This is a genomic window from Brevibacterium antiquum (assembly GCF_016107655.1).
In the GTDB taxonomy this organism is placed as follows: domain Bacteria; phylum Actinomycetota; class Actinomycetes; order Actinomycetales; family Brevibacteriaceae; genus Brevibacterium; species Brevibacterium antiquum.
On record NZ_JABASX010000002.1, the window covers coordinates 230,687 to 288,125 of the forward strand.

The following is a 57,439-nucleotide window of genomic DNA, read 5'->3' on the forward strand; positions in this document are numbered from 1 at the left end:
GTCTCCGTTCCGATCCCAGGACCGATGTCCGGCAATGGCCTCATCCCCGATTCGCCGAGGCTCTCCGCCGTCACCGTCGATGAATGGATCCGTTCCCGCTGAGGTGCAGGCATGAAGTTGTAGTATCCAGTCGGGAGGAAATACATGGACTGGCTGGAATTCGGACTCGACGGCATCGATGCGGTGAGGATCGTCGTATCCTGCATTGCCTTCTACCTCGGCATCATTATTCTCGTCCGCGTATTCGGCCAACGGGCCCTCGCGAGCCTCTCGAGTTTCGACCTCGCCGCCATCATCGCCTTGGGTGCGATCATCGGTCGTTCGATCCTCGGTGACACTCCGACCCTCATTGCCGGTCTCTTGGCCTTGGCCACCCTGCTGATCCTCCAGGCTCTGACCGGAAAGGCCCGGCGCTTCCACCGCATCGCAGGCATCGTCAACAGCCCCGCCATCGTCCTCATGGCCGGCAGTCAGCTGCTGACCGACAACCTCGCCAGAGCCCATGTCGACCCCGCCGAAGTGTATTCGACGCTGCGCATGGCCGGCATCCGACAGCGCGCCGAGGTGGCATGCGTGATCCTCGAGCCCACCGGTCAGATCAGTGTGACCAGGCGCGGCGCCCCGATCGATGAAGACCTGCTGCGCGGCGTCATCGGTGCGGAGAGAATCCCCCGCAAGAGCTGAGATTGAAGGCCTGAGGGTTCATTCCTCAAGGCCGAGGACTCTGGCACCATTGCGCCACAGCACCGAGCGCATCCAATCGTCGCCGAGGTCGAGTCCGGCCAGCCCCGAGATCTGATCCGCATAGGGGTAGGGAATATTCGGGAAGTCCGAGCCGAGGATGATCTTGTCCTGCAGACCGGCCAAGCGTTCACGGTAAGCCGGGTCCACCTCGGCGGGGGAGGAGAAGAACCCTGACACGTACATCGTCGTGTCCAGGTGGACTCCGCTGTAATCCTCGGCGAGGCTGGCGAAGGCATCGTATTCGGGCATGCCCATGTGGGCGATGACGAACTTCAGGGACGGGTAGCGTTCGAGCACATTCGCCACGGCCTGTGGGCCGGTGTGGGCACCCGGCAGCGGTTCGGAGCCGGCGTGGATGACGATGGGCACCTGCGCCTTGGCGAGTGCCGCCCACGCCCGATCGAGCACCCGGTCATCGGGGGAGAAGCCACCCACCTGGATATGGACCTTGAACAGTCGGGCACCTGCTGCCAGAGCCTCGGGGACATAGTCGGCGGACTCCGGTTCGGCGTAGAGAGTCGCGCAGTGGATGACATCGTCATGGGCGGCGGCGAACTCGCGGTTCCATTCGTTGAGCCAGGCGGCCATGCCGGGTTTGTGCGGGTAGGTCAGTGCCGGGATGGCACGGACGCCCAGGTCACGGACGATGTTCAGGCGGGTTTCGGTGTCATAGCGGTAGTGGATCGGCCACGGATAGCCATAACTGGCTTCGGCGGCGTCGAAGTAGGCCCATACTTTGTCGAGGACGTTGGTCGGCAGGAAGTGGATGTGGATGTCGGCGAGGCCCGGGATGCCCAGCGCCTCGAGGTAGGCCGGGACATCGGCATCGGTGCGTGGAGGTTCCGCCGCGGTCGCCTCGCTGTGATGAGTCGCGTCCTTGCGATCGGGAAGTGTGAAGTCGTCCATGCCCATCACCTTAGGCGGTGGACGCTGAGCGGGCCGAAACGGTGGGCAGCGGCTTGGCAGTATCGGTGCCTGCGAAGCGGACTCGTGTACGTCCAGGCCTCACCCATGACTCGAACTTAGACTGCCTGTATGGAGTTCACCGATCCGTACGAGATCGACATCCCACCCAGCACACGACACGTGGGTGAGGGGCCTTTCTGGACGCCCGGCGACAGCGTGACGTGGTCGTTTCGGCGCTTTGACTTCGACCGTGACCATGCCGAGGTGCGTCGGCCGATGCGAGTGATCGAGGACGGGCCGACCGGTGCCGTGCTGTGGATGGCCGGAGGCACCGAGACCACGGACACGAGAATCGTCGGCTGGGAGGAATGCAACCCCCACGATGTTCCCCTCAAGGAGCGTTTCCGCCCGCCCGCCGAGGCGCCTCGACGGATCAAGGCGCCCGGCAGCTGGCGCGGGCTCGGGGTGCTCAAGATCGTCCCGCCCGGAGTTCCGTTCTCCGTGTGGGTGCTGCTCAAACCCGGCGGTGCAGGGACTGCTGCCAGAGACTCTGCTGTCGGCGGCTCCGGTGCGATCCGCGCGGACTGGTACGTCAACCTCGAGACCACCCATCGCCGCACGGACGACACCCTGTATACGAGCGATCACATCCTCGACATCACATTCCCCGTCGACGGCATTCCCCTGCACACGAAGTCCGGGCACGCGCGGTCCGGGAACACGACGTCGGGGCACACTCTTCTCAACCCGGACGGAGCGGTGTTCAAGGACGTGGACGAACTCGCCGCCGCGGCGAACTACGGCGCCTGGCCACGTGAATGGTCGGACATGATTCGAAGCAATGGATCGGAACTGCTCGACCACCTCGGCGAGTTCACCTGGGCATTCGACCCGAAGTGGGAGACGAAGGCTCGGGAGCTCGCGACAGAATCGTCGGTCTCGGATTCTTTGCGAAATCAGGAACATCATCGGATCCGAAATGGTTGCTACGACAAGGACTGGATCTAGGCGCTGCCGCCTCAGCCCCCAGAGGTTCAGCCCCACAGACACGATACGACCGTGTGCAGACAGTGCGCGGCGTCGATGAAAGGAAGCATCTCGATGACGACAAACCACAGGATTCGCCTGAATTCTCGTCCGGTTGGAGAGCCGAAGGCCGAGAACTACCTCCTCGACGAGGTTGAACTGGGGTCGCCGCAGGACGGCGAGGTACTGCTCCGGACCCTGTACCTCTCGCTCGACCCCTATATGCGTGGTCGGATGTCGGATGCGAAGTCCTATGCGAAGCCGGTCGAGGTCGGCGACGTCATGGTCGGCGCCACGGTCTCCGAGGTCGTCGAGTCGAATTCGTCCGAGTTCTCCACCGGCGACACCGTCCTCGGCTACGGCGGCTGGCAGGAGTACTCCGTTGAGAAGGCCGCGCACCTGCGCCGTGTCGATCCGGAGGTCGCCCCGGTCAGCACCGCTCTCGGCGTGCTGGGCATGCCGGGCTTCACCGCCTACTCAGGACTCCTGGAGATCGGCCGTCCGCAACCCGGTGAGACCGTGGCCGTTGCTGCCGCCACCGGTCCCGTCGGCTCCGTCGTCGGTCAGATTGCGAAGATCAAGGGTGCGAAGGCCGTCGGCATCGCTGGTGGCCCTGACAAGGTCGCCCACCTGGGAGAACTCGGCTTCGATGTCGCGCTCGACCACAGGACGGGCAACCTCAAGAACGAACTCAAAGAATCGGTTCCACAGGGCATCGACGTCTACTTCGAGAACGTCGGCGGAGACGTGTTCAAGGCAGTGCTGCCACGTCTGAACACCTACGCACGCGTGCCCGTCTGCGGACTCGTCGCCAACTACAACCTCACCGAACTGCCCGAAGGTCCGGACCGTTCCGGTGCGTTGATGGGCAACATCCTCACGAGGTCACTCAATGTCCGCGGCTTCATCCAGACGGAATTCGTCGAGAAGCACCACGAGAACTTCCTGTCCGACATGAGCGGCTGGGTCAAGGAAGGAAAGGTCCGCTACCGCGAGGACATCCGCCCGGGCCTGGACAAGGCTCCCGAGTACTTCAACGACCTGCTCAACGGCCGCAACTTCGGCAAGATGGTCGTGGCCGTCGGCGCCGAAAGCTGACGTAAGCTCCCTGCGTCGCAGCTTCCCAGCGGCGCTGTAGCGTCGCTGACGCCGCAGATCTCACGAACAGTCGGTAGGTCCTGGTCGAATTTCGTATTATTATCGCCCAGAACTTGCCGACTGTTTCAGTTTCAGGCCATCTTTCTCGCCCGAATATCGCCGCTGGCTCAACCGGACATGACTGTGCGGCCAATTCGGGCCGCCGTCAACCGGCACACAGCAGTGCGTTCTGCGAACCGCCTCCGACGACGTGGACCGTGTCGGCCGTTACCCCGGCCAACGCCTCGGCGGCATCGATGGTGCGGGCATGGGCCTCGGCCACGGATTCGGGTGGACGGTTGATCGACTACTCCAGGGTGGGCCAACCGTACTCGGCGAGTGACAAAGGGATGTTCAGGCGTCGTGCTGTCGAATCAATGCCGGAGGAGGAGCTCCTGGCTGACTCCCACGCTCACGCGAATGCCGCGAACACCTCGGCGGGGTCGAGCCCCAGGCTCAGCGCCAGGGTGAGGACGATGCGGGCCTTGCGGGCGTCGAGGATCCCGGCCGGGATGAGGCCAGACTCGAGCAGCCCGATCTCGCCGCCGGGGTAGCCGTAGGTGCCGGTCAGGCTCGCGCCCGAGCCTGGCCGTGACGCCAAGATCACGGGCATTTCTTCGCCGAGGCGGGTCACCGCTGGCACCAGATGTTCAGGGACGTGACCGCCACCGACACCAGCGATGACGACACCGGAGAAACCGGAGCCGAGGAGCTGGGTCAGTGTCTCCTCGGGTTCGCCCATCCCCACCTCGGCGAGGGCGACCTTCGCAACCGTCTCCGGACGGGGCAGGCCTGCGAACGGAGAAGCATCTGCGATGGCGGGCGCGTGGGGGAGGCGGACGGTGTCCTCGCTGATCCACCCGATCGCGCCGAGGACCGGGCCGGATGAAAATGCTGCGGTCGAGGTCACGTGGGACTTGCGGACGAAACGCGGATCATGGACCTCGTCGTTGAAGACCAGACTTGAGGGCAGTCCACTGCTCAGCGGAGAGAGCGCCGTCAGCGCGGCGGCGCGCACGTTTGCCGGTCCATCGGCGCCGGGCAGGGTCGGGTTGCGCATGGCTCCGGTGGCTGCGATGTGAGCAGCGGAGTCGTTGAGCAGCCAGAGGGCGAAGGCGCTCTCCTCGAGAGTGTCGGTGCCCTGTGTGAGGACGATGCCGTCGGCCTCGCTCGTGCGGGCCAGTTCGCGGACCTCGAAGAGCATATCGAGGGTGACATTGGCGCTTGAGACCTGTGACACCTGGGTGAAGTCAGCCTGCAGGTCCGGCCAGATCTGGTCGAGGCCGGCAGCTGCGGCGATCTCGGCTCCGCTCAGGGCCGGGGCCACGCCTCCCGACTGGTTCGAGGTCGATGCGATGGTTCCGCCGAGGGCGGCGACAAGGAGGCGGGGAGCATTCTGCGACATGGGCACGATTCTATCGGCACTGCTCTGAAGGTCCGACGCTGGTGAGCGGGTTCGGTGTCATGGCCGTTTGCTAATCTCCAGGCATGGATCCTGACACCGTGCTCACCCTCGCTCATGACCAGGCGATCCAGTATCCGTCGGTGGAGATCGAGCATCCGTTCGGGCCGGAGTACGACGTGTACAAGGTGCGCGGAAAGATGTTCATGATGCACTTCGATCTGCGCGGTGTGCCCAGCATGAATCTCAAGATCGACCCGCTGGACGGGGAGGTGCTGCGTGACGCCTATGAGGAGATCACTCCCGGATATCACATGAGCAAGAAGCACTGGATCACCGTGGCGGGTGCTGGCACGGCCGAAGGAGAGGGCCCCGAGGGTGCGGCGGGAAACATCCTCGACGCTGATCTGCTCCATGATCTCGTCCTCGAGTCCTACTGCCTCGTTGTGGCGAAGCTGCCGAAGAAGGCCCGCCCTGTCGACCCGACAACCTTCGGCGGGAGGGATGACGAATAGGTTCAGCTGACGCCGCTCAACTGAGTCCGCGCTCCCGATGCCGTTCGACGAGGAGGCTTCGCAGCGCTTCGTCCGTGGCCGCAGTGGCCATCGCCCGCGCCAATCCGTATGCTCCGTCGAGCACCGCCAGGTCCGCCGAGGTACTCGTGCCGTAGGCGGCGAATGCGCTGTTGTGGTTGACCGCACCGTTGACCTCATAGCCGATCAGCGGGTGGATGCTCGGAACGACGTGGGACACATTGCCCATGTCTGTCGATGCGACCGCCTCGGCCTCGGTGGAGATCTCTCGGCCGCGATCGGCCATTGCGCTCACGTAGGCCTGCACCAGATCGTCGTTTTGGCGTAGATCGGCGAAGGTGTGGCCCTGCGCCTCGATCGAGATCCCGCAATCGGTGGCCAGGGCTCCGGCACGAAGGCATTTGTCGACCCGATCGTTGATGACATCGAGGTGTTCTGCCAGTGGTGAGCGCATCTCGACCATGATTTCTGTGCGATCGGGGATGATGTTGACGGCTTCGCCCCCGCGGGTGATGACGGTCGAGACCACAGATCGTGGCGGCAGCTGTTGGCGAGCCATTGCGATCGCAGTCTGGGCGATGTGCACCGCGTCCAGAGCATTGATGCCAGCGGACGGGGCGCTGGCGGCATGCGCGGCGATACCAGTGAACGAGACTTTCCATGCGTTGAGTGCCAGTGACGAGTTGCCCGCGGAATCATGTGCCGAGGCGTGAACCATGGCTGCGGCATGAGTGTGTGCGAAGAAGCCCTCCTCGATGAGGTCGACCTTGCCGCCGTGAGACTCTTCTGACGGTGTGCCGAGAACGTGAACGGTGAGGTCGAGTTCATCGGCCATGGGCGCCAGCGCCAGAGCGGCACCAAGAGCAGCAGCGGCGTTGACGTTGTGGCCGCAGGCGTGGCCGATGTCAGGCAACGCGTCGTATTCGACGCAGAAGGTGACGACGAAGTCAGAGCTGCCGAAGGTCGCGCTCAGTGCCGTCGGAGCGCTGGGTTGATTGTCGTCGAAGGTGAACCCTTCCTGCCGGAGAATCGAGCGGGTCCGCTCGGCGGCACGATGTTCGTCGCCGCTGACCTCGGGGTCGGCATGCAGTGCGTGACTGTAGTCGAGCAGCAGACTGCGGTGCCCATCGACTTCTTGGGCAATTGACCCGGCAAAGTCGGAGTTCATAGTGCGACCTCCTTGGTGGTGCGGTTGTTGGCTGTGGGGTAGCGGGAGCCGGCGACCGCGGCTATGAGTGCGGCGACCAGCAGGCTCGACCAGATCAGGGTGAGGCCAGTTGGGGAGATGGTGCCCGAATCAGTCACCGTTGCCGAGGAGATCAGCTTGATCACCGCGGCGCCGACGGCGATGCCGACCGACAGCGCCAGCTCGTTGAGTCCGGCGGCCCCCGCAGTCTCGGTGACGGGAACACCCTCGACCGACAGCGACCGTGTCGCCGATTGGTACATGCCCAGTGCCAGGTTGAATAGGCCGAACCCGAGGATGTAGGCGACGATGCTGTCGTGGCCGAGCATCATCACCGCGAAGCCGATTGCTAGAAGCCCTCCGGCGAGGACGAGCGCATTTCGCTCCGACCAGCGAGTCATCAGCGGGGCCGTGACAACCGAGGACAGGAGTGAGAGCACCGAGGCGGCTGCAAGCACGACGGCGATGAGCATCGGTGAGAAGTCGAATCCGTATCCGGCTGTGGAGACCTCGGAGTTGAGGAAGATTCCGTTGGTACCGAAATAGCTGATCGATGCGAATCCGAAGAAGAAGGTGGCCAGCGAGACGCTGCGCAGAGAGCGCCGCTTCAGCAGCCGCAGGTCGATGAATCGATGAGTCGAATCCGGCGACCGAGAGTCGAGCCGTCCCCAGAGACTGAGTAGACCACCGCCCACGATGAGCAGTGCGATGGTCTTCCAGTTCGTCCACCCGAAGTCCGATCCTTGCGACAATCCCGCCACGAAGGCGATGAGACCGATGAGGCAGGCACTCATGGGAGCCAGCGCCAATGGTTCGCGGGTAGGAGTGCCCGCGTCGGGGAGGAAGAACGAGCAGATGAGGGCTGCTAGGGCGAAGGGAACGCCGATCCAGAATCCGTGCAGTGGATTGAGAGCACCGAGGATTCCGGCGATGAGTCCGCCGACACCGATCATGATCATCAGCGTGCCGATGAGGTAGCTGACCCCAGTGCGGATCGACTCGGGATGGGCAATGCGAAGGATGCCCATCATCAACGGAATGAATCCGACGACGCCGGTGATGAGGACCACGCCGAGGATGACCGTCGGCAGGCTCGGAACGAAGGCCATGAGCAGAGCGCCGATCGCCACCATCACAGTGCTCCAACGGAGAACGAGGCGATAGCCGTAGCTGTCGCCGAGGCGGGAGATGAGTGGGGTGAGGACCGCGAAGGAGATGTTGGAGATGAGGAAGATCCCGTTGATCGTGGGCGCATCAATGTCGAACACGGGGCCGAGGGCAGGCAGAATCGGATTGAGGTAGCCCTGAACGACCCCGCTGAGTGATTCGATGACGACCATCAGTGCCAGGACTCCGACGATGCCATTGCGGGTGCCTGCGGTTGTCGGGTGCGGGGCGGAGTTGCCGGGCGAGGCGGCGTGATGCGAAGTGGAGACCATGGCTGAGTACTTTCGACGATGAATGCAGATTGCCATCACCAAAACTACTGCCAGCACCGAAGTAGACTGAGAATTAGTCAGAGTCTTCCAAAACCACCTTGCAAATCAATCGAATCATCCACCGTATGGGAGCTGGCTATGCTCAACGAAACCGATCTGGCGATCGTCAACGTCCTCGAGGTCCAGCCGAGGATCGAGTTCGCGGCGCTCGCGGACGTCCTCGGGATGGCCCCGGCCACCGTGGCCAGACGCTGGGAGGCACTTGTCGACTCCGGGCAGGCTTGGGTGACGGTCTCACCTGGTCCAAGGCACCACGAAATCGGCTGGTCGGCATTTCTCAGCATTGAGGCAGATGTCGGTGAGCAGGACCGATTGGCTGACCGTCTGTGCGCGGAACCGAGCTTCGCCTCGGTGCTGCTGATGTCGGGGGAGAACCAGTTTCTCGTTGACTGCTTCGTCTCTTCAACTGATGAGTCGATGCGGCTGCTGACCGAAGTCTTCCCTCGGTTGCCAGGCGTGGTCCGCCGCAGAATTGATCCGATCACCAAAATGTACCGATTAGGCAGCCAGTGGCGCTCAGGTGCTCTCGAAGTGTCTGCGCGGAAGGCGCTCGAACCCGACGCCGCGAGAATCTCCCGGGTGCGCATCCCCGATGAAGTCGACTCCAGGCTGCTCGGCGCGCTCGCTGTCGATGGGCGGGCAGGGTGGCAGACCATAGCGGACGTCGCCGGTGTTTCGGCGCAGACTGCCAAACGGCGCATCAGCAGCCTCCTCGACACGGGATTCATGACGTTCCGCTGTGACACCTCGACGACGGAGCGGTCGGGGCTGCAGGAGGTCATCATCGAATGGGCAATTCCGGTCGACTCGATCGACGAAGTCGGAGCCGCGGTCGCAGCCGATCGTATGTGCCGTGTGTCCTCTCGGGTGCTGGCCGCGGCGAACTTCACGGCCACCCTGTGGGTGCACGACTACGGTCAGGTTCAAGACCACGAAGCGCAGGTGCTTCGCATCGCCCCACGTGCGACAGTCGTCGCACGCAACGCGGCGCTGCGTGCCTATAAGAGGATGGGTCAGGTCCTCGGTGCCGACGGCAGAAGAGAGACCACTGTTCCAGTCAGCTGGTGGTAGCCGTTCCCGAAGCGCCCCGCATCCCTCAGGCGGCTTCGACGAGTGCCGTTTCCTCACGATGCTCGACGGAGCCCGGTTCTGCGCTCTGCTGAGGTCTCTTTCTCCGGTTCCCGGTGACCCAAGCACCCAGAGTGACGGCGGCCCAGCCGATCACCATGCCGGCGATGTCATCGAGGATGTAGTGCCAGCCGAAGTAGAGTGTGGCGATGACCGTGGCCCCGAAGAATATCCATACCAGCGCCCGTAGCAGAGGCCTCTGCTGAGTGCGCATCATAAATAGGGCCGCTGCGAAGGTCACGGAGACGTGCAATGAGGCGAACGCGGCCACGCCCTGAATCTGTCCGCTGCCGACCGGGTCGGCAAGAACATCAAGACGAGTGGTGATCAGTGACTGCTGCAACTCGGTGACCCCGGTATCGGCCAGGCCGCGATAGAGTTCAGGCCGGGCAAATGCAGGCCCAAGAGCAGGCATGATGTAGTAGCTGACCGTACCCAGCACCCAGTTGAGACACAGCGTCGTGGCATACCAGGCACCGATGGCGAGGTTGCGACTGAGGATGAGAACCGCTCCGAGGCTGATGGGGATAAGCGGGAGATAGGCGAGATAGACGACGGAGAACACCTCGGCCATGAACCCGGTGCCGAACAGATCGTGCAGGAATACAGCGGGGTTGATTCCCCCGCCGAACCACAGATCGGAATGCGACAGCTCTTGGTCGTAGAGAACTCCCTCCCGGTAGGTCGGAAGGTCACTCTTGAGATTTCGGTAACTGAGATAGCAGATGTAGAAACTCATCATGCCCGCGGTGATGCACAGAATACGACGGAGACTCCACTCGTTTCTCACGACTTCGAGCATCCCGTTGGGCAGATGCTTCCAGCCGCTCGTCCTCACCGCATCCACGACGATGCCCACGCCGAAGAACAGCAGCGCCAGCAACGGCATCCGGATATAGGCGGGTCCGAGGAAGCCGTCCGGGTCCCTGAGCGGCCGACCGAGGTAGATCGAAGAAGCCAGGGCAACCATTGCGATCACAATAGAGAGCAGCATGGCGAAGGTATAGGGCCATCGTCGTATCCGAGTCATCGACACACGGTATAACAATTCGGTATCGTTATGCCGAATCCAGTGGCCCGTGTCACGAGCTGAACAAAGCATGAATATTGGCCCAATAATCGACTACTTGTGCGCCCTCCGAATACGACCTGTGCGCCGTCCGAAGGCGAGCCGTGCACGATGCGAGAGGTATGCGCGCCTCGATCCCCGTGGTCCGTGCACCCGAACTGCACCCGAAATTGGCAACGGGCCCCACCGGTGCAGAGAATAGGTGATATGTCCGCCCTCAGCTCCGCGCTCGCCTACCGGCGACTGCTCGATGCGAATGCCACCTTGCGCATGCTGCGGGCCGACCATCTCCCGGTGATGGCAGCGACACTGGGCACTCACTTGGGCAAGCCCGGCACCCGAATCTCCACCGAAGACCTGCACGAGTCCATCGACTCGGACCTCGAGGAGCTGCGCGACCACTTCGAGCTGTCCACGCGGACAGCCAAGGCCTACTGCGACGATTGGCGTCGGGCGGAGATCCTCGTCCGCCGACCGGCCACCTCGGCGAGGGGCGAGACCTACGAACTCTCCGCGGCGGGGTTCGACGCCATCCGAATGCTCGAACAGCTGCGGACTCCACCGCAGACGGCGACCGAATCACGACTGGTCAGCCTCGCGCAATCGGTGCGGCAGCTGGCCATCGACACCGACCCGGACAGCTCCCGTCGGTTGGAATCCCTGCGCGCCGAACGAGACCGCATTGATGCTGAGATCGCCCGCGTCCGCCGAGGAGACCCCCGTTCGATCGTCCTCGACCGGCGCCGGGCGAATGAGCGCGTCGGCGACATCCTCCAACAGGCGCAGGGTCTTCCCGCCGACTTCGCACGTGTCCGCGCCCGCTTCGAAGAGCTCAATCAGGAACTGCGGATCTCGATCCTCGCCGCCGAGGACTCACAGTCCCAGGTACTCGACGAGGTCTTCCGCGGAGTCGACCTCATCGAATCCTCTGATGAGGGCAGAACCTTCTCCGCCTTCTCCCAGCTCGTCCGCGATCCCGAGCAGGCCTCGGCCTTCGACGAAGATATCGCAGCGATCCTCGACCGTGACTTCTCGGCCACGCTGACGGCCGAGACCCGGCGCTCACTGCGCACCCTCATGCGGCAGATGAAGGACGGCTCACGCGAAGTCTCCGGCATCCTGTCCGAATTCGCCCGCGGTCTGCGCCGCTACGTCCACTCCCACGAATTCCAACGCGACCGCGTCATGCGCACCCTGATCCAGGATGCCTTGGCCGCGGCAGCCCCGGTCTCACAGGTCCGCAAACCCTACGACAGCCTCGGCGTGGATCTCGAGCTTTCGAGCGTTGCATTGGCCAGCGTCGGGGAGGTCGTCCTCCACGACCCCAGCGAGTTCGATGCCGGTGCCGAACTGGGCGAGGCGACCGAGACTGAGGTCGACTTCGCTGAACTCATCGCCGTCGCCCGGGAATCCGAGATCGACTTCTCCGAACTGTCCGACAACGTCAATCGGGCCATCCATGGAGCCGAGCAGATCTCCGTCGCCGAGGTGCTCGACCAGTTCCCGGCCTCACAGGGCCTGGCAAGCGTCGTCGGGCTCCTGTCCCTGGCCAGCACCTACGGACACGTCGATTCCGAAGCGCGAGACCGACTCGAATGGGCCGGGGTCGACGGAATTGGGCGCAGCGCCACGATCCGCCGCCATTACTTCACCGAAGGCATCACACTATGAACGATTCCGCAGACACACCTACCGAGGCTGAAGAGTCCGCCCAGAATCAGGCCGGGCTGTGGTTTCAGGACACAGGGACCTTGGGAGAGCGCACTCGCAGGGTGCTGCTCGAACTGCTCAAGGGCCCCTATGTCTCCGGTGCACAGAGTCCGCAGCTGTGGTCGGCTCTGGTCGCCGACGAGTCCATTGTGCGATCACGGCTGCACGACCTGTTCCTCGAACTCGTCATCGACAAGATCGACGAATTCGCCTTCACCCGCAAGGTGGTCACCGAGGAGATCGACGTGCCTGCAGCGGTGCGCAGCGAACGGCTGACCTTCCTCGATACGGCCATGCTCCTCGTCCTGCGCCAACTGCTGCTGGCTGCACCCGGCGAGCGGCGTGTGATCGTCGATCGGGAAGAGGTCTACGAACGCCTCGCGATCTATCGCACAGGCGACGAATCGACGTTCCAACGCAATCTCAACGGTGCCTGGAGCCGGATGAGCAACCGTCTGCGCGTCCTCCACAAAGCAGGCGAGGACCGCTTCGAAATCTCGCCGATGGTGAAGTTCCTCATCGACGAGGACCAGGTGCGTGAGCTCATCGACGTCTACGAACGCATCGCTTCGGGAGAGGCCAAGGGCTCCATCGCTGAGGCGGGGCTCGGCTCCGATGAAGCCGACGATCCCGACGACTCCGATCCTGATTCCGGACTCGGTCCCGACGACACCGAGGAGGACGAAGCATGACCGAGGCGCTCTTCCCGCTCGATGCCGCACTCATCGCTGACCAGGCCCGCGCCCGCGGCACCGATCGTCCCGACGTCGGCAGCCAGTGGAGGCTGTCCGAGATCCAGATCGCGAACTGGGGCACCTTCGACTCGGACATCCACCGCATCCCTGTCTCCCACAAGGGTCACCTGATCACCGGGCCTTCGGGTTCGGGCAAGTCCTCACTGCTCGACGGCATCGCCGCCGTGCTCACTCCGGACAAGTGGCTGCGCTTCAACGTCGCAGCCCAGACCGCGGGCAGTCGGGTCGATCAGCGCAGTCTCGTCAGCTATGTCCGCGGTGCGTGGACCCGCACTGCGGATTCCGATGAGGACCGTGTCGTGAGCAAATACCTGCGTCCGCGTGCCACATGGAGCGGCATCATCCTCCGCTACGACAATGGGACGGACCGTCCGCTTTCGCTGGCCAGGCTCTTCTTCATCAAGGGCTCGGGCACGAAGATGACCGACCTGTCCGATGTCTGCATCCTCGAACGGGGAGGCCTCGACCTCGCCGACCTGCAGCAGTATGCGCGGTCCGGTCTCGAGACCCGGAAGCTCAAGACCGAGCATCCTGAAGCGCTCATCACCTCAAACGGTTCCCACGCCAGGTTCTACGCCCGGATGCGCAAGGTCTTCGGTATGGTCAGCGAATCGGCGCTGCAGCTGCTGCACAAGACCCAATCGGCAAAGAGCCTCGACAGTCTCGACCGCCTCTTCCGCGACCACATGCTCGAACCGCCGGTCACCTTCGACCTGGCAGAGACCGCGGTCAACCAGTTCGGAGACCTCAGGGACGCCCACGACCATGTGGTCGAACTGCGCCGTCAACGCGACCACCTCCTGCAGCTGCGCGAGGCCTCGAACCGATACGACTCCGCCCACGAGTCCGCGGCGAAGTCGATCGCCCTCAACGATGCCCTGCTGCCGTTCCAGAAGCGGCGCGAACTCGACCTCATGCGCTCAGATCTCTCAGCCCAGCGCCGGGGGCTCGTCGAAATCGAAGTCGCTGCCGATCGGGCCAAGAAGGACTATGACGCCGCGGTCGACGAATACGACCTCGCCCGCCGTGCCACCCTCGACCTCGGCGGTTCGGAGGCCGAACACCTGCAGCAGCGCATCGCCACGGCCGAGACCGAACGTCGCGCCATCGCCGACCGGTGGGCCAGCCTCGAGCGACAGCTGAAGCAGGCAGACATCGAAGCGGTGCCCACCTCGGCGACTGAATTCGCCGAACTCCAAGCCCAGATCGCGTACACCCTCGACGACGAGACACAGGCCTCGGGACCCAGCCATGCCGATCACGACCGTTTCTCGAAGGCCCGAGGCAGGGTCAGGGAACTGGAAGCTGAGATCGATTCCCTGCGTCGTTCCGGTTCGACCGTGCCGGGCAACCTGCTCCAGATCCGACAGGAACTGGCCGAGGGCACCGGACTGAGTGAGAAGGCACTGCCCTTCGCCGCCGAACTCATCGAAGTCGACCCCGACCAGGCCGCCTGGACCGGGGCGATCGAACGCGTGCTGCGCCCGCTGGCGCTCACGGTCCTCGTGCGCAGCGAGAACCTCGGCGCGGTCCGGTCCTGGGTCGACTCCCATCGGATCAAGGGACGACTCGTATTTGAGGAGATCCCCACGCACGCCGCGAAACCACGACCCGTCAACAGCACGAAGTCCCTGGTCAACAAGGTTACTGTCGCCGAAACCGGATTCGGGGACTGGGTGCATTCGACCTTGTCCGAACGCTTCGACGTCGCCTGTGTCGAGCGCCCCGACGAACTCGATGACCATCCCCGTGCTGTGACTATGAAGGGCCAGGTCAAGACCTCCCGGACCCGCTATGAGAAGGATGACCGGCGGCGCATCGACGATCGCAGCCAGTGGGTCCTCGGTGACCGGGAGAACAAGCTCGAAGCCCTCATCACCGCTCTGAAAGAAGCCCAGGCGGAACTTGCCGAGGCACAGGCCATCGTAGAAACCGCGAACGCGGAGACCGCACAGGCCCACCGACGGAAGGGCATCCTCGCCGGAATCCGGGAACAGTCCTGGCGCGACGTCGACCTGGCCGGAGCCAAGGAGACGATCGCCACCTTGGAGAAGGCGCTGCGCGAACTCGAGGACGCAGACGGTGACCTGCAGCAGGCGATCGGAGCCGAACGCGAAGCCCGTGCGGCGAAGGAATCCGCCGAGGCTGCCACCCGCGACTGCGACTATGCCCTGCGTCGGGCGAACGAAGAGATCACCGATCTGCGGGCAGGTCTCAGCCGTCTCGAGGATGACATCAGCGCCGGGCACATCTCCGAGGTGGATCCGACGCTTGCCGAGCAGCTCGAGGCCCGGTTTGCAAAGATCCAGCGCAGCATCAAGCGCGAATCTCTGCCCGAAATCGGCCAACAGGTCTCCCAAGCTCTGCAGTCGGAGAAAGACAGGGCACAGGCCGTGGCGAGCGAAGCCGGTCAGGCCGTGACCAGGCTGGCCGCTGAGTTCAAGGCCGCGTGGTCCTCGGTCGCCTCCGATCTCACTGCCGACGTCGCCGATCGACACGACTACCTGGGGATGCTCGACGAAATCCTGGCCCACGGTCTGCCCGATCACGAGAACAGATTCCGGGACCTGCTGCGACAGCGCTCCCGCGATCTCATCGGCGAACTCCTCAACGAGATCCACGCCGCGCCACGTGAGATCGAGGACCGGGTCGCACCGATCAACTCCTCCCTCCTGCGGTCCCAGTTCGACGAGGGACGATACCTGCGGTTGAAGGTCAAGACCCGCCGGAGTGAGACCGTCAACGCCTTCATCTCCGATCTCCGCAAGGTCGCCGGAGGCACCTGGGGCGAAGAGGACATGGCGACCGCGGAGGACAAGTACGACACCCTCGCCGAGGTGATGCGTCGATTCTCCTCAAGCGAGCACGTTGACAAGGTGTGGAAGAACCAATGCCTCGACACTCGACTGCACGTGAGCTTCCTGGCCGAGGAGATCGACGACCACGGTCGCGCCCACGCCACCTACGATTCCGGTGCGGCGATGTCCGGCGGTCAGCAGCAGAAGCTCGTAATCTTCTGCCTTGCAGCAGCACTGCGCTACCAGTTGGCCGATCCGGACGAGGCGATCTCGAAGTACGGCACGATCATCCTGGATGAGGCGTTCGACAAGGCCGACACCAGGTACACGCGCATGGCGCTCAACATCTTCATCGAGTTCGGATTCCACATGGTCCTGGCCACCCCACAGAAGCTGCTGCAGACCATCGAACCCTATGTCGGTGCGGCGACCTCGATCGAGAACCCGAGTCGACAGAAGACCCTCGCAGCGACCATGGTCTGGGAGACCGAGAACAGCGAAGAGCCGGGCGGTGAAGCCCAGGCGGACGAGGCGGCTGCCGTCGCTGACGAGGCGGCTGCCGGCGATGAGGTAGGCGCAGGTGAACCCGACGATGAGAGGTGAACCCGACGATGAGAGCTGACCGGGGGAGGCGACGATGACCATGCTCACCGTCGCCGAGGCGCGGGCGAAAGCGCGTACCCGCCTGCGCTCGTCGATGTCGACCTGGGCCACCCAGACGGCCTCGAACTGTGTGAGTCCAGACGACGGCGCAGAGGCTGGCCTCGACGTCAGCGTTCCTACCTTCGCAACTGTCGAGATTGCTCTGCATCCGCCCACGGAGAAGCACGTGCTCGAAGATTAGCAGGCCGCAATGGAATGGGCTGCAAGCTGGCGGAAGATCGCTGCACCCGGTGTCAGTGACTCGAGGTTGGAGAACCTCAGCAGTCCGGTCATCGACTGGGCCGAACGCTCCTGGGTGCGGGTCGGGCGCCAACGGATCCCACTGCGTCTGCGGTTGCGTACACCGGATGCTGTGGCAGACTTCGTCGGTGGCGACGAGGCCAGCCAGTGGCGTCGGCTGCGGGATCGGACCGCGACGATCAGGTCACGATTCGACGATCAGCACAGTGCCGCCTCGGCGATCAAAGCTCATGCGAAACGGATCCTCGGACTTGAACACACCGAGTTCGACACGCTCCTTGACGTCGTCGCCTGGTTGCGCCATCACCCCGTGGGAACCCTGCGGCCCCGACAATTGCCGATCCGCGGGGTCGACTCAAAATGGTTCGAAACACACCGCTCCCTGGTCACGGCACTGCTGGAGGCAACTGGGAGACCCGATGCGGTCGACGTTCTCGACGCTGAACCTCGGATTCGGATGCGCAGCCTCGACCCGGAACTCACACCGTCAGGACTCAGGGACATCAGCGCGCCAGTAACTCAGCTCAGCGATCTGGCGATCGCGCCGCGGCTCGTCTTCGTCTTCGAGAATCTCGAATCGGTGCTCGCGATGCCCGATTGGGCCGATGCTGTGGCTGTGCACGGATCGGGTTACGCGGTGGACAACGTTGCCCGTCTGGCCTGGGTGCACGGAGCGCGAGTCATCTACTGGGGTGACCTTGACTCGCATGGGTTCGCGATCCTCTCTCGGCTGCGCAAACACCTGCCGCACGTGGACTCGACGCTCATGGACGAGGCCACTCTCACCGACCACAAGGACCTGTGGGTCCAGGAGCCGAAACCCCACACAGGAGTGTTCCCGGAGCTGACTGGGACGGAAGCGCGGGCGCTGAACCGCCTGCGTGCCGAGGGCGACGTTCGACTCGAGCAGGAGCGCATCCCGTGGGCCACCGCGCTCGCCGCACTGAAAGCAAAGGCCGCCTCGGCGGGGGAGTCTGCAGACGCGTCGAATAAGTCTTCGGCCTCGCCAGGGGAGCCGACAACCTCGGCGAGTGAACTCGATGCCCCGCGAGGGGTACAGGGATGACCGACCGGCCTCGCGGAGGGCTGGTCGCCCTCTGCATTGCCGAATTGGCCAGCTGGGGTCTGCTCTATTACTCGCTGCCAGTGGCGGTGACTCCGATCTCTGCCGATATGGGCTGGAGCCACACCACTGTGACTGCCGCACTGACCTTCGGGCTCATCGTCTCCGCGCTTGCCGGCGTCCGCGTCGGAAAGCTGCTCGACGCGCACGGGCCCAGAACGCTCATGAGCGTCGGCACGCTCATCGGAATCGTCGCGCTGCTGCTCGTGGCAGCGGCACCGAATCTCTTCGTCTTCTTCCTCGCGTGGGTGCTGGCTGGATTCGCCCAGGCCGCCACCCTCTATCCGCCGGCCTTCGCTGTCGTCACCCGCTGGTACGGAGCCGAGCGAACCAAGCCACTGACAACGATCACTCTCGTTGGCGGTCTCGCCTCGACGGTGTTCGCCCCGATCATCGCCTGGCTCATCGACTCGTGGGGCTGGCGACCGGCCTATGTCATCCTTGCCGGCGTCCTGGCCGTGACAGCTCTGCCGATGCACTGGTTCTTCCTCAACCGCGGGTGGACCGATGAGATGTCGCGGAATTCGACGGTGCCGTCGCGCGCGGAGATCCGCAGCATCACCCGCTCTCCGACGTTCGTCATCCTCCAGATCGCCGTCGCGCTGGCGACCTTCACCCTCTTCGCCGTCACGATCAACATCATTCCCCTCATCATCGAGCGTGGAGCCGGGTACTCGCTCGCCGCGATCGCTCTGGGACTCGTCGGATTTGGACAGGTTTCCGGACGGTTCTTCTATCCGGCGTTTGAACGACGCACGAGCTCACGGGCGCGAACCGTGCTGCTGCTCGGCGCTGGAGCTATCGGACTGTGGCTGCTCGCCTTCGTGGCCGGACCGATCTGGCTGCTCATCGGCATTGCGATGATCGCCGGTGGTGTCCGGGGATGCATCACGCTGCTGCAGGCGACTGCCGTGGCCGACCGGTGGGGGACCGCAAACTTCGGGGCGATCAACGGCGTCTTCGTCGCTCCCATCACCGCCGGCACCGCTCTGGCACCGGTGGCAGGTCCGGCCCTCGCCGGAGTCGTCGGCGGCTATCCGATGATGGCGATCGTCATGGCCGCGCTCCTGACTGGTGCGACGATGCTGTCGGCGCGGACGTGAGGGACGCGTTTTCGGCACCGGCACGGACTGTGGAACAGCATCTGAAAGATGCGTTGCACGAGTGTCCACAACACCGAAACGTGTAAAGAATTCGTCGATTCCTTTACACGTTTCAAGTACGTAGCAAATTACTTGTCATGTTTCCGTCAGCTCGTGACTTCAGCCGGCGGAGGATGTTCACTGAAGCGGATCATCATCTAGGGCGTGTCTCCTAAATTCTGGTTACCGATATCGGGGCTGCAGTACGGTCGAGCGGGGGTACGGCCAGTTGAAGCAGTGACGCGCGATCGCGACGGGTTTTGACAAGCAATCTGGGATCGGGGTAAGCACGCGTTGGCGATATTCCTGAATCTGAAATCCACCACCAATTAGGAGTCACGCTCCAGCGACGGACCAGCTTGACTGCCGGCGAGTCTTGAGATGATTTCTCGCCGGCACAATACAAGTTGTAACGTCAATTGACGGACTGGCAGTTCATCGCAACAAGAGAGGAGATAATGCGAGTTCTGCCCACGGAACTTGCCCGAACAGGAACTTTGTACCAATGCGCTGCTAAGAATCGAGATGACACCGTCATGCGAGGCCGACCACGGTGCACTCGCTTTGATTTTCTAACCACTCAGATTACAAAAGCTCAGAGGCGTAATGAAGAAGGATGGCTTCCCAATTGACAAGAGCTAACATTGCCATCGTCGGCGGCGGAGCCGCCGCGGTCGCCCTCCTCAAAGAATTCGCAATTTCTACCGACTTCACCGGGTCAGTATGTACGATTGCGCCGCATACCCTAGGCACTTCGCATGCCTTCACTGCACCATTCCCCGCGCTGACCAACACACCGGTCTACAACAACAGCCTGACCCACCGAGATCCTGGCGAATTTCACCAGTTCCTCACCTCTCGCGGATGGCCGTACAGTCTCAACGACTTCACACCTCGCTTCCTCATGGCCAGCTATGTCAAGGAAGCAGCTCAACGCACCACTTCTCATCTCTTCGGCCGACATCGCCACCTGATCGGCCACCCCACCGGCATCTTCAAAGACAGTTCTTCTCGCTGGCGGGTGACAGGCTCCCATGGCGAAATAGTCGCTGATGCTGTCGTACTCGCCGGCGGTCTCGGTGGCCCACAACGGTCAATCCCGCTAGGTTTCCGCAGCCGTTTTATTGGCGCAGTTCTTGGATCCGGTCAGCAACTGAACGCCTGCGCTCAAAAAAGCAATCGAGACACGCCTGTGTTGGTTCTCGGCACGAAACTGTCCGCAGTCGAACTCGCCCTGGCAATCCTCGACCGGGGCGGAAGCGTCTGCCTCGCATCGCCGTCAGGAGTCCTTCCCGCAGTACGAACAGTTCTTGGACCGTCCGTTGCCAATCACACAATCAACACAGCCGACCTTCGCACAACGATTGATGAGTCCCTCCGGTGGTCACACACTTCCCTGGCTGAGCTCGAGGCTCGTCCCGCTTCCGACCCACTTGGTCTGCTCGAGTACGAAATCTCCGAAGCTAAAGTGGGCGCCAACTCATGGCAACACCGCATCGGCACGATTATCGACGCGATCAATGCGACCGAGTTCACCGATCCTGCACACCTGAAATCGCAGATGGCAACCGTGCGCACATTCAACTCTCGATTCATCTCAGCAATGCCACTGGAATCAGCTGTAAAGCTTCAACATGCTGCCGAGGAAGGGCGATTCAGTGTCAAGCAGCTCTCCGACACCGAAGAAGACTCGACACCATTCTCCAGCGTCCTCACCGCCCAAGGGTTCGATCCTCCATTCACTCCCCAATGGGTAACTGAAGAGTATTTAACCCTGGACAACGGAGGAGCTATACCAGCAGAACTCACCAGTAGCCTCGAGTTCCGAAGCCCTGATGGTAGTCCAACCAATATCTGGGCGTTAGGGACGAGAAGTGGGACTGTTGTGCCAATAGTCAACTATCTACGCACCGCAGTCCTGCAAGTCCCGAATCTCGTCAAATCAATCTCTCAGCCCGCTGAACAGTCCCTCGTAGGAGAACCCAAATGACCCATGTGCTGCTGACCGATCCTGTCTCCACGGGCGCCGAACTCTCCCGTGCTCTCATTGAAGAGGGCGCGACTGTGACCCATGCTCACTCTCCGAGCCAGTGTGAGGCCTTCAGCTCCGACCCAAATACAAAAATACTGCTCACGGAACCACTGAAAATTCCACTCCAACACTTGAGGGGCCTGCCCCCGGTGGACTATGTATGCGCCGGAAGTGAATACGGCGTTGACTCAGCGGCCGAGCTTGCCGACCAGCTGGGGTTGCCGCACCATGGCCGCGATGCGCAGTTGGCTCGCCGAGATAAGGCAGCCATGCATCTCCAGCTCACCCGCCATGAGATCGACAGTCTCGATACCCATGTCGCCGATTCCATCTCCTCGCTCGAACAGATAGTTGATCGACTCCACAACGCCAAGTATGTCGTCAAACCACGAGACAGCGCCGGAAGCGACGGATGCACGATCGTCGGCCGAGAGGACGTACTTGCAGCCGGCACAGCAATCTGGGGCAAAGCCAATCTGATGGGGCAGACTAACCACGAAGTCCTGGTCCAGGAGTACGCTGAAGGCCCCCAATACATCGTCAACACCGTCAGCCACGAACGAACTCACTGGCTGACAGACATGTACGCCGAGCGCATCGACGAGATTGCCGGTCTCCCCACAGTCCGCCACACCGACAGCATCACGACCCTCGGCGAGACCGAACAGGTTCTGGTCGACTACGTCTTCCAATGTCTCGACGCTCTCGAGATCCGCGACGGAGCAGCACATACGGAGGTGCGACTCACCGAGCGTGGCCCCGTTCTCATCGAGGTCAACTCACGGATCATGGGCCCCTGCCTCCTGCCTGACCCATACATGTTGGCCTTCGGATACTCCCAGCAGCACATCCTCACGGAAAAGATCCTGCGACCAGCTGAGTTCGAGAATCGGCTCAGCTCTGCTTACTCACCATCCCAAACGCTCGTCAAAGTGTTTCTGCGATCTCACAAGCCGGGAGTCCTCAACGCGATTCCAGGTCTACGTGTGATGCGACGCCTTCCGCACTTCCACAGCGTGGCGTGGATGCCACCTGTTGGACGCGAACTCCAGGACCTCACCCTGACGACCGGATACATGGGTGTCGCATTCTTCGTTGGAGAGAACAAGGCAGAAGTTATGAACTCAGTCGAAGCGGTTCACGAGCTCGAAGACCGTGGATTGTTCTTCGATGTCACCAGTGGCTTAGCCGGATGATGCCTTTGATGCTCATCGTCCTGGGCGCAATCTTCCAAGGGGCGGCGAACGCACTGGTCGGGATCACTGTCAGTTCCGACTCGATGTTCCTCTTCCTCGGGTGCGCTTTTCTCATCGCTTCCGCAGTCGGAGTGTTGCTTAAAGCCACCGACAGGACGGAGACAACACACATTCGACCGATTGATGGCCTCTGGCTGAATCTCGCCACAGCAGTGACTTTCGGTGCTTTCTACCTCGCATTGATTTGGATTCCCGCGTCTCTGGCTGCTGGTGCCGAAGCTGCTGCAGCTCCGCTCGCGGCCCTGTGCATTGCCAGCTTCGGAGCAAGTCGGGCACGATTCCGTCTGTGGATTATCGCTTTCGCAATATTCGCCATTTCAATCGCGTTCGGCTGGTCCCAACAGATCTCTGGAGCCTCGGCGCCGGGAACCGGCACCGTGGTCGGGATGGCGCTGGGCATCATTGCCGGGGTCGGGCTCGCAGTGCTCGCGACAATTTCGCGACGACTCGCCGACTCGGGTGTGTCCGCTTTTTCGATTCTGGCCGTGCGTTACCACGCTACGTATCTTCTGGCGTTCGTGTGCGCGGTCGTGAGTTGGCAGCACAGTCCGTCGGCGACAGAAGTTGGCTCACGGCTATTGTGGTTCGCGCTACTGGGATTCGCTGCTGTCGCGCTACCGCTGGTCCTGATTCAATCGGGCATGATGCGAACATCAGCTACCCTGACGTCCGTCATCATGGCGGGAGTGCCTGGAATCAGTTTCGTCACAGAAGCCATCATCGAGCCGGAGAACAGCACGACAACTTCGTGGATTCTCCTCGTCGGTCTGGTTCTCGCTGTATGTTGCTATGGAATCGTTGAAACCCGTAGACCACTCCTAAAGGTCCGAGTCGCTGATGTTCATGGGTAGCGGCGACTCAAGCTAGATTAGATGTCACCAAACCCTGTATCAGTCCCTTCGATGTAGCCCCCTGTGTCCTGGTCAGGGCGCGTCGTGTTCGTCGCGTGCTGGTGGGCACGGTTGATGGTGCCATCGACGGAGACGTTCCAATCGATGTCACCGGCAGCATCAGCATCGGAGAGCACTCGGGCCAGCACACGGTCCCAGGTGCCGGCGGCGGCGTAGCGGCGGTGGCGTTTCCACACTGTTTGCCAGGGGCCGAAGTGCTCACGAGGCAGATCGCGCCAGGCGATGCCTGCACGATATCGGTAGACGATTCCTTCGACGATCCGGCGATTGTTCTCAAACGGTCGGGCTCTCTTGCCGACATTCGAGGGCAGAAGAGGTTCGATTCGCGCCCACTGCTCATCAGTGAATACTCGGTGTCGTTGCTGTGTCGTCACAACTCCACCGTGCCGGTGCAGCAATGGTCAATAAAGGAGACACGCCCTAGTCTGGACGCGTGCCTGATGCGTTGTTTTCAGACCCCCGGCTAGCTGGAGTCTACGATTCGCTTGACCCGGACCGGACCGACCTCGACATGTATGTCGACGTCGCCACAAGGTTCGGGGCCAGTAAAGTTCTTGACGTTGGCTGTGGAACAGGAACATTGGCCTCCCTTCTGGCTGAATTGGAGATTTCCGTTCTGGGCCTCGATCCCGCGTCAGCATCTATCGACATCGCACAGTCGAAGGTGGTTTCTGACTTCGCTGAGTTCATCGTCGCCGAGGCTCCTGACATTGCTGACGATCCTGCTCGGCACCGCGGCTTTGACCTGGCAACTATGACCGCGAATGTTGCGCAAGTCTTTCTCGACGATGATGAATGGCTGGCCACCCTTCGGGCAATACACTCTTGTCTTCGCCCGGCGGGACGCCTGGTTTTCGAAGCCAGACGACCTGAATCGCCCCGGGGATAATAGAGGCAGGGAGATTGGAAGAAGGAGATTCTCTCTTGCCATTGAAATACACCGACGAACTCAAGGCTCGTGCCGTCGAGCTCGTCATCCATGCCCAGGCCGATCCCGACACTGCGAACGGAGCGATCACCCGTGTCGCGAACGAACTCGGCCTGAGCAAAGAAACCCTGCGTGTCTGGGTACGAAAGCACAAGGATTCCGGCAAAGCTACCCCGGCCGAGTCGGTCGACCTGGAAGCGGAGAACCGCCGGCTACGGGCTGAGCTGGCCGAAGCGAAGCGGGCCAACGAGATCTTGAAGAGAGCATCGGCTTTCTTCGCGGCGGAGCTCGACCGCCCATCGAAGTGATCGTCGCTTTCATCGACGATCATCGTCACGAGTTCGGAGTCGAGCCAATCGTGCGCGCCCTGTCCGGGACTGCTGCACGGATTGCTGTGAGCTCGTATTACGCGTACAAGTTGCGTCAACCATCAGCTCGGGCCCGGCGGGACCAGGCGCTGATGGTGGTGATCCAGGATGTGTATGAGGTGAACTACTCCTGCTACGGGGTGCGGAAGATGTGGAAGGCGATCAACCGCGACTACGCCGACCAGTTCGGTCCGGTGGCCCGCTGCACAGTGGAGCGGTTGATGCGCCAGTTGGGCATCGACGGAATCCGACGGAAGCGGAAGCGTCCGAAGACGGCCTCAGCCAGGGCTGAGGAGTGTCCGGATGATCTCGTCGAACGTGAGTTCGCAGCACCGGCGCCCAACTGTTTGTGGGTTGCGGATATTACGTATGTTCCGACGTCGGCTGGGTGGGTGTACACGACGTTCATCCTTGATGTCTTCCATCGGGAGATCGTCGGCTGGCAGGTGACGAACCATATGCGGGAGTCCCTGGCCAGGGACGCACTCACGATGGCTCTCGCTGCGAAATACCGGGCCGGTGAAGACGTCTCCGGGCTCGTGCACCACTCGGATCGCGGGGTGCAATTCCGGTCGATTCGCTATGGCGAGACCCTGGCGGAATCCGAGGTCGTGGCATCTGTGGGGTCGTGTGGGGACTCGTATGACAACGCGATGGCGGAGGCGCTGAACTCGGTCTACAAGGCGGAGTTGATTGACCGGAAGGTGTGGTCGGGGTTGATTGAGGTGATGGCGGAGACGTCGAAGTGGGTGGCTTGGTACAACCAGACACGATTGCATTCAGCGATCGGGTACTGTCCGCCTATAGCGGTCCATTCTGAATGGATCAACCAGTCCGCGGCAGACTCCGCGGCTGCTTAGGAAACCAAGAAAAGGAGCCTCTACGAAACCCGGGGCTTGACAACCCTCCGATCGTGCCTGGATCCGCTGGACCAAAGAACTGACCTGGCGAGTAGTCGACGTCGATGGCGAGGGACCGGTCGAGACGTGGGTGCAGGTCACCGAGGTCAATGGCGAGTACGTCCCCTTTGACTCACCGACGATCTTCCACAGTGATGGTGAACGAATCAATTCCACGTCGACCTTGCGCTTCCGAACCGAAGACGCGGTGAAAGGCTCACTGACAGACGCTGGCTTCGGCACCATCGACGTCCACGACCTTCCCTATGCTCCCGGGCGCGGATGGCTGTTCATCGCTTCTGCCTGAGTCGCGCTGGATAACTTGAGTCGGCTTGGACAGATTCTGCCCTTCTGCGCTGTCGATCAAGGACTCGTTTTAGACTGATTGCCATGTCGATGCCCGAGGTGAAGCCAATGCGAGGTCACCGACCTCCGTTGCGCCGACACCAACGCGAGGCACTTGACGCACTCACGAGTTCAGTCAGCGCCGACTCTCGCCGATCTTGGATCGTCCTGCCGCCGGGCGCAGGGAAGACCCGGGTCGGGCTCGAGCATGCGCAGCATCTGCTCACCAACGGACATGTCTCGAAGATTGTGGCCTTCGGCCCCAACACCGCCATCCAGACTCAGTGGGCGAACGCCTGGAACAGCCACAGTTCCGATCGCCTCGGCGAAGGTGCCGACAACGCCGCTGACGAGCCCGCCGCCGGAGGCACCGACCGCGCCGGACTCGACCGGAGACTCACCACCCAATTCACCGCTCTGACCTACCAATCGCTCGCTGTCTTCGATGACGACCGCGAAAGCACGAAGAACCTCCTCGACGAACTCGCCCCTGGAGGACGGGAACTCGTCGACCGCCTCGGCGATGTTGGACCTCTGCTGCTCATCCTCGACGAATGCCACCACCTGCTCGACGTGTGGGGCAGCCTGCTGACCGAACTCCTCGACCTGCTCCCTGAAGTCTGGGTGCTCGGACTCACAGCCACTCCTCCCGGAACAATGACGACAGCACAGTCAGAGCTGGTGACCGGACTGTTCTCCGACATTCGCTACTCCGCTACGATCCCTGCAGTCGTCAGAGAAGGCGATCTGGCTCCATTCGCGGACCTCGTGTGGGTGACGACCCCGACGAACGAGGAGAACAGCTGGCTATCGGGGCAAGCTGTGCGATTCACCGAACTCATCACCGACATCCTCGACCCCACTCAGGGCTCGGTGCCGTTCCTCGAATGGGTCGACAGGCGGTTCCTGGGCACCCGAGAGCACGTTGTCAGTTGGGCGGCCATGAGCCGCTCGACACCGGAACTGTGCTCGGCTGCGCTGCGGCTGCACCACGCGGATCTGCTCCGTTTGCCTCCCGGTGCCAGTCCCGCCGAACAGCATCGCCGCAATCCCGATGCCGAGGACTGGGCGCTGCTCATCGACGATTGGATGCGCCACCACCTGATGGTCTCCGAGGAGGCAGAAGACATCGAACTCGCCGAGGTGATCCGTCGTGCCCTGCCCGCAATCGGGTACCGCTGGACCCGGAACGGCATACGGGCGGGACGATCACCCGTCGACCGCGTGATCGCCTACTCGGCGTCGAAGCCACAGGCGACGAGCGAGATCATCTGCGCCGAGGCGGCCAACCTTCAAGAACGCATGCGGATGCTGGTCCTCTGCGACTTCGAATCGCTGACAGCGACGCTGCCGGCCGACGTCAGCGGGGTGATCAGCGAACGCTCCGGTTCGGCCCTGCTCGTTCTCGAAACACTCGTCTCCGATGCCCGCACCTCCGGCCTCCGACCACTGCTCGTCTCCGGCAAGACCGTGGCTGGAGCTCCGGAGGTGCTCGGCGAGCTGCGTGCTCGGATTGCCGTATCCGACGAATCCCTGGCTTCTCGCTTGCAGGTGAGCGAACCGGTATCTGGAATCAGCCGACTCGAGGGTCCGTGGACCAGCCGGACGTGGGTTCCCTATGTGACCGACTTCCTCACCACGGGCAGGACTCAGGTGCTCATCGGCACCCGTGCCCTCCTCGGCGAAGGTTGGGATGCACCGGCCATCACCGGATTGATCGACTTGAGCACCGCGACCACACCGACGGCGGTGACGCAGACCCGCGGTCGTGCGCTGCGGCGAGACCCTGACCAGGCACACAAGGTCGGGCTCAACTGGACCGTCGTCTGCGTCAGCCCCGATCACCCACGCGGTAACCAGGACTGGGGGCGTCTCGTGCGCAAACACGACGGCTTCTTCGGCACGGATTCTGAGGGTGAGGTCGTCGACGGAGTGGCTCATATCGATTCCGCGTTCTCGCCCTACGAGCCTCCGCTTCCCGATATGGCAGACGAGATCAACGCGCGGATGATCGCCCGCTCCCAAGACCGCGGGGAGATCGCCCAGCGGTGGCAGGTCGGCAGTGACTATCAAGACGAGGAGATGCGCTCGGTGCGAATCCTTCAGCGCACCGGCCATCGACGCACCGAACAGTCGAGCCTCACCTCAGCCGACCCCGTTCGCAACGGCGATGTCAGCGTTTTGCCGCGCCACCTCGGCGGGGATCCGGGGCACATCCTGCCATTCCGAGTGAGGACTGCCACGGTCGTGGCCTGGATGGGACTTGGACTGATTCTCCTGCTGCTGGGTGTGGCGCTCGGCGGCATCGGCGGTGTGGTGCTCACGGTGCTCGGCTTCGGACTCTGGGTGAGCCTGCCGGTGGTGCTGTCCGTAGCCGGAAAACGACGAACTCGGCTCTATGCTCAGCCGCCGACGGTGGGCCAACTTGCCGGTGCCGTCGCCGATGCCCTGCACAGTGCGGGGTTGAGCAAGACAGGATCGGACTCGGTGCGTGTACGCGTCGACGCGAGTGGGGATCTGCGGTGTCATCTCGATGCGGAAGCCCAGTCCGCGGAGGTCTTCGCGCTCGCCCTCGACGAGGCGGTGTCCCCGATCGCCGACCCGAGGTATCTGGTTCCTCGCTGGTCTCTGCCGCAGTCATCGATTGGAGCGCGCGGACTGTGGGAACGTCTGAAGGTCGGGTGGTCGAATGCGCAGCAGAGCGATCCGGTCTGGCACGCGGTGCCTTCAGCTCTCGGCACGAGAAGAGAATCGGCAATAGCGTATTCGCGAGCGTGGAACCGGTGGATCGGCGGCGGTGAAGCGGTCTACACGAGGAACCCGGAAGGCGCAGGCGTCCTCACCGCATATCGCGGAACGAATCCGATGCAGATGACTTCTGTGCTGCGGACATCCTGGCGCTGAGCTTCGGGCCGTGTGCTTCGGACATTGTCGCATGGTCCGGCGGTGCTGTCTCTGACTTCACATGCCCGACCGCTGACCTCGGGGCTAGACTGAAACCGCGGTACCAGCCTGCGTCGGCACTCTGACTGGGATGCTGACGGGGTCCACCCAGGAGCTGAGAGAGCTCCACGTGTTTCAACGGAAGGAATCCTATGCCCACCGTCGCCAGAAACATCGTCGATACCCTCGTGGCCAGCGGAGTCAAGAGGGTCTACGGGATCCCGGGAGATTCGCTCAACGGTTTCACTGATGCCCTGCGCGTCAACCCACAGCTCGAATGGGTCCAAGTCCGCCACGAAGAGGCGGCATCCTTCGCCGCCAGTGGCGAGGCCGCACTGACCGGTGAACTCGCCGTCTGCGCAGGCAGCTGCGGGCCGGGTAACCTCCACCTCATCAACGGACTCTACGACGCCCAGCGCTCCCGCGTGCCTGTTCTCGCGATCGCCGCTCACATCCCCAGCGATGAGATCGGCTCGGGCTACTTCCAAGAGACCCATCCAACCGACATCTTCCGCGAGTGCAGTGTCTACCTCGAACACGTGGCCACCGCGGAGCAGATGCCCCGCCTGTTGCGCATCGCCATGCGCGAGGCCATCGAGAAGCGCGGCGTCGCTGTCCTCGTCATCCCTGGCGACATTGCCCTGACGGAGATCAATGCCGCCGCCGAGGTGGTCAATTCTTATCCCTCGCATATGATCCCTGCAGAATCCCAAGTGGAGGCGGCTGCAAAGGCACTGAACAAGGGCAAGAAGACGACGATCCTTGCCGGTGCCGGTACAGAAGGTGCCCACGACGAGCTCATCGCTATCGCGGAGAAGCTGCAGGCGCCGATCGTCCACGCGTTGCGTGGCAAGGAATTCATCGAATACGACAACCCGTATGACGTGGGCATGACCGGACTTCTCGGCTTCTCCTCCGGTTATCACGCACTCAAAGGCTGCGACACTCTGCTTATGCTGGGCACCGGTCTTCCGTACCAGCAGTTCTATCCTGACGATGCGACGGTCATCCAAGTCGACATCCGAGGCTCCCAGATCGGACGGCGGACCCAGGTCGACATCGGACTGGTGGGTACGGTCGCTGATACTGTTGACTCCCTCCTTCCCCTGATCAAACCGAACCGCAGCAGCTCGCATCTCAAAGCGATGACCAAGCACTATGCGAAGACTCGTAAGGAACTCGATGAGCTCGCGACTCCGTCGAAGCGGACGATTCACCCGCAGTACCTGACGCGTCTGATCGACGAGATGGCCGACGAAGATGCTGTGTTCATCCCCGATGTCGGATCCCCCGTGACCTGGGCAGCCAGGTATCTGACCATGAATGGCAAGCGCCGGCTGATCGGTTCCTTCAGCCACGGTTCCATGGCTAATGCCCTCTCGCAGAGCGTCGGTGCGCAGTCGGCCTACCCTGACCGGCAGGTCGTCGCTCTGGCAGGTGATGGCGGGCTGGCCATGCTCCTCGGTGAGTTGCTGACCTTGACTCAGAACAAGCTGCCGGTCAAGACCGTCGTCTACAACAACTCCTCACTGAACTTCGTGGAGCTGGAGATGAAGGCCGCTGGATTCGTCACCTTCGGAACGGAGCTGGACAACCCGGATTTCTCCACCATTGCCGAGGCGGTCGGCATCAAGGGCTTCCGTGTCGAGAAGTCCAAGGACCTGCCGAAGGTCGTCAAGGAGTTCCTCGCTTACGACGGCGCTGCGGTCCTCGATGTGGTCACCGAACGGCAGGAGCTGTCGATGCCGCCGACGATCACCGCCGAACAGGCCAAGGGCTTCGCCCTCTATGCGGTCCGCACGGTGATGTCGGGCAAGGGCGACGAACTCATCGACCTAGCCCAGGCAAACATCCGTCAGCTGTTCTGAGGGTCGCGCCCAAACGGTCGGTAAGTCCGAGTCGAATCTGAGCTTGTCAGCGACTCGGACTTACCGACCGTTTGAGTTGCAGCGTTTTCACACGATCGGGTAGTCCGCCAGAGCCTGCGCCGTGACCAGGGCGGCGGTCATGGCTTCGTGGCCCTTGTCTTCCTGAGAGCCTTCGAGTCCGGCACGGTCGAGTCCCTGCTGCTCGGTGTCGCAGGTCAGCACTCCGAATCCGACCGGTTTGCGGGTGTCGATGGCAACGCGATTGAGGCCATCAGTGGCGGCCTGGCAGACATAGTCGAAGTGCGGGGTGCCGCCGCGGATGACGACGCCGAGGGCGACGACTGCGTCGAAGTGCGGTGCCAGGCGTGCCGCAGCGATGGGCAGCTCGAAGCTTCCTGGGACCCGCACCAGGGTGGCCTGGGCGCCGGCTTCGGCGGCCGCCCGCTTGGCTCCGTCGCACAGACCGTCCATGATCTGTGTGTGCCAGGATGCTGCGATGATGGCGACTCGAGTATCGGCCGCGGAAGCAGTGAGCTCGGGTGCTCCGGAGTGTGCCATGGGATTGTCCTTTCGTGCCGGCCGTGATGGCCGGAAAAGTCAGTGGTGATGAGCGCGAATCGGTTGAAGTGCCTGATCAGCAGTGGCGCCGATCAGCAGTGGTGCTTCTCAGCGATGGACGCCGAGGTTCTCAGGACACGGCGGTGTCGGCCGGCCTCGTGCCGACCACTGAGGGCAGGGTCAGGGTATGGTGCATGCGCTTGCGCTTGGTGTTCAGGTAGTTCGAGTTCTCCGGCCGCGCTGGGATCTCAAGCGGAACGACGGCCTCGATCGTGATTCCCAGTGCTTCGAGCGCCCGGGTCTTGTCCGGGTTGTTCGTCAGCAGACGGATGCGAGTCAGGCCGATGGAGCGCAGGATCTCCGCGGCTGCACGGTAGTCACGGTCATCGTCGTGGAAGCCGAGCTCACGGTTCGCATCCACGGTGTCCAGCCCCCGATCCTGCAGGGCGTAGGCGCGGAGTTTGTTGCTCAGCCCGATTCCGCGGCCCTCGTGACCGGTCATGTAGATCACGGCACCACCCTCGTCGGAGATGCGCTGCAGTGCCAGATCCAGCTGCTCCCCGCAGTCGCAGCGGTGAGATCCGAAGACATCCCCGGTCAGGCACTCCGAATGCACTCGAACCAGGGGAGCGGGCCCGCGAAGTGAAGGCTCCTGACCCGCCGGTTCATGGGTAACGGCGGCAGAATCGATCCCGGAGAACACGCCGAGGTGGTCGTGGCCGTCGATCGTGAATGCGCGGGCATTGAAGCTCCCGTGCTTCGTCGGCAGCGGCACCTCCGCCGAGACTTCGATCGCTCGTGGGTTCGCGCCCGACTCATGAGTTGAGCTATGGCCCGATGATCCGGCGTCCGGCCGTTCGGCATTCACGGAGTGTTCGCGATCCGACTCATTCAGGTAGTCGATGAGTCCTTCGATCGAGACCATGACCAGCTTGTGGGCATCGGCGAACTCGCGCAGGGAGTCGAAGCGCATCATCGAACCGTCGTCATGGACGACCTCGCCGATCATCGCCACGGGAGTAGCCCCGGCCAGCCGTGCGAACTCGACTCCAGCCTCTGTGTGCCCTGGGCGTTCACGGACTCCACCGGACTTTGCGATGAGCGGGAACACGTGCCCGGGGCGTGTGATCGATGCCGGATCGGGGACTGCCGCGGCAAGGTGGCGTCCGGTCAGGGCGCGCTCGGCGGCACTGATTCCGGTGGTCACGCCGACCGCGTCGCAGCTGATCGTGTACGCGGTGCCCTTCGGGTCTTCGTTCGCGGAGACCATGGGCGGCAGTTCGAGTGCGGCGGCACGCTCAGCATCCATGGGCGCACAGATGACTCCGGAGGTGTAACGGACGAAGAAGCCCATGGTGGCCGCCTCGGCGAACCCGGCGGCCATAATGAGGTCGCCTTCGTTCTCGCGGTCCTCGTCATCGACGACGACGATGGGCTGACCCGTGGCAAAGGCAGCGATTGCGTCTTCGATCGGATCGAGGCGAGCAGCGCTCGGGGTGGTCTCAGTCATGGTCGGCTCCTCGTCGGGTGCTGTTGGTTGAGTTGAAGACTGTGGTCGTTTCCGGGGCAGTGCCGAATGACAGAAGGCGGGCGGTGTACTTCGCGAGCACGTCCACCTCGACGTTGACCGGATCGCCGGGGGCCAGATCGCCGAACGTGGTGTGGGTCAACGTGGCCGGGATGAGTCCGACCTCGACCCAGGCGCTGGTCTCGCCGGGTTCTGATACGGCGGTCAGCGTCAGCGAGACGCCGTTGAGGGCGATGGAGCCCTTGGTGGCGGTGTAAGGAGCCAGAGAGTTCGGGATGCCGATGCGCAATGTCGACCACTCGTCGAAGTCGTCGCGGCTCAGCAGTTCACCGCACCCGTCGACATGTCCCTGCACCACATGCCCATCGAAGCGCCCCGAGGCGGGTGTGCACCTCTCCAGGTTGACCCGGTCCCCGGTGCGCAAGGCTCCCAGCCCGGTCAGTCGCAGGGTCTCGCCCATCACTTCGGCGGTGAAGGGCCCTTGCACCTCGGCGGTGAAGGCACCCAGCGACTCGCCAGGCGGCGAGGATGCTTCGTCCCTGACCGAGGTCAGACACACGCCGTTGACGGCAAGTGAGCCGCCGAGGCCGAGGTCGTCGACGAGTCCCTTGGCGTCGATGGTGATGACTGCCGAATCGTCCATGCGGTCGATGGCTGCGACGATGCCGAGCTCTTCGATGATGCCGGTGAACATGTGCCCTCCGAGTGAGTGTGCGTTCAGTGAGTAGTTGGTGCGTCAGATGGTGTAGTTGTCAGTGGTGCCGAAGCTGGTGTCGCCGCTGACGAAGTGGAGAAGTACGTCGGGTCCGAGCCGCGCGACTGCAGGTTCGGCGGTCTCGTCGGGAACCAGACCGACCGCCTCACTCAGCGTCGACGTGCTCAAGCCCGACAAGCTGGATCTCCCCGCGCCCACCAGCAGCGGAGCCTGATAGCAGAAGACTTCGTCGACTGCATCGGCGGCGAAGAAGGCACCGAGCACGCTGGGCCCACCCTCAACCAGGATGTGGCGCATACCGCGGGCATGCAGTTCGCCCAGTGCTGCAGTGATGTCGCGTGTGCGAAGGTGAACCGTGTCGGGGTTGAGTGCGAGGAAAGATTCCTCAGGCAGGGAGGTCAGCCCGAGCACGATGGGCACCGGCTGTGTTTCCAGCGGTTCACCGCCTGGTCCCCTGGCATTGAGTCGGGGGTCATCGGCCAGGACCGTTCCGGTGCCGACGAGGATGCCGTCGACCCGCGACCGAAACTCATGTGAATGCTCTCGCGATTCCGCCGAGGTGATCCACTGGCTGGTCCCATCGGAGGCAGCGACCATGCCATCAAGACTCTGCGCGATCTTCCCAGTGACGAAGGGACGCTCGGCATCGACGGCACGACTCCACCTGGCGTTGAGAGCCGAGGACTCGTCATGGCCCAGGCCCGAGCGGACCCGGACCCCCGCCTCGGCGAGGGTGGTTCCACCACCGGCGGCGACGCCGTTGACATCCGGTAGAGCGAAGACGACGTCGGGGATGCCGGCGTCGATGATCGCCTGGGTGCACGGCCCGGTCCGGCCGGTGTGGTTGCACGGTTCCAGGGTCACGAACAGGGTGGAGGCGGCGAGGTCGACGCCGAGGTCGATGGCCGTGGTGATGGCGTCCACCTCGGCGTGGGGACTGCCTGCGCCCGCATGATGGCCGACGACGATCTGCGAGTCCCTCGTCAGGATCGCGGCTCCCACCAGCGGATTCGCGCCCCGGTAACCATTTCGCGCAGCTTGCAGAGCCGCGGACATCGCGGTCGTTTCGAGTTCGGTGAACTCGGCCTGCATGAAAAAACCTCCCGAGCCGATGCCGGGAGGGAGGATATTGCGGGTGCAACCATCAGAGCGTGCGAACGTGTGCGACAGCGCATTGGGATGCACCGAATCACAGCGACCGCGATCGCCATGCTCCTCCCATCCAGACTCTGACTGTCGGTCTCGGAATTTCACCAAGTCAACCTCCTGCACGAATGCAGTCGGCTCGCGGACTATCACCGCCGGTACGGATTTTCACCGTCCCCGGAACATGTGACCACAGATTAGCACGACTCTCGCCGAGGCGACCATGACGTCCGTCACATGAGAACGGCAGGTGCCCTGCTGCAGTCCAGGCGGTGACGTTCTTACGAGCGGCGGCGGCCCTGACAGTGGGAGTTGGCCCTTGCGATATTGCATAACTTGGGTATATACCTGAGTTATGGATGATGTTGATTCGGCAGAGCTCGTCTCTGGCCTCGTTGTCGTTTCCTCGCGCCTGACCAGGGCACTGAGGCGAGTGATCGGTGATGAAGGCGACCTGGTCACATTGCGTGGTCTCGGCGTAGTCGAGCAGTACCAGCCCGTGAGGGTCGGTCATTTCGCACAGGGCTACCTGTGCTCTCAGCCGGCTGCGACGAAGATCCTGGCCCGCCTTGAAGAGGCGGGATATGTGCTGCGCGAAGCCAGCGCGAGCGACAGGCGAGCATCACAGTTCTCGTTGACCGATGCCGGGCGGGCGCGGTTGGCCGAGAGCCGCAACATTCTGGCCGAACGGATGGAACCCTACTTCGAGGCTCTGACCCCCAAGGACCGACTCAGCGTCCATCGGGCGCTGGGCCTGGTCTCGCAATACCTGCAGGATCAGCATCCGGTGGATGCCGATGAGGTTCAGCCAGACGACGAGCAGACCGGCTGACGACGAACCACCTCGGCGGCAATCACATCGAGCCGAGGAATCACATCAGACAAGCGACAGCGAACCACAACATATCGACGAAAGGGTGCGCAGGAACAGCAATGAGCGTGTCACCAGGTAATAAAGCACAGACAAAAGACGGGGAGGGCGCGGAAGCATCGATTCTGCGTCAACCACGAGCAGTATGGGCGGTCGCGTTCGCCGCGGTCATCGCGTTCATGGGCATCGGTCTGGTTGATCCGATTCTGCCCGCGATCTCGGCCGAACTCCACGCATCCCCGTCGCAGTCGATGTTGCTATTCACCAGCTACCTGTTCATCACCGGCGGCATGATGTTCTTCACGAGCTTCGTGTCCTCCCGGATCGGTGCGAAGACCACGTTGCTCATCGGCCTCATCCTCATCGTCGCGTTCTCCGCCCTGGCCGGATTCTCCGGCAGCGTCGACCAGATCATCGGCTTCCGCGCGGGCTGGGGATTGGGCAACGCGCTCTTCATCTCCACCGCACTCTCAACCATCGTCGGTGCCGCCTCCGGTGGTGCCGACAAAGCGATCATCCTCTACGAGGCGGCTCTGGGCATCGGCATTGCGACCGGGCCTCTGCTGGGTGGCCTGCTGGGCGGAATCTCGTGGCGCGGACCGTTCTTCGGCACCGCTGTCCTCATGGCCATCGGCTTCATCGCCATCGTGATCCTGCTGCCCGGCGGGAAGACCGACACCGGTATCAAGACCTCACCCGAGCCGATCAAACTCAGCGCCACCTTCCGGGCGCTTGCGCGTCCCGGCGTCCTCGTGCTGGGCATCGCCGCACTGCTGTACAACTTCGGCTTCTTCATCCTCCTGGCCTACAGTCCATTCCCTGTTGAGGCGGCCGCAGCGAAAGCCGGCATCGAGGACTTCGGAGCCATGGGCCTCGGCTATGTCTTCTTCGGCTGGGGCATGTGCGTGGCAATCACCTCCGTTTTCGGGGCGCCACTTCTGACCAAGCGCATCGGGCGTCGCCGCAGCCTCGTCGTCGCGTTGATCGCACTGGCTGTGCTGCTGGCTGTGATGGGATTCCTGGTGGAGTCCTTCGTCGGAATCATCGTCTGCGTCATCGTCGCCGGACTGATCCTGGGCGTGCTCAATACTGTCTTCACCGAATCAGCGATGGAGGTCAGCGACCTGCCTCGCCCTGTGGCTTCAGGGACTTACTCGGGTGTACGCTTCATCGGCGGTGCCGTGGCACCGATCGTGGCCGGCGTCGTCTCCGAGTCGATCGGCACCGGAGCACCGTACTTCTTCGGCGCCGGCGTGGTGCTGTTGGCCGTCGTCGTCATCGCGATCGGTTGGAAGGCCGTGCGCCGGGTCGATGGTCACATCGACGAAGCGCCGGTTGATGAGGCCTATGCGCTGACCGGAGGGGATGCCTGAATCGAGAGCTTTGACGGCGAAGAGCTGCGTGCTCCGAATGTTCGTCTGAGGTGATGCGGCAGGGGCGTTCGAGAAGATGTGTCTTCTCCGGCGCTTCTTGCGTAGTAGTGCCGTTGTGGTGGGTCCAGTCGAACAAATCAGTCAGTTGTTCATTTCACGTTCCAGATCTGGAACACCGCGAATGCGCGGATTCGGGTCACTATGTAGCACAATTGGTATCGCACTCCCTGTGCAGAGACGATATTTTTCCTACACGAAGGTCACCATGTCCTACGACGCGAACAGCGCCTACAACGCGAACAACGCCTATCCTGCTGGTTCCGGTGCCGCTGGCCCAGGTGCTATGGGTCCTGGTGGCCAGATCCGTGGGGCGGCCAGCCCCGATGATCTCTCGCTTCCTCTCTACGGTGCATCGTTCGGCCAGGCCGTCAAGCGATTCTTCAAGAAGTACGCCAAGTTCTCCGGACGTGCATCGCGCAGCGAATACTGGTTCGCCTACCTGTTCCTCGGCTTGCTCAGTATCGTCCCGGTGGTCCTCTACTCGATCGGTTTCGGGATGAGCGCGGCGACTGCGTCGATGGCGTCGGCGGATCCTTACGCGATGCAGTCTGCCTCTCCGTCGGGTGGAGCGATTGCTCTGATCGCGATCGGCGGAATCCTCCTGCTGATCATCGGTCTTGCCACCATCATTCCGCATCTGGCGATCATCTGGCGCCGGCTTCACGACGCGAATCTCGCCGGGCCGTTCTTCTTCCTGTCATTCATCCCCGGTGTCGGCTCGATCATCCTCATTGTCCTCATGATTCTTCCCTCCAAACCGGAGGGGCAGCGCTTCGACGTGTGAGCGCCTGAATGCTTACGTTGCCGCAGGACTCTCATGGGAGTATCCGCGCCTCGCGCCGACTTGAAGCTGCCGCATGCACATCGTGCATGCGGCAGCTTTTTGCTGTGTGTGGCCAGATGATCGTCGCAATTGTTGCCAACGATTCGGAGCTTGGCGGGCATCGTCTCTGAGGTTCGCCGCACTCTATTGCGCGAGCGCGGGACAGTCTACCGTCAAGGAATCATGACATACGATGGGAACACGACATACCCCGCCCGCTGCTGTGCTGATTGTCCGTTCATATTTGGCGCTGTCGGCGAGACCCGCGAGGCTACACGTGCTGACGACCTGTCTTTGCCGCTCTATGAGGCGTCGTTCGAAGAGGCGATCAAGCGCTTCTTCAAGAAGTACACCACATTCTCAGGGCGCGCATCCCGCAGCGAGTATTGGTGGGTGGTTCTTTTCTACCTCGGGCTGAATTGGATCCCGCTGATTCTTTTTCTGGTTGGCTCGTCATATGCTTCCTCGCCGACCGCTTCAGAATCCGGCACAGCATTGGCTGTCGTCGGAGGAATTCTGATGTTCATCGCGTACTTCGGCACCATTGTTCCCCTCTTGGCGATCTCATGGAGGCGACTCCACGATGGTGGCTTCGCAGGACCGCTGTATCTTCTGATTTTCGTTCCAGGCGTAGGCGGGATGATGGTGTTCATCCTGATGCTCATGCCTCCCGAACCAAAAGGGCAGCGCTTCGACGCATGAACGACTCGCCGTGTATGGCGTGAACCATCGGACTCTGTATTTGAGGGCGCCACCACTGTCAGTGGCAATTCATTCCCGGACTTCCAAATGGCACCGTTGGTTCCTCGCAGCGCCTCGTTCGCTTCAAAATCTACCGTTGCAACAGTAGGGTTTAGTGCTTGCTAGGCGCTGTGCTTCTGACATTCGTCAGTCTAGGCCGCCTCGATACTCACCCAAGACACGCAGCGGTGGCTCTCGCTATCCGGCGGTACCAGAGACGCTGGCCCTCGCACTCATGGACTTGATGAACGACCACACCATCGCGGCGAAGACAATCGCCCAGACGGTCAAGGCGATCCAGTACCACTGGGCGCCGATCCAGGAGATGATCGGCACACCGTCGACTTTGCCCACATTCGTGCTCGCCACGGAGTACATGCCCAGCGGGAAGACCATGCTCCACAGTCCGGCCGAGTATCCCAAGGGAATGCGGTGACGGAAGTGCCGCCACAGTCCGGCGATGACAAGCGCAGGGATGAGCCAGGTCGAGATGGCCCACAGGATCGCCGAGGCGCCGGTGATGATGACGGTCGTTGCCGAGAAGATGGGAGACGTCCCGCCTTCGAGGATCTTCGAGCCCGCGACCACGGAAATGGCCAGAGCGCCCATCATCACCCAGTACGGGGCGTCGAGGTCCTCTGGGCCGATGCGGTGGAGCAGTGCCCTCATTCCCACGAAGACGGCGCAGACGAGATAGAGCCCGATACCGACGCTCCAGGCGATCACCGCGATGACCGCGAGCACGGAGCCGAAGCTGACTCCAGACGCAGTGTCTTGATCCGGCAGACTCGTCATCAGCCCGGACGCGGCGACGGCAACGGACTGAGCCGCGACCACGCAGACGAACCAGGTTCCATTGACCTGCGAGAGGATGGGCGACGACGACCCGAGCACAGCGGAGAAGGGGATGAGATAGCCCAGGATCAGCCAAGCAATCAGGCCGAGGCTGAAGATCGTCAGAGCGAAACGAAAGTGGTCCTGCCCCTCTAGCGCGGTCGCAAGGACGTTGGTTGCTGCGACGAAGGTGAAGAACCCGAATGCCTTCGACGGGTTGTGCAGATCTGTGCGCAGCTCCTCGCTGTGCGAGCAGGCACGCCAGCTGACGAGCGTCAGGAAGAAGATGTAGAGAACCACAGCCAGCCAGAACAAGATGGTCGAGAGGACCGCTAGGCCCTTGAGATGCGCACCGACGGAGATGATTCCGGTGGCCATGACTGAGGCGAAGCATCCGGGAGAGACCGTGCCAGGGCTCAATCCCCACTTCGTCTGCAGGTATGCCAGGCTCGTCTGTCCGTTGCTCATTCCTCCATTATCGACTTTTTGTGGGATTGGAGACATTCGAGGAGATATGGGCAGAATATTCAGCTTCGACCACTATAGTTACTTGTGAGTAACTTGACCTGCGTCAGACGGAACGGCTTTGTCAGGCCCCAGGTGGCGTAATGTGCTGGGCAGAGGAGCGCGAGTGACCCGCGTTTCTGGCGTCAGCGGCCAGCACAGACGGTCGACATAGTCGCACACCTTGGGAGCAGTAGAAATGCAGAGCACTTCACAGGCGCTCGTCGACGAGACGGAACAGGCAGTCAGCCAAATCAGCCTTCGCGAATGGGGAATGTCGGGAAAGCAGGGAGACGTGTTCTCCGGAATCGACCTCGACGTACCTCCCGGAGCAATCTCCATCATCCAGGGCCCTGCCGGCTCGGGCAAGACATCCCTGCTCCTGTCGATCGCCGGACGCATGCGCGTGGACACCGGCGAGGGCCACGTGGGCGAACTCGACATTCGCAAACAGGCCCGTCGCGTGCGTGAACAGGTGTCCGTCGGCCACGTCGCTGGTCTCACCGACCTCGAGAACGACTTCACTCTCGCCCAGCACCTCGCCGAGCGACTCATCATGCTTCAGCCCTGGTACAAACCCTGGGTCTCGAAGTCCTCTCTGCGCGAGGTCATCGAAGTTATTCGCGAGACCTTCACTTCCGCCACCGAGGTGATCGACCGGCTTCCCGAGGGGAACTTCTCCGCATCTGACGCCAAAGACGCCGACTTCCTCATCGATGACGAGGGCAAGGCCTTCGTCTCCGAACTCAGCGAGCTGCAGAAGTTCCTCCTCGAACTCGGCCTCGCCAGCCTCGCCCAGGCCCCGGTCGTCGTCCTCGACAACATCGACTATCTGCGCGAGCGCGAAGACCGTGCCCGCGCATGGGCGGCAATCCTCATCTACCAGGAGCTGCGACGCAAACGCGATCCAGAGCATCCGCTCACGGTCATCGCCTCCTGCGAAGATTCCTCCGACGTCGACCTTGTTCTCGACGCATTGTCCACGGAGGTCTCACCCACCTCGGTGGGCAAATTTTCCCTAACGCGGCATCCCCGTCACTGAGGTACCTGCCTCCATCAGCTTTTCCGAATCAGACCCGACAATAAGGTGTTTCTGCGATGTTCTCTCTGCCTTGGCTCGAACTCTCTCGCTTCAAGCGGCACACGATCACTCGACTGGCGATCATCGTCGTTGCCGTCATCCCCGCGATCTACGGCGGACTCTACCTGGCTTCCAACTGGGCACCGACCGACAACCTCGACAAGCTTCAGGCAGCCGTGGTCAACACAGACGAAGGGGCCGAGAAGCCCAGCTCCGAAGGTGAGAAGCTCCAGGCAGGTGATGAGCTCGTCGACCAAATCACCCCCAAGGGCGAAGGTGGATTCGACTGGCAGGAGACATCCCTGGAGGAGGCCAACGACGGCCTCGCCGAAGGCAAGTACTTCGCTGTCCTCGAGATCCCGAAGAACTTCTCCGAGCGACTAGTATCGACCGGCGGAGACGATCCCGAGCAGGCAGGACTGAATCTGCGCACCGATGATGCGCACAATTTCATCGTGGGGCAGATGGCGGGAACCATCCTCAACGAGATCAAATCAGGACTGAACGAGACCACTACGGCCGAATACGTCTCCGAGGTCTACCTCGGCTTCAACGACATCCATTCCTCGACGAAAAAGGCCGTCGACGGGGCGAGGCAGCTCAACGACGGTGCCGTCGATCTCCACGACGGAACGGGCGAGCTCTCCGACGGTGCGCATACCCTCGACAAGGGAGTCGGCACGCTGCAGACCGGCATCGGTGACCTCGATGAGGGGGCTGGTGAGCTGAAAAAGGGCAGCGGCGATCTGAAGACCGGCGCAGATAAGCTGGCCAAGAGCACGACCGAGGCGAAGAACGGTTCGAAGAAGGTCGCCGACGGTGCCGGGCAGGTCGCCGACGGAACGGGCCAGTTGCGCGATACAGCTGACGAGGCCACGGACAGGGCCGAGGAGCTCAAAGACAAGGCCGACGACCTCGTCGACGGGACGCGGCCCAAGCTGAACCAGGCGGAGGACGACTTCGACTCGGCGCGGAACACGGTCAACGGCGACATGGATGACCGGGTCGCACAGCTGCGCGAAGACTACCCCGACGATCCGAATGTGGCGAAACTAGCCGATGACATGGACAACCTCGGCGGGGATCTGGACAAGGCCCACGGGCGAGCGTCGAAGGCGGCAGACGAGGCTAAGGATCTCGAAGATCCGGTCAAGAACGCCGTAGACGACGTCATGGGCAAGATCAGGGAGGCCGACAAGAAGATCGGCAAACTCGACGACGGCGCACAGAAGGTGGCCACAGGAGCCGATGATCTGCACTCCGGGCTGATCAAACTCGACGCCGGTGCAGGCGACTTGGCCAAGGGTGCCGGCGACCTCAATGACGGCGTCATACAGCTCAAAGACGGCACCGAGAAGGCCAAGACGGGCGTTGCCGACCTCAAGGACGGATCCTCACAGCTGGCTGACGGCTCAGATGAACTCGACAAGGGTGCGAAGAAGCTCGTCGACGGTTCCGGGGAGCTCGCCGACAAGCTGGCCGATGGCCTCAAGCAGATCCCGACCTATGACAAGTCCGACCGCGAGAATCGCTCGGACGTCGTCGCTGTGCCCGTCGATGCCCAGAAGCTCAAGGACAACTCCGTGGACGCCTACGGCGAGGGCCTGGCCGCGTTCTTCGTCTCCCTCGCCCTGTGGATCGGCGGCATGATCACCTACATGGTCATCAACGCGATCCCGTACCGTGCACTGATGTCATCGGCGAAGTCCTCCCGAATCGCCTGGGCCGGCTACGTGCCCGGCCTCCTGTTCGGGGTAGCCCAAGTCGCGGTGCTCTACGGAGTCCTCACCTTTGCTCTCGACTTCTCCGCCGGCAGCTGGTTGTGGACCCTATTGTTCTCGATCCTCGTGGTGGCCAGCTTCCACGCGGTCCACCAACTCTGCGTCGCGGCCTTGGGAGGTGTCGGCAGGCTTGTCGCCCTGGTCCTGCTCATGGTCCAGATCGCCTCGGCGGGAGGCACCTATCCGGTGCAGACAGCGCCTGGCATCTTCCAGATCATCTCGCCCTTCCTGCCGATGACCCACGCGGTCAACGGCCTGCGGACCCTGATCGCCGGCGGAGACATGTTCATCGCCGCTCAAGCGGCAGTCGTCCTGCTGCTGATGACCGCGATCTGTCTGTTGGCAACCATGTTCGTGTGCGGTCGGAAGCGCACGGTCACGCTGACCCAACTGCATCCGAGCCTCTCGCTGTAGGGCCTGATTTCCGCCGAGGCGGCGGTGCGTCGGCGCGCACCGTCGTCCCGTCATCCCCGTTGTCCGGGGCGGCGAACGGGTCAACCGTCATCGAAATACCGCAGATATCGCTGTGGTTCCTGGAGGAAACGCCTCCAATGGTCGACCATGTCGAGCCGATCCCATGTGGATTCGCGCAGCCCCCATTCCCCGACCTCGACGAGTTTGGCGCCCTCTGCGCGGGCGAGGGCGGGGGAGTGGGTGGCCATAATGGTCTGCAGCCCCGCGCGATCTCGCGCTCGGATGAGCTGCAGCAGGGTGAGTGAGGCGGTGAAGGACAGGGCGCTTTCCGGTTCGTCGAGGACCCACAGCCCCAAGTCCATGAACTTCCCCGTCAACATCTCGATGAACATCTCACCGTGTGACTGCTGCGAGTAGTGGTGGCCGCGGCCGGCGCCGATCTCCATCAGGTAGGCCATGTTCTCGTGCATTGTTTCGGCGCGGAGGAAGAAGGCGCCCCGTTTGGAAGTCGCGCCGCGGACGATCTGCACGTGTTCGCTCAACTCCGGGATTTCCTCGGCGTGGTCTCGAACCTCCCATCCCGTGCCGCCTCCGTGCGGAAGGTCAAGGGAGGTGGCCAATGCTTCGATGAGCGTCGACTTGCCCGAGCCGTTCTCGCCGACGAAGACGGTTGTGCGCTCGAACTCGAAGCCGTCCAGAAAGTCACGCACAGCAGGAAGGTCATGCAGCCATGGGGTGAGCTCTGGCGGAGAGTGCGCATGTTTGGTCACCGACCGCAGCGGCAGATCTACCCGGGAATCCATGTGTACGAATGTAGACGACGGTATGGACATGACAATTCTGGGCAACGGCGCCGAGACGGCTGGCGAAGACAGCTGACGTGCCGATGAGGCAGCCCCCGCAACTAACCCCCTACCCGAACGCAAGCCGCAGCGCCAGGATCACCAGCACCACCGCGATGAGGATGTCGAGGACCTGCCACACCCGCGGCCTGGCAAGGTAGCGCGAAAGACCGCGGGCGCCGTAGCCGATGCCGAGGAACCAGGTGAGCGAGCCCAGCATTGCCCCGATCGTGAACGGCCAGATCCCTCCCGGACCCTGCTGATTCGCCAGATTGCCGAGCATCACGACGGTGTCGAGGTAGACCCCGGGATTGAGGAAGGTCAGCGCCAGAGTCGTTGCGATGATGGACTTCAGACTGCGCTGATGCGTATCCGCCGTCAGCCCTGATGCCTCGCGCGCCGAACGCAGACTGCCCCACGCGTACCAGAGCAGATAGGCCACTCCCAGCCACCGTAGAATCTCCAAGGCCCACGGTGCCAGGAGCACGATCGCTCCGATGCCGACGGTGCCCGCGCCGATGAGAAGGACGTCGGCGAGGATGCAGATCGTGAGCACCACGCCGAGGTGCTCCCGGCGAATACCCTGCCGCAGGACAAGGGCGTTCTGCGGTCCGACTGCGATGATGAGCGACCAACCGGCGAGGGTTCCGCTGATGAGATGAGTGAGCACCCGAAAAGACTATGACGCGCACGGTGATAAGAAAAACAACAGAATCTTCATCTGATGCACAATTGCTTCATGAACATCGATCACGTCAAAGCTCTGGCCGCCGTCGTCGATGAAGGCACGGTGGAAGGCGGGGCCTTCGTTCTGGGTGTCACACCATCGGCGACGAGCCAGCGCATCCGCACCCTCGAATCCCGCATCGGTCAGGTGCTCGTTCGCCGCACGAACCCCATCACCGTCACCGAGGCGGGGGAAGCGGTCCTGAAATATGCGCGCGAGATCGAGCTCCTCGAGTCCGAAACCATGGATCGTCTCCATGGCATCGACGTCGGGGCCCCGGACGGGGTCGGTTCCGCCCCGGCCCACCGACGCAGGAGGGTCCCTACGGTTCTGCGGATCGGGGTCAACGCAGATTCGCTGGCAACCTGGTTCCGCCCGATCTTCGCCGAGGTGGCGAAGTGGGACGATATCGTCATTCGCATCGAGGTTGCCGACCAGAACGTTGCCCTGCCCCTGCTGACTTCGGGGGAGGTGCTCGGCACCATCACCTCTGCGGCCTCCGGCGGCTACGGCACTCAGGTGCAGAGACTCGGGTCCATGCGCTACGTCGCCGTCGCGTCGAAGGGGCTACTGAGCAGACACCGTGGGCTCGGCGGTCAGGTCGGGTCCGGTGAGATCAGGTCCGGTACCGACGCCGAGGTGGACCTCGGGTCCCTGCCGATGGTGAATTTCGGTAAGGACGATGATCTGCAGTTCGCCTTCCTGCGCAGGGTGGGGATCACCGGCATCCCTCCGATGTCAGTGGTGCCCAGCTCCTCGGAATTTGCAGTCGCGGTCGAGGCCGGGGTCGGCTGGGGGCTGATCCCCATCGTGCAGCTGGGAGACCTCAGCGATGACCTTGTGCCGATCTCGGCGGATCCGACCATCGACGTGGACCTGTACTGGCATCACTGGAATCTCGCTTCTGAGAAGCTCGGTCGACTCACCGAGGCTCTCCATCGGGCCGCAGCCCAGATGAGGTGAGCCCGCGTCGGTCAGAGAGCGAAGGCATTCGTTCGAATGCCGGTCGCATCGTCGACGGCTCAGCTGCTTGGTTCGAGTACTTTCGCGATCAGCCACCTGAGCTGATCGAGCGCGGCATCGACGGTGACGCGCTCGGGAGTCACGATCGAGTGCAGAGCCAGCCCGTCGAGCATGGTGAATAGCGCAACGGAGGTGGAAGCCACCTCGGCGGGGTCGATATGCCCCTCCGTGGCCAGGATCCCAAGCCAGCGATGCAGGCACTCATAGGTGAAGTCGTGGCCGTACTCGAGGAGCCTGCGGGTCACGGCCTGGCGTTCGGGCCCGAGGGCGCTGATATGCATCGTGAGCCACAGCTCGAGCTGCATATCGCGGTGCTCGTGGCTGGGCAGGAACTGCGCGCAGCACTCGAAAAGGCGATCGACCGGATCCAGGCCGGATTCGGAGATCGAGAAGTCCTTGACTGCGGTTCGCATGGAGCCGCGAGCGATGGCCTCGTGCAGGTCAGCCTGGGTGGGGAAGTAGTGACGCAGCGTCGAGGCACCGATCCCAGCCTCTTTGGCGACCGCCCGCACACTGAGGTTGGTCTGTCCGGGCGGAGCCTGCTCAGCCAGACGGATTGCCGCAGAGATGATGTCATCGCGTCGCGACATTCGTGCTCCTCTCGGCCTCGCGCATCATTGCTGTTTTCTGTATAGTACAACGTACTAGCACGCTGTGCCAGAAGGACGGGTTCCTGCGTCGAGATTGACCGTGGCCCTCGCGTGCGCCACATCGACAGAGACTCCGAACCAATGAAAATGGAGCCCCAGAATGATCGAAAGCATCCAGGAATTCGCCGGATCGATCCCCGACTGGCTGCAGTGGGCAGGCATCATCCTCGTCTCCGCGATCCCGTTCGTCGAGTCCTACTTCGGTGCCGTCATCGGCGTCGCGATCGGTCTGCACCCCGTCGTTGCGATCTTCATGGCCGTCATCGGCAACGTGGTGTCGATGCTCGCCGTCGTCTACGGTGCCGGAGCCATTCGCGATAGGGCGAGGAAGAACAGAGACGAGAGCGAAGAGCCCTCGCAGAAGCGCCAAAGGCTCAAACGCATGTTCGACAAGTTCGGTGTCCCCGGGGTCTCTCTGCTGGGACAGACCCTGCTGCCGTCTCAGATCACTTCGATGGCGATGGTCGGATTCGGTGCCGATCGCAACGCCGTGGCATTCTGGCAGATCATCTCGATCATCCTGTGGGGTGTGCTCTTCGGCGTCCTCGCCTCCGTGGGCGTCGAACTCGCACTGCGCTGAGAGCTCGGTCGCGCGAGCTCGCGCTGTGGTGATGGATCAGGGGCTGGGCGGCTGCGTCAGTGGCGACATCTAGACTGTGCCCATGACCGAATCCACCCCGACTGCAACGACCATCGACGCCGACGAATTCGCCGTTCAGGCTCAGCGCATCCTGGCCGAGCTCACTGCGAATCCCGAGGCCCAGTTCCGGGACGGCCAGCTCGAATCGATCCGCGATCTGGTGGTGGAGAAGAAGAGGGTCCTCGTGGTCCAGCGGACCGGGTGGGGCAAGTCGGCCGTGTACTTCGTGGCGACCAGAATGCTTCGGGCGGCCGGCACCGGTCCCAGCCTCATCATCTCCCCGCTGTTGGCGCTGATGCGCGACCAGATCGCCGCGGCGCAGCGCGCCGGGGTTCGCGCAGCCAGCCTCAACTCCTCCAACGTCACCGAGTGGGACACCGTCCTCGATGATCTCAGGGCTGGCAACCTCGACGTTCTCCTCGTCTCGCCCGAACGGCTGAACAACCCGCAGTTCCGTGACGAAGTCCTCCCGCAGCTGCTGGCCTTCCTCGGCCTCATCGTCGTCGACGAAGCTCACTGCATCTCCGACTGGGGCCATGATTTCCGTCCCGACTACCGGCGGATCGGACACATCCTGGCCGAACTGCCGGGCAGCACCCCTGTCCTCGCCACAACTGCCACCGCCAACTCCCGGGTGGTCACCGATGTCGCCGAACAGCTCGGCCACGACACCACCGTCGTCCGCGGTGAGCTCGCCCGTGACTCCCTCCGGCTCGGGGTCCAACCCGGACTCGACGCGAGCGCACGCATCGCATGGCTGTGTGCCCACCTCGGTGATTTCACCGGTTCGGGAATCATCTACACGCTCACGGTCAGCGCGGCCGAAGACATCACCAGAATTCTGCGCGACCGGGGTCACGAGGTCCGTGCCTACACCGGCCGGACCGATGCTGAGGAGCGGGCCGAGCTTGAGCAGCAGCTCAAAGACAACCGGATCAAGGCGCTCGTGGCCACCTCTGCGCTGGGAATGGGGTTCGACAAACCGGACCTCGGCTTCGTCATCCACATTGGTGCGCCATCATCTGCCGTCGCCTATTACCAGCAGGTTGGCCGTGCCGGTCGTGCCACGGACTCCGCGGATGTCCTGCTCCTGCCCGGTGCTGAGGACCAGGAGATCTGGAACTACTTCGCCACCGCCTCGATGCCCAATCAGTCCGACGCGAACGCCGTGCTTCAGTCCCTCGCCGAGGCGGACGGCCCCCTGTCCGTGGCTCGCTTGGAGACGCTGGTCGGGACCAAACGCACCCGCCTGCAGCTGCTGCTGAAGACCCTCGAAGTCGAAGACGCCGTGACCAAGATCAAGGGCGGTTACATCTCGACTGGCCGAGGTTGGACCTACGACCAGGAACGATATGAGAAGGTCGCCGCCGTGCGCGCAGCTGAGGCGCAGGCGATGCTCGACTACGAGTCCACTGGCGAATGCCGAATGGAATTCCTCATTCGCCAACTTGATGACCCCGACCCCACACCCTGCGGACGCTGCGACAACTGCGCCGGAACCTGGTGGTCGGCCGAGATCTCGGACGAGAACAGGCAGGCAACGGCAGGAACTCTGCATCGCATCGGCCTGCCCATCGACCCGCGCAGTACCTGGCCCAGCGGCATGGCCAACATCGGAGTCCCGCTCAAGGGCCGCATTCCCGCCGGAGAGTTGGCGGCCGAGGGCCGAGCCATCGCACGGCTCAGCGACTTGGGACAGGGTCAGACCTTGAGATCATTCCTCGCACCTGACGCTCCCGATGCCGAAGTGCCCGCACAGATCGGCAAATGGTGCCTTGAGGTCCTGGCCCAATGGGACTGGGAGATCCGCCCTGAAGTCGTCGTCTCGGTGCCAAGCGCGCGCAGGCCCACGACAGTGAGATCCTTGGCGGCGAATCTGGCCTCCGCAGGACGACTCATCGACGGGGGAGAGCTGCTGCAGGTTCATGACCACGGCACCCCCGAGGTCAACAGTGCCTTTCGGGTGAAAGATCTCTACGATGCGTTCGTCGTCCCGCCCGAGGTCGGGGAGGCAGTGGCCGGAAAGGCGGTGCTTCTCGTCGACGACGAGGTCGTCTCACGGTGGACGATGGCGATCGGGGCGCGACTGCTCAGGCAGGCGGGGGCGACTGCGGTGCTGCCGTTCGCACTCGCACTGCGTGCCTGAGGAAGATCATCAGCATCTATCTCGGACCCGAATCTCACCGGGTGGGCTGGTTACCTCAGGGCTGCCCGGATGTCCTTAACCAGAGTGGGGGTCCTCCACTGGCTGACCTCTGATGCCCACCGTGTCCATGGGTAGGCGAGTCGGACGAGGTAGTAGTTGACATATTCGACGACTCCGAACGCCCAAACGACGACCACGACGACTGTGGCGATCGTCCCGGAAGGTGCGTTGACGATCACACCCACCAGACCCGTGATCAGGGCGACCGGGGTGATCAGCCTCAACCCGCGAAAGCACCGCGCGGCCATGTGCGGCATTCGGTCTGGGGCGGCCTGGGCCTTGCTGACGGGCATCCGGGAGCGCATCAGCAGCCAATAGGCACTGGCCTGAAGCAGGACGAACAGCAGAGGAAGTAGAGCCCACCACAAGGCCGCGACAGCGCCGGAGGATTCGAGTCGGGACCGCCACATGAGCGCGACCAGCGCGAACACTGCTGCAGCCGCGAGCTCGCCGAGCCCCAGATTCAGGTACCGGGAGCGCGGCTGTGAGAATCGATCGCTCACGGATTCTGCTGGAGCTGGAACGTCGCCCCTTCCGGATCGGTGACGGTGGCGATGCGGCCGTACGGTGAATCTTCGGGACCGGCGATCACCTTGCCACCGAGTTCGGCCACCCTGGTCGCGGTGGCATCGGTGTCCTCGACGTTGATGTAGTCACGCCAGAAGGACACCTGGGTCCATTCGCTGGCATCGCAGATGCCGGCCACAGCGTTCTCATCTGCGCCATGTGTCGAATACGGGAACCCCTCCATCGCCACGATGTCGAAGGAGAAGACGGTGCGATAGAACTCCTGCGCAACGGGATAGTCTCGCGTCATGAGCTCGAACCACACCGGAGTCCCGGGAGTGAGCGGGGTGTCGAACCCGGTGAACTCGCCGGGCTGCCACATGCCCACACCGGCACCGGTGGGATCGGTGATGACCGCCATCTGGCCCAGAGGTCCGACGGTCATCGGTTCGGCGATCGGAGCCGCACCGGCGGTGAGCGCTGCCGCGTAGGTGTTCGTGATGTCGTTGGTATGCAGGTAGGTCGTCCACATCGCCGGGATCATCGGGTTCGGTGTGCCGTCCATGTTCACGGCACGCATAGCGCCGCCGACAGCTGCTCCGTCCTTTGTGATCATGTTGTAGTGACCGAAATCAGGTCCCTGATCCTCGAACTTCCACCCGAAGATCTCGGAGTAGAACTTCGTCGTGGACTCGAAATCGTGGCAGGTGTAATCGATCCAGACGGGCTGTCCTTCACGGAGATTCTCAGGCATTGCGGCTCCTCATCATTGCGGTTGGCGATCTGCTCAGTGATTGTGGTCGACGGCCGCGGGATCAGCGGCTGTTGTCAGTGCCAGTTCCTGGTGAACTTGGCGAAGTAGTCATACATCGTGGCTTGCAGCAGAGGCCCGAAGGTCACACGCTTCACCCCAAGGTCCTGCAGCTGAGAGAGGTCGAGTTCATCGGGCACGGCACCCTTGACCGGGTGGGCAGTGACATTCAGCGGCAGTCTCACCTGCGACAGTATGGTTTTGAGAGTCTCGGTGTTCGGCAGCCTGACGGGATAGACGGAATCCGCACCGGCCTCGGCGCACAGGTTGAGGCGTCGGACCACCTCGGCGGTGGGGTCCTCGAAATCATCGGGATTCTTGAACACATCGGTGCGGGCATTGATGACCACGTGCACCCGTTGCGCGTCAGCGGCGCGACGCAGGTCGCCGATGTACTCGGCGTGCTCCTCGGCGCTGCGCAGTCGTCCTTCGCTGTGGACGGTGTCCTCGATGTTGACGCCCACAGCGCCAGCCTCGAGGAGCCCTGCGATGAGATCCGGCGCCGCAGTGTCGTAGCCGGATTCCAGATCGGCGCTGACCGGCACATCCACGGAGCCGCACACGCGGGCGATCCCCGCCAGCGCCTGGCTGAGGCTCATGGTCTCGCCGTCCGCGGAGCCCACGGAGTCGGCGAGAGGATGGGAGCCGATGCTCAGGGCTTCGAAGCCGGCATTGACCATGGCCTGGGCTGACCAGGCGTCCCACACTGTCGGCAGGACGATCGGACGATCCTGATGATGGGCTTCGAGTAGAGCGGACGCGCGTTCAGCAAGAACAGAGAAATCGGTCATGTCCAACACTGTTCCACCGATTGCTGGCTACGATCCAGTAATCTGGCGAGTTCACCCGAAGGTTTCAGGCTTATTCACTCGATTGTGAATCGCCACCATCGCTAGCTCTCACTCACAGCCTGGGCGTCCGCGGCGGCTCCTCGCGTCGATCACCGGTGGCTTCGAACGCTGCAGCGAGCTCGATGAGCTTCGAGTCATCCCAGCCGCGGCCTGAGATCGTCAATCCGATGGGAATCCCGGTGTCGGCCATTGTGCCCATGGGCACCGTCACTGAGGGGATGCCCAGATGCCGTGGCACCAGGTTGCCGTTGGCGACCCAGGTGCCGTTGCGCCAGCCGAGGTCCGCCGAGGCCTCGTTGACATCCATATCGGCCGGTCCCACATCGGCCATCGCCGGGTAGACGACTGCGTCGAGGCCGTTGACGTCCATCCACTCTTCGAGGTCGATCCGACGAGTCACCTCGAGACCTCGGATGCCGTCTTCGAGATCGGGGATCTCCGTCACCGAGGTGTAGGGCCGATCCTTGGTCAGCTGCGGGTATTCGGCGATGTCATCGTCGAACCCGGTGTAGCGATCCGGCAGGGCGCCGTCCGGGTGGGGGAAGATCCTCGTCCCGTCCACCTCGGCGAGGGAGGACAGCTTCGGGTCGCCGTTGGCGGCCAGGAAATCGTCCCAGGCCCACGCGGAGAGGTCGTTGATCTCCCGATCAAGGTAATCGGTGCTGACGATGCCGCGCGTCCTGATCGTCGGTGCACCGGGGCGATCGCCCTCGTAGTTGCTCACGACTGGGAAATCTGTCTCGACAACCTCTGCGCCGGCGGCTTCAAGATCACGGCGGGCGGCCTCCCAGGCGGCGATCACCGAGGCCCGGGTTTCGACCCGCTGTCCTGTGGGCCCGCCGATGCCGCCATCGGGGTTCGTCCCGGCCTCGGGGTCGGCGTTGATGTACATCGTGGGGATCCCGAAGCGTTTGCCGGCCAGAGCCGAACGAGCCGCTTCGTTATCGGTTGGAAGCAGCGCGGCATAGGAATCGGGGCGAATGGCCGAAGCGGCGGGAATCTCGACCCAGGGCTGGACTCGCCAGAAGTCGCCACGAGTCTCGGCATCGTCGGCGACGATGACGTCGAGGACCTCGCACAGATCGGCCATCGACCGGGTGTGGGGGACGACGACGTCCATCGTGGGCACCAGAGACCAGTTGCCGCGCACCGAGATGACTCCGCGGGAAGGGGTGTAGGCGATGAGTGCATTGTGCGAGGCCGGAGCCCGCCCTGAGGACCAGGTCTCCTCGCCGAGGCCGAAGGCGGCGAAGCTCGCGGTCGTCGCGGTACCGGAGCCGTTCGACGAACCGGAGGCGAAGGCGCTGGTCAGCCACTGTGCGTTGTAAGGGCTTTCGGCCCTGCCGTAGAGGCCACGCTGCATGCCGCCGTTGGCCATCGGCGGCATATTGGTCAGCCCCAAACAGATGGCACCGGCGCCGCGCAGGCGTTCGATCGTGAAGGCATCCTTGCCCGCGATGAGGTCGGCGAACGCGGGGGATCCGGCGGCCACGCTCAGCCCGGTCACCATGTAGCTGTCCTTGGCGGTGTACGGGATCCCGTCGAGGGGGCCCAGCGTCTGGCCATGGGCGCGTCGTTCGTCGGAGGCGGCTGCCTCAGCGAGGGCATCCGGATTGGCCACGATCACAGAGTTCAACTTCGTGCCGGTGTCGGGTCCATCGAAGGCGGCGATGCGAGATTGGTAGGACTCGACGAGCCCCACCGAGGTGGCGGTTCCGTCCTCGAGCGCCTGTCGCAGCGAGCCGATGGATGCTTCGACAACATCGAACTTCGTCATTCTCGATTCCTCCGTGCAATTCCGGTGCGAACGGGCGCCGTCGCCGGGTCGACGATGCCCCGCTGGATGCAGCCCGCCCTGAACTGGTGATGTCTCACAGTATTGCTCACCTGGACCGGAAATGTCGTGCGAATCCCGTTGCCGCTGACGTCTTCGCCCGTTGGATCATGCTGTCCTCGCGCGTAGGATCGGGGCATGTCGATCAGGACGATCATTCTCAGTGGAGGCCGCTCGAACCGCTTCGGCGGCGTCCATAAACCCGCGGTGGAGCTGGGTGGGACCACGGTGATCTCACGGATCTTCGGCGCTGTTCGCACTGCTGATCCCGACGCCGAAGTGTGGGTGGCCGGACCATGTGATGGGCTGACTGCGCGAGAGCAGGAATCCGTGCATTCCGTCGTTGAGGAACCTGCCTTCGCCGGTCCTCTGGCTGGCATCGCAGCGGTATGCGCCGCGCTTCGAGACGCTTCCTCCGCAGCGTCTGCGGGTGTGACTCTGGTGCTGGCAGGGGACATGCCGCTGATCACTGCGGACCACCTCGGCGATCTGATCGAAGCCTGTCAACGGACAGGGACGCCGGCAACTGGGATCGATGACCGGGGGAAGACGCAGTTCCTGTGTGCCGCATGGCCGACAGAGCTTCTGCTCTCGCGTCTGGACGCCATCGGCGATCCCACGAACGGCGCGGTGAAATGGCTGTTCTCAGGGCTCGAGCTCAGTCTCGTTGACGTGGAACCGGGCGTCATCGCCGACTTCGACACGGCTGAGGACCTCGACCGCATTCACGCCCGCATCGACGAAGCCGCCTCGCCCGACGAAGCCGCCTCGACGCAGTAAGTGTCGAAGCGGCTTCGAGGGCGAATCGGCCAAACGGGCTCAGTCGTCGACGAGCTGAGTCTGTTCGATGGCTTCGACCGACTCCGCTGGCGAGAGTCGGCAGCGGATGCCGACGTAGAAGACGACGACGGAGAAGATCACGGTGATGAGCTCACCCCAGATGAAGCCCATGACGTCGAGTCCACCGCCGTAATGGCCGATGAGGCTGAGAACGACCAGGCCGACCATCCACAGGATCATCCACCAGCCGGAGCGCATCTTCAGGTCCGGCAGACGCGCTTTGTCCTTGGCGAAGATGTGGTGGAGGATCATGACGACGTAGCCGATGGCCACGGCGAGGAAGAGCTTCCAGTTCGTCTCCCAGCCTGTCCAGTACACGATGAGGTTGGCGCAGATGAAGCCGATGATGGGCAGCGCATCGTTGCCGGGCAGTTTGAACGGACGCTCCTGATCGGGCAGCTGACGGCGCAAAGCGGCGACGACCACCGGACCAGTGGCGAACGAGAGCACGGTGCCCGAGGTGATGAAGCCGACCAGTTTCGCCCATGAGGGGAACGGGAGGAACATGATGCAGGAGACGATGAACACGACGAGCAGAGAGATCCACGGGACGCCGTGCTTGTTGAGCTTCGCCAGGGCGCGTGGGGCATTGCCGACCTTCGCCTGCGAATAGGACAGTCGCGGGGCGAGTGCAGTGTAGATCAGGCCCGTGTCAGCGGGGGAGACGATCGCATCACCGTAGAGGATGACGGCCAGCCACACGGCACCCAGCAGCAGCGAGATCTCAGCGAGAGGACCTGCGTCGTTGGTGAAGGCCAGGTTCTTCCATCCGCCGTCGAGGAGATCCGAGGGCAGCGCGCCGATGAAAGCCGCCTGCAGCGCGATGTAGATGACACCGGTGACGAGGATCGACCCGATGACTGCGAAGGGGACGTTCTTCTGCGGATTCGTCGTCTCACCGGCGAACTCGACTCCTTGGCGGAAGCCGAGGTAGGAGAACACGATTCCCGCGGCAGGCAGCGCCGCGAAGATCGGTCCGATGCCGTTGGGTGCGAAGCCGCCGAACTGCTGGCTCGCGAAGTGACCGGGGTTGAACGAGAGAGTGAAGAACACGACGATGACCAGCACGATGACGGCGAGTTTCCACCACACGAGGACGTTGTTGAACCGAGCGAAGAGCTGGACTCCGTAGAGGTTGATGAAGCTGAAGACCAGCATCAGAGCGATGCTCACGGCAATGCCCGGGCCGGTGAGGACGGCGACGTCATCGACGGTGTGCATGAGCCAGGGAAGGTAGCTCGAGGCGTACTGAACGGCGGCCATGACCTCGATGGGCACAGTCGCAGCCACAGAGAGCCAGGTGATCCAACCGCTGGTGAAGCTCGCGAATGAGCCGAAGGAGAAGTGGGGGAAGCGGATGACGCCACCGGCGACGGGGAACATCACGCCGAGCTCCGCGTAGTTCAGCGCCACGAAGATCATCATGACGGCGCCCAGCGCCCAGGAGATGAGTGATGCCGGACCGACCATCACCGAGGCATTGAACGCACCGAAGAGCCAGCCGGAACCGATGATCGAACCGACGCCGGTGAATAGAAGACCGATCTTTCCGATGTCTCTCTTGAGCCCCTTATCGGCCCGGACCTCGACCTTCGTTGGTTGTCCGGATGCCGGGGGAATGATTGTGGACATCATTGCCCTTTCGATTGTGCTAACAGCTTTCAACTGTTGAAGTTTGCTCCTTTTGAATAGGTGATGTCAATCACTCAGATGGTGATTTCGGGTCATCGAGAGATCCTTTATATACCTCATGTGACCAGCGGCGATATGCAGGATTCTGTTCGACATCGTCAACTGAGCTCGATTGGATCCAATGTCGAAGCAGTTATCGGCGGAATCTCAATTGATATCTGGAGTCGTTGAATGCTTACTTGTCGGATTGGATCCAATGACGTGCGAAATTCCCAGCCGACAATTCTGCATATCGGAGTGTCCTCGGTCGAAATGGCAGCAGATTGCAGTTTGATTGCAATCAGCAAGGCGTGTCTCTATCCGAGGGCCATTGCGCGGCCCTGGGCGCGTATTCTCACGGCTTGAGGGGGCTATGCTTCACGGCAGAAGGTGGATGACTGAGGGGTAGGCGATCGCCCGGGGGCGTGTCCGAGGGCGGATGTCTGGATGAGAGCGAATGTCCAAGCGCGGGCACCGCGAGCGATGGGAGGGGATCGAACTGTGACACACGATCAGGCGGCCAGTGCCAGAATCGCGGCCGAGTTGAGATCGCGGATCATCCAGGGGGTTCTCGTCCCCGGGACCAGGATCAGGCAGGAAGAGATCGCCGAGGAGTTCGGTGTGAGCAGGCTGCCGATCAGGGAGACCCTGCGAATCCTCGAATCCTCAGGGCTGGTCACTCTTGTGGCCTCGACCGGAGCGTGGGTGTCCGCCCTCGATCTTGACGAGTGCCGGGAGATCTACCTGATGCGCGAGCGGCTGGAGCCGCTGCTGCTGAGAATGGCGATGCCCTCGCACACGGCCGAGTCGTTCATCGAGTTCGAAGCCAGCGCCCAGCGGGTGGAGGCGGCGACCTCGCCCGGTGAGTTCCTCGAGCGCGATCATGCCTTCCACCGAGCGCTGATGGCGGGCCCGACGACGATCAGGCTTCACGACACTGTCGACCACCTGTGGAATCTCACCCACTACTACCGCAGGCAGCTGCTCGCGCCGAACGCAGTCACCCGACGTTCGCGACGAGAGGACATCTTCGCCGAACACCGCATGATCCTTCGGGCCGTCATCGACGGCGATGTCGAATCCGCCGAGGCGATGCTGGCGCTGCATATTCGCCACACCCGAAAGCTCGTCGAGCTCTACCCCGAGATCTTCACTCACAGCGGTGCGGGTGTGCCCCGGAGTTCGCGCTGAGCTCGGATCATCCCTGACGTGCCTTGAATCGGGGGTTGAGCTTGTTGATGACATAGACGCGGCCGCGTCTGCGCACGACCTGTGAACCCGGCTGCTTCTTGATCGAGCGCAGGGATCTGCGAACCTTCATGACTGATCTCCTTAATGAGAATGAGTATTGTTAGACGTAACAATAGTTTCTTTGAGGGAAGGATGCCAATGCCGGAGTCAAATGACGCCGATATCGATGTGATTGCAGTGACGGGCGCATGTGCCCAGGAGCGGGGCAGCTGTGCCCGGGATATAGCGGAAGCCAGGGGATTCGTCTTCGTCCCTGCCGAGCAGACGGGTCAAGGGCTCGAGGCGGTCGACAGGGCAGTCAATCTGATGCGCAAGGCGATCCACGTTCCCGGCGTCGTCGTGGAGTACCCACTGGAGGCGCCGGTGATGGAGATCGTCGGCTCCCTGACGGCTCCGGAGGCGGGGACGACTCTCATCGACCTCGTCTGCGTTCTCGACGTGGGATGCATGCTTGCTGATCTTGACTCCGAGGAGTTCATCAGAGTCCCCCTGACGAGTGATGCGGGGGACGGATGCGTCATCGCCTCGAAGGCTGAGCTGCTCGTC

The 57,439-nt window shown here is 62.7% G+C and carries 52 protein-coding genes, 1 pseudogene, 1 riboswitch and 1 other annotated feature (2 of these 55 cut by a window edge); of the genes and pseudogenes, 33 read left to right on the forward strand and 20 right to left on the reverse strand.

The features are described 5' to 3' along the window. Both JFC13_RS04320 and JFC13_RS04325 read left to right on the forward strand, forming a co-directional pair. Positions 1-102 carry the 3' portion of an SDR family oxidoreductase gene (locus JFC13_RS04320; protein ID WP_198395874.1) on the forward strand. Its footprint begins 684 nt before the window's first position, so 102 of the gene's 786 nt are visible here — the last part of the coding sequence; its start codon lies beyond the left edge, outside the window; its stop codon occupies positions 100-102. Between the two features lie 42 nt (positions 103-144). Further along, positions 145-684, forward strand: a complete 540-nt coding sequence (locus tag JFC13_RS04325) for a YetF domain-containing protein (RefSeq protein WP_198395875.1) — start codon at positions 145-147, stop codon at positions 682-684. Positions 685-702: 18 nt separating this feature from the next. On the opposite strand, the gene JFC13_RS04330 is transcribed toward JFC13_RS04325, so the two are convergent. Then, positions 703-1,650, reverse strand: coding sequence for an amidohydrolase family protein (locus JFC13_RS04330; RefSeq protein ID WP_198395876.1), 948 nt, complete (start codon positions 1,648-1,650; stop codon positions 703-705). A 129-nt stretch (positions 1,651-1,779) separates the two neighbouring features. Here JFC13_RS04330 and JFC13_RS04335 point away from each other — a divergent pair, with 129 nt between their 5' ends. Then, on the forward strand, positions 1,780-2,658 hold the full coding sequence (locus tag JFC13_RS04335; RefSeq protein WP_198395877.1) for a DUF402 domain-containing protein: 879 nt from the start codon (positions 1,780-1,782) through the stop codon (positions 2,656-2,658). Between the two features lie 93 nt (positions 2,659-2,751). After that, positions 2,752-3,774: an NADP-dependent oxidoreductase gene (locus JFC13_RS04340; RefSeq protein WP_198395878.1), complete on the forward strand. Its 1,023-nt coding sequence runs from the start codon at positions 2,752-2,754 to the stop codon at positions 3,772-3,774. A 451-nt stretch (positions 3,775-4,225) separates the two neighbouring features. Here JFC13_RS04340 and JFC13_RS04345 read toward each other — a convergent pair whose 3' ends face one another. After that, positions 4,226-5,218 (reverse strand): asparaginase domain-containing protein, encoded by a 993-nt coding sequence (locus tag JFC13_RS04345; RefSeq protein ID WP_198395879.1) that lies wholly within the window; start codon positions 5,216-5,218, stop codon positions 4,226-4,228. Positions 5,219-5,301: 83 nt separating this feature from the next. Between JFC13_RS04345 and JFC13_RS04350 the strand changes: the two genes are divergently transcribed. Then, entirely contained in the window at positions 5,302-5,730 is a 429-nt protein-coding gene (locus tag JFC13_RS04350; RefSeq protein ID WP_198395880.1) for an MmcQ/YjbR family DNA-binding protein, read from the forward strand. 16 nt (positions 5,731-5,746) lie between these two features. Here JFC13_RS04350 and JFC13_RS04355 read toward each other — a convergent pair whose 3' ends face one another. Further along, the gene (locus JFC13_RS04355) at positions 5,747-6,916 is read right to left on the reverse strand and encodes an amidohydrolase (RefSeq protein WP_198395881.1); all 1,170 of its coding nucleotides are present in this window, start codon (positions 6,914-6,916) and stop codon (positions 5,747-5,749) included. Next, complete coding sequence (locus tag JFC13_RS04360; RefSeq protein ID WP_198395882.1) at positions 6,913-8,373, reverse strand: MFS transporter; 1,461 nt, start codon at positions 8,371-8,373, stop codon at positions 6,913-6,915. The genes JFC13_RS04355 and JFC13_RS04360 overlap by 4 nt, the downstream gene beginning before the upstream one ends. A 138-nt stretch (positions 8,374-8,511) precedes the next feature. Here JFC13_RS04360 and JFC13_RS04365 point away from each other — a divergent pair, with 138 nt between their 5' ends. After that, complete coding sequence (locus tag JFC13_RS04365) at positions 8,512-9,504, forward strand: Lrp/AsnC family transcriptional regulator (RefSeq protein ID WP_198395883.1); 993 nt, start codon at positions 8,512-8,514, stop codon at positions 9,502-9,504. A gap of 25 nt (positions 9,505-9,529) precedes the next feature. On the opposite strand, the gene JFC13_RS04370 is transcribed toward JFC13_RS04365, so the two are convergent. Beyond that, complete coding sequence (locus tag JFC13_RS04370) at positions 9,530-10,591, reverse strand: phosphatase PAP2 family protein (RefSeq protein ID WP_232488183.1); 1,062 nt, start codon at positions 10,589-10,591, stop codon at positions 9,530-9,532. Between the two features lie 246 nt (positions 10,592-10,837). On the opposite strand from JFC13_RS04370, the gene JFC13_RS04375 reads away from it, so the two are divergent. The 9 genes from JFC13_RS04375 (at position 10,838) to JFC13_RS04410 (ending at position 23,200) form a co-directional block, all read left to right on the forward strand. Next, positions 10,838-12,301 (forward strand): DUF3375 domain-containing protein, encoded by a 1,464-nt coding sequence (locus JFC13_RS04375; protein WP_198395884.1) that lies wholly within the window; start codon positions 10,838-10,840, stop codon positions 12,299-12,301. Then, a complete protein-coding gene (locus tag JFC13_RS04380) occupies positions 12,298-13,032 on the forward strand; it encodes a DUF4194 domain-containing protein (RefSeq protein WP_198395885.1) in 735 nt (244 codons plus the stop codon). Before JFC13_RS04375 ends, JFC13_RS04380 begins: the two co-directional genes overlap by 4 nt. Continuing rightward, complete coding sequence (locus tag JFC13_RS04385) at positions 13,029-16,496, forward strand: ATP-binding protein (protein WP_232488184.1); 3,468 nt, start codon at positions 13,029-13,031, stop codon at positions 16,494-16,496. Before JFC13_RS04380 ends, JFC13_RS04385 begins: the two co-directional genes overlap by 4 nt. Positions 16,497-16,530: 34 nt before the next feature. Next, a complete protein-coding gene (locus tag JFC13_RS19265; protein WP_232488185.1) occupies positions 16,531-16,737 on the forward strand; it encodes a hypothetical protein in 207 nt (68 codons plus the stop codon). A gap of 9 nt (positions 16,738-16,746) precedes the next feature. Continuing rightward, positions 16,747-17,862, forward strand: a complete 1,116-nt coding sequence (locus tag JFC13_RS04390; protein ID WP_232488186.1) for a Wadjet anti-phage system protein JetD domain-containing protein — start codon at positions 16,747-16,749, stop codon at positions 17,860-17,862. Next, positions 17,859-19,022 carry an MFS transporter gene (locus JFC13_RS04395; protein WP_198395886.1) on the forward strand — a complete coding sequence of 388 codons (1,164 nt, stop codon included), beginning with the start codon at positions 17,859-17,861 and terminating at the stop codon, positions 19,020-19,022. The genes JFC13_RS04390 and JFC13_RS04395 overlap by 4 nt, the downstream gene beginning before the upstream one ends. Positions 19,023-19,677: 655 nt before the next feature. Then, positions 19,678-21,051: an FAD/NAD(P)-binding protein gene (locus JFC13_RS04400; RefSeq protein ID WP_198395887.1), complete on the forward strand. Its 1,374-nt coding sequence runs from the start codon at positions 19,678-19,680 to the stop codon at positions 21,049-21,051. 191 nt (positions 21,052-21,242) lie between these two features. Beyond that, the gene (locus tag JFC13_RS04405) at positions 21,243-22,289 is read left to right on the forward strand and encodes an ATP-grasp domain-containing protein (RefSeq protein WP_198395888.1); all 1,047 of its coding nucleotides are present in this window, start codon (positions 21,243-21,245) and stop codon (positions 22,287-22,289) included. An 8-nt stretch (positions 22,290-22,297) separates the two neighbouring features. Next, positions 22,298-23,200, forward strand: a complete 903-nt coding sequence (locus JFC13_RS04410; RefSeq protein WP_198395889.1) for a hypothetical protein — start codon at positions 22,298-22,300, stop codon at positions 23,198-23,200. Positions 23,201-23,259: 59 nt separating this feature from the next. Here JFC13_RS04410 and JFC13_RS04415 read toward each other — a convergent pair. Beyond that, positions 23,260-23,634: pseudogene (locus JFC13_RS04415) on the reverse strand (IS5 family transposase); the annotation flags it as partial. A gap of 59 nt (positions 23,635-23,693) precedes the next feature. On the opposite strand from JFC13_RS04415, the gene JFC13_RS04420 reads away from it, so the two are divergent. The 6 genes from JFC13_RS04420 (at position 23,694) to poxB (ending at position 30,611) form a co-directional block, all read left to right on the forward strand. Continuing rightward, a complete protein-coding gene (locus JFC13_RS04420; protein ID WP_198395890.1) occupies positions 23,694-24,149 on the forward strand; it encodes a class I SAM-dependent methyltransferase in 456 nt (151 codons plus the stop codon). A gap of 35 nt (positions 24,150-24,184) precedes the next feature. Further along, positions 24,185-24,496 (forward strand): transposase, encoded by a 312-nt coding sequence (locus JFC13_RS04425; protein WP_198395891.1) that lies wholly within the window; start codon positions 24,185-24,187, stop codon positions 24,494-24,496. Then, positions 24,457-24,585 (forward strand) — a sequence feature (AL1L pseudoknot). (Overlaps the previous gene by 40 nt.) Then, positions 24,493-25,416 (forward strand): IS3 family transposase, encoded by a 924-nt coding sequence (locus JFC13_RS04430; RefSeq protein ID WP_198395892.1) that lies wholly within the window; start codon positions 24,493-24,495, stop codon positions 25,414-25,416. (Overlaps the previous feature by 93 nt.) Before JFC13_RS04425 ends, JFC13_RS04430 begins: the two co-directional genes overlap by 4 nt. A gap of 130 nt (positions 25,417-25,546) precedes the next feature. Next, entirely contained in the window at positions 25,547-25,762 is a 216-nt protein-coding gene (locus JFC13_RS04435; RefSeq protein ID WP_198395893.1) for a hypothetical protein, read from the forward strand. An 83-nt stretch (positions 25,763-25,845) separates the two neighbouring features. Then, on the forward strand, positions 25,846-28,704 hold the full coding sequence (locus JFC13_RS04440) for a DEAD/DEAH box helicase family protein (RefSeq protein WP_198395894.1): 2,859 nt from the start codon (positions 25,846-25,848) through the stop codon (positions 28,702-28,704). A 191-nt stretch (positions 28,705-28,895) separates the two neighbouring features. After that, positions 28,896-30,611, forward strand: coding sequence for a ubiquinone-dependent pyruvate dehydrogenase (poxB, locus tag JFC13_RS04445; protein WP_101574094.1), 1,716 nt, complete (start codon positions 28,896-28,898; stop codon positions 30,609-30,611). An 87-nt stretch (positions 30,612-30,698) separates the two neighbouring features. Here the strand turns inward: poxB and ribH are convergent, their stop codons facing one another. From ribH to ribD, 4 genes are all read right to left on the reverse strand, one after another. Further along, positions 30,699-31,169, reverse strand: coding sequence for a 6,7-dimethyl-8-ribityllumazine synthase (ribH, locus tag JFC13_RS04450; RefSeq protein WP_198395895.1), 471 nt, complete (start codon positions 31,167-31,169; stop codon positions 30,699-30,701). Positions 31,170-31,299: 130 nt separating this feature from the next. Next, the gene (ribB, locus tag JFC13_RS04455; protein ID WP_198395896.1) at positions 31,300-32,679 is read right to left on the reverse strand and encodes a 3,4-dihydroxy-2-butanone-4-phosphate synthase; all 1,380 of its coding nucleotides are present in this window, start codon (positions 32,677-32,679) and stop codon (positions 31,300-31,302) included. Then, positions 32,672-33,391 (reverse strand): riboflavin synthase, encoded by a 720-nt coding sequence (locus tag JFC13_RS04460; RefSeq protein ID WP_198395897.1) that lies wholly within the window; start codon positions 33,389-33,391, stop codon positions 32,672-32,674. Before JFC13_RS04460 ends, ribB begins: the two co-directional genes overlap by 8 nt. A gap of 42 nt (positions 33,392-33,433) precedes the next feature. Further along, positions 33,434-34,504 carry a bifunctional diaminohydroxyphosphoribosylaminopyrimidine deaminase/5-amino-6-(5-phosphoribosylamino)uracil reductase RibD gene (gene ribD / locus JFC13_RS04465; RefSeq protein ID WP_198395898.1) on the reverse strand — a complete coding sequence of 357 codons (1,071 nt, stop codon included), beginning with the start codon at positions 34,502-34,504 and terminating at the stop codon, positions 33,434-33,436. A 114-nt stretch (positions 34,505-34,618) separates the two neighbouring features. Further along, positions 34,619-34,747: riboswitch (FMN riboswitch) on the reverse strand. A gap of 166 nt (positions 34,748-34,913) precedes the next feature. Between ribD and JFC13_RS04470 the strand changes: the two genes are divergently transcribed. From JFC13_RS04470 to JFC13_RS04485, 4 genes are all read left to right on the forward strand, one after another. Further along, positions 34,914-35,390, forward strand: a complete 477-nt coding sequence (locus tag JFC13_RS04470) for a MarR family winged helix-turn-helix transcriptional regulator (protein ID WP_198395899.1) — start codon at positions 34,914-34,916, stop codon at positions 35,388-35,390. Positions 35,391-35,491: 101 nt separating this feature from the next. Then, entirely contained in the window at positions 35,492-36,802 is a 1,311-nt protein-coding gene (locus JFC13_RS04475; RefSeq protein ID WP_198395900.1) for an MFS transporter, read from the forward strand. A gap of 265 nt (positions 36,803-37,067) precedes the next feature. After that, positions 37,068-37,646, forward strand: a complete 579-nt coding sequence (locus JFC13_RS04480; RefSeq protein WP_232488187.1) for a DUF805 domain-containing protein — start codon at positions 37,068-37,070, stop codon at positions 37,644-37,646. 222 nt (positions 37,647-37,868) lie between these two features. Next, a complete protein-coding gene (locus JFC13_RS04485; protein WP_198395901.1) occupies positions 37,869-38,387 on the forward strand; it encodes a DUF805 domain-containing protein in 519 nt (172 codons plus the stop codon). Positions 38,388-38,624: 237 nt separating this feature from the next. Here JFC13_RS04485 and JFC13_RS04490 read toward each other — a convergent pair whose 3' ends face one another. After that, positions 38,625-39,728: a tellurite resistance/C4-dicarboxylate transporter family protein gene (locus JFC13_RS04490; RefSeq protein ID WP_198395902.1), complete on the reverse strand. Its 1,104-nt coding sequence runs from the start codon at positions 39,726-39,728 to the stop codon at positions 38,625-38,627. A gap of 235 nt (positions 39,729-39,963) precedes the next feature. Between JFC13_RS04490 and JFC13_RS04495 the strand changes: the two genes are divergently transcribed. Then, positions 39,964-40,806, forward strand: a complete 843-nt coding sequence (locus JFC13_RS04495; protein ID WP_198395903.1) for an ATP-binding cassette domain-containing protein — start codon at positions 39,964-39,966, stop codon at positions 40,804-40,806. 56 nt (positions 40,807-40,862) lie between these two features. Then, positions 40,863-43,040: a YhgE/Pip domain-containing protein gene (locus JFC13_RS04500; protein WP_198395904.1), complete on the forward strand. Its 2,178-nt coding sequence runs from the start codon at positions 40,863-40,865 to the stop codon at positions 43,038-43,040. Between the two features lie 80 nt (positions 43,041-43,120). Here JFC13_RS04500 and JFC13_RS04505 read toward each other — a convergent pair whose 3' ends face one another. Together JFC13_RS04505 and JFC13_RS04510 are read right to left on the reverse strand one after the other, a co-directional pair. Next, positions 43,121-43,843 carry an AAA family ATPase gene (locus JFC13_RS04505; protein ID WP_198395905.1) on the reverse strand — a complete coding sequence of 241 codons (723 nt, stop codon included), beginning with the start codon at positions 43,841-43,843 and terminating at the stop codon, positions 43,121-43,123. Between the two features lie 109 nt (positions 43,844-43,952). Continuing rightward, entirely contained in the window at positions 43,953-44,552 is a 600-nt protein-coding gene (locus JFC13_RS04510) for a LysE/ArgO family amino acid transporter (RefSeq protein ID WP_198395906.1), read from the reverse strand. A 69-nt stretch (positions 44,553-44,621) separates the two neighbouring features. Between JFC13_RS04510 and JFC13_RS04515 the strand changes: the two genes are divergently transcribed. Continuing rightward, a complete protein-coding gene (locus tag JFC13_RS04515; protein WP_232488188.1) occupies positions 44,622-45,572 on the forward strand; it encodes an ArgP/LysG family DNA-binding transcriptional regulator in 951 nt (316 codons plus the stop codon). Between the two features lie 59 nt (positions 45,573-45,631). On the opposite strand, the gene JFC13_RS04520 is transcribed toward JFC13_RS04515, so the two are convergent. After that, a complete protein-coding gene (locus JFC13_RS04520) occupies positions 45,632-46,222 on the reverse strand; it encodes a TetR/AcrR family transcriptional regulator (RefSeq protein ID WP_198395908.1) in 591 nt (196 codons plus the stop codon). Between the two features lie 160 nt (positions 46,223-46,382). On the opposite strand from JFC13_RS04520, the gene JFC13_RS04525 reads away from it, so the two are divergent. Then, positions 46,383-46,862, forward strand: coding sequence for a hypothetical protein (locus JFC13_RS04525; RefSeq protein ID WP_198395909.1), 480 nt, complete (start codon positions 46,383-46,385; stop codon positions 46,860-46,862). An 82-nt stretch (positions 46,863-46,944) separates the two neighbouring features. Beyond that, positions 46,945-49,068, forward strand: coding sequence for a RecQ family ATP-dependent DNA helicase (locus tag JFC13_RS04530; protein WP_198395910.1), 2,124 nt, complete (start codon positions 46,945-46,947; stop codon positions 49,066-49,068). Between the two features lie 50 nt (positions 49,069-49,118). On the opposite strand, the gene JFC13_RS04535 is transcribed toward JFC13_RS04530, so the two are convergent. The 4 genes from JFC13_RS04535 to JFC13_RS04550 all read right to left on the reverse strand — a co-directional run bounded on the left by JFC13_RS04535 (position 49,119) and on the right by JFC13_RS04550 (position 53,074). Continuing rightward, positions 49,119-49,631, reverse strand: a complete 513-nt coding sequence (locus tag JFC13_RS04535; RefSeq protein WP_198395911.1) for a hypothetical protein — start codon at positions 49,629-49,631, stop codon at positions 49,119-49,121. Next, positions 49,628-50,389, reverse strand: a complete 762-nt coding sequence (locus JFC13_RS04540) for a VOC family protein (RefSeq protein ID WP_198395912.1) — start codon at positions 50,387-50,389, stop codon at positions 49,628-49,630. The genes JFC13_RS04535 and JFC13_RS04540 overlap by 4 nt, the downstream gene beginning before the upstream one ends. 74 nt (positions 50,390-50,463) lie before the next feature. Continuing rightward, complete coding sequence (locus tag JFC13_RS04545) at positions 50,464-51,237, reverse strand: isocitrate lyase/PEP mutase family protein (protein ID WP_198395913.1); 774 nt, start codon at positions 51,235-51,237, stop codon at positions 50,464-50,466. Positions 51,238-51,349: 112 nt separating this feature from the next. Continuing rightward, positions 51,350-53,074, reverse strand: coding sequence for an amidase (locus tag JFC13_RS04550; RefSeq protein WP_198395914.1), 1,725 nt, complete (start codon positions 53,072-53,074; stop codon positions 51,350-51,352). A gap of 195 nt (positions 53,075-53,269) precedes the next feature. On the opposite strand from JFC13_RS04550, the gene mobA reads away from it, so the two are divergent. Continuing rightward, complete coding sequence (gene mobA, locus JFC13_RS04555; RefSeq protein ID WP_198395915.1) at positions 53,270-53,911, forward strand: molybdenum cofactor guanylyltransferase; 642 nt, start codon at positions 53,270-53,272, stop codon at positions 53,909-53,911. Between the two features lie 39 nt (positions 53,912-53,950). Here the strand turns inward: mobA and JFC13_RS04560 are convergent, their stop codons facing one another. Beyond that, positions 53,951-55,606 carry an APC family permease gene (locus tag JFC13_RS04560; RefSeq protein ID WP_232488189.1) on the reverse strand — a complete coding sequence of 552 codons (1,656 nt, stop codon included), beginning with the start codon at positions 55,604-55,606 and terminating at the stop codon, positions 53,951-53,953. Between the two features lie 537 nt (positions 55,607-56,143). Here JFC13_RS04560 and JFC13_RS04565 point away from each other — a divergent pair. After that, entirely contained in the window at positions 56,144-56,833 is a 690-nt protein-coding gene (locus JFC13_RS04565) for a GntR family transcriptional regulator (RefSeq protein ID WP_198395917.1), read from the forward strand. A 7-nt stretch (positions 56,834-56,840) separates the two neighbouring features. Here the strand turns inward: JFC13_RS04565 and ykgO are convergent, their stop codons facing one another. Continuing rightward, a complete protein-coding gene (ykgO, locus tag JFC13_RS04570; protein WP_096162004.1) occupies positions 56,841-56,963 on the reverse strand; it encodes a type B 50S ribosomal protein L36 in 123 nt (40 codons plus the stop codon). A gap of 68 nt (positions 56,964-57,031) precedes the next feature. On the opposite strand from ykgO, the gene JFC13_RS04575 reads away from it, so the two are divergent. Beyond that, on the forward strand, positions 57,032-57,439 hold the beginning of the coding sequence (locus JFC13_RS04575) for a GTP-binding protein (protein WP_198395918.1). It continues 660 nt past the right edge of the window; the window shows 408 of its 1,068 coding nt (coding positions 1-408); the start codon lies at positions 57,032-57,034; its stop codon lies off the right edge, out of view.

Excerpts from the sequence above, each read along its gene's own strand:
- JFC13_RS04325 (WP_198395875.1), top strand. The coding sequence starts at position 145 with ATGGACTGGCTGGAATTCGGACTCGACGGCATCGATGCGGTGAGGATC.
- JFC13_RS04330 (WP_198395876.1), bottom strand. The coding sequence starts at position 1,650 with ATGGACGACTTCACACTTCCCGATCGCAAGGACGCGACTCATCACAGC.
- JFC13_RS04335 (WP_198395877.1), top strand. The coding sequence starts at position 1,780 with ATGGAGTTCACCGATCCGTACGAGATCGACATCCCACCCAGCACACGA.
- JFC13_RS04340 (WP_198395878.1), top strand. The coding sequence starts at position 2,752 with ATGACGACAAACCACAGGATTCGCCTGAATTCTCGTCCGGTTGGAGAG.
- JFC13_RS04345 (WP_198395879.1), bottom strand. The coding sequence starts at position 5,218 with ATGTCGCAGAATGCTCCCCGCCTCCTTGTCGCCGCCCTCGGCGGAACC.
- JFC13_RS04350 (WP_198395880.1), top strand. The coding sequence starts at position 5,302 with ATGGATCCTGACACCGTGCTCACCCTCGCTCATGACCAGGCGATCCAG.
- JFC13_RS04355 (WP_198395881.1), bottom strand. The coding sequence starts at position 6,916 with ATGAACTCCGACTTTGCCGGGTCAATTGCCCAAGAAGTCGATGGGCAC.
- JFC13_RS04360 (WP_198395882.1), bottom strand. The coding sequence starts at position 8,373 with ATGGTCTCCACTTCGCATCACGCCGCCTCGCCCGGCAACTCCGCCCCG.
- JFC13_RS04365 (WP_198395883.1), top strand. The coding sequence starts at position 8,512 with ATGCTCAACGAAACCGATCTGGCGATCGTCAACGTCCTCGAGGTCCAG.
- JFC13_RS04370 (WP_232488183.1), bottom strand. The coding sequence starts at position 10,591 with ATGACTCGGATACGACGATGGCCCTATACCTTCGCCATGCTGCTCTCT.
- JFC13_RS04375 (WP_198395884.1), top strand. The coding sequence starts at position 10,838 with ATGTCCGCCCTCAGCTCCGCGCTCGCCTACCGGCGACTGCTCGATGCG.
- JFC13_RS04380 (WP_198395885.1), top strand. The coding sequence starts at position 12,298 with ATGAACGATTCCGCAGACACACCTACCGAGGCTGAAGAGTCCGCCCAG.
- JFC13_RS04385 (WP_232488184.1), top strand. The coding sequence starts at position 13,029 with ATGACCGAGGCGCTCTTCCCGCTCGATGCCGCACTCATCGCTGACCAG.
- JFC13_RS19265 (WP_232488185.1), top strand. The coding sequence starts at position 16,531 with ATGACCATGCTCACCGTCGCCGAGGCGCGGGCGAAAGCGCGTACCCGC.
- JFC13_RS04390 (WP_232488186.1), top strand. The coding sequence starts at position 16,747 with ATGGAATGGGCTGCAAGCTGGCGGAAGATCGCTGCACCCGGTGTCAGT.
- JFC13_RS04395 (WP_198395886.1), top strand. The coding sequence starts at position 17,859 with ATGACCGACCGGCCTCGCGGAGGGCTGGTCGCCCTCTGCATTGCCGAA.
- JFC13_RS04400 (WP_198395887.1), top strand. The coding sequence starts at position 19,678 with ATGGCTTCCCAATTGACAAGAGCTAACATTGCCATCGTCGGCGGCGGA.
- JFC13_RS04410 (WP_198395889.1), top strand. The coding sequence starts at position 22,298 with ATGCTCATCGTCCTGGGCGCAATCTTCCAAGGGGCGGCGAACGCACTG.
- JFC13_RS04440 (WP_198395894.1), top strand. The coding sequence starts at position 25,846 with ATGTCGATGCCCGAGGTGAAGCCAATGCGAGGTCACCGACCTCCGTTG.
- poxB (WP_101574094.1), top strand. The coding sequence starts at position 28,896 with ATGCCCACCGTCGCCAGAAACATCGTCGATACCCTCGTGGCCAGCGGA.
- ribH (WP_198395895.1), bottom strand. The coding sequence starts at position 31,169 with ATGGCACACTCCGGAGCACCCGAGCTCACTGCTTCCGCGGCCGATACT.
- ribB (WP_198395896.1), bottom strand. The coding sequence starts at position 32,679 with ATGACTGAGACCACCCCGAGCGCTGCTCGCCTCGATCCGATCGAAGAC.
- JFC13_RS04460 (WP_198395897.1), bottom strand. The coding sequence starts at position 33,391 with ATGTTCACCGGCATCATCGAAGAGCTCGGCATCGTCGCAGCCATCGAC.
- ribD (WP_198395898.1), bottom strand. The coding sequence starts at position 34,504 with ATGCAGGCCGAGTTCACCGAACTCGAAACGACCGCGATGTCCGCGGCT.
- JFC13_RS04470 (WP_198395899.1), top strand. The coding sequence starts at position 34,914 with ATGGATGATGTTGATTCGGCAGAGCTCGTCTCTGGCCTCGTTGTCGTT.
- JFC13_RS04475 (WP_198395900.1), top strand. The coding sequence starts at position 35,492 with ATGAGCGTGTCACCAGGTAATAAAGCACAGACAAAAGACGGGGAGGGC.
- JFC13_RS04480 (WP_232488187.1), top strand. The coding sequence starts at position 37,068 with ATGTCCTACGACGCGAACAGCGCCTACAACGCGAACAACGCCTATCCT.
- JFC13_RS04485 (WP_198395901.1), top strand. The coding sequence starts at position 37,869 with ATGACATACGATGGGAACACGACATACCCCGCCCGCTGCTGTGCTGAT.
- JFC13_RS04490 (WP_198395902.1), bottom strand. The coding sequence starts at position 39,728 with ATGAGCAACGGACAGACGAGCCTGGCATACCTGCAGACGAAGTGGGGA.
- JFC13_RS04495 (WP_198395903.1), top strand. The coding sequence starts at position 39,964 with ATGCAGAGCACTTCACAGGCGCTCGTCGACGAGACGGAACAGGCAGTC.
- JFC13_RS04500 (WP_198395904.1), top strand. The coding sequence starts at position 40,863 with ATGTTCTCTCTGCCTTGGCTCGAACTCTCTCGCTTCAAGCGGCACACG.
- JFC13_RS04505 (WP_198395905.1), bottom strand. The coding sequence starts at position 43,843 with ATGGATTCCCGGGTAGATCTGCCGCTGCGGTCGGTGACCAAACATGCG.
- JFC13_RS04515 (WP_232488188.1), top strand. The coding sequence starts at position 44,622 with ATGAACATCGATCACGTCAAAGCTCTGGCCGCCGTCGTCGATGAAGGC.
- JFC13_RS04520 (WP_198395908.1), bottom strand. The coding sequence starts at position 46,222 with ATGTCGCGACGCGATGACATCATCTCTGCGGCAATCCGTCTGGCTGAG.
- JFC13_RS04525 (WP_198395909.1), top strand. The coding sequence starts at position 46,383 with ATGATCGAAAGCATCCAGGAATTCGCCGGATCGATCCCCGACTGGCTG.
- JFC13_RS04530 (WP_198395910.1), top strand. The coding sequence starts at position 46,945 with ATGACCGAATCCACCCCGACTGCAACGACCATCGACGCCGACGAATTC.
- JFC13_RS04540 (WP_198395912.1), bottom strand. The coding sequence starts at position 50,389 with ATGCCTGAGAATCTCCGTGAAGGACAGCCCGTCTGGATCGATTACACC.
- JFC13_RS04545 (WP_198395913.1), bottom strand. The coding sequence starts at position 51,237 with ATGACCGATTTCTCTGTTCTTGCTGAACGCGCGTCCGCTCTACTCGAA.
- JFC13_RS04550 (WP_198395914.1), bottom strand. The coding sequence starts at position 53,074 with ATGACGAAGTTCGATGTTGTCGAAGCATCCATCGGCTCGCTGCGACAG.
- mobA (WP_198395915.1), top strand. The coding sequence starts at position 53,270 with ATGTCGATCAGGACGATCATTCTCAGTGGAGGCCGCTCGAACCGCTTC.
- JFC13_RS04560 (WP_232488189.1), bottom strand. The coding sequence starts at position 55,606 with ATGATGTCCACAATCATTCCCCCGGCATCCGGACAACCAACGAAGGTC.
- ykgO (WP_096162004.1), bottom strand. The coding sequence starts at position 56,963 with ATGAAGGTTCGCAGATCCCTGCGCTCGATCAAGAAGCAGCCGGGTTCA.